At 42.6% G+C, this 57,671-nt stretch carries 31 protein-coding genes (2 of these 31 only partly in view); 25 read left to right on the forward strand and 6 right to left on the reverse strand.

The genetic code is table 11. The annotated features are described in order from the left end of the window. The 12 genes from SNE25_RS04870 to SNE25_RS04925 all read left to right on the forward strand — a co-directional run. Positions 1–1,115, forward strand: partial view of a SusC/RagA family TonB-linked outer membrane protein gene (locus SNE25_RS04870; RefSeq protein ID WP_321563966.1) — the 3' portion only. 1,990 nt of this gene lie to the left of the window's left edge; 1,115 of the gene's 3,105 nt are visible here — the last part of the coding sequence; the start codon falls outside the window, past its left edge; the stop codon is at positions 1,113–1,115. Between the two features lie 20 nt (positions 1,116–1,135). Continuing rightward, positions 1,136–2,695: a RagB/SusD family nutrient uptake outer membrane protein gene (locus SNE25_RS04875; protein ID WP_321563967.1), complete on the forward strand. Its 1,560-nt coding sequence runs from the start codon at positions 1,136–1,138 to the stop codon at positions 2,693–2,695. Between the two features lie 545 nt (positions 2,696–3,240). Next, positions 3,241–3,684 (forward strand): reverse transcriptase domain-containing protein, encoded by a 444-nt coding sequence (locus SNE25_RS04880; protein ID WP_321563968.1) that lies wholly within the window; start codon positions 3,241–3,243, stop codon positions 3,682–3,684. Between the two features lie 505 nt (positions 3,685–4,189). Further along, the gene (ltrA, locus tag SNE25_RS04885) at positions 4,190–5,479 is read left to right on the forward strand and encodes a group II intron reverse transcriptase/maturase (protein ID WP_321560076.1); all 1,290 of its coding nucleotides are present in this window, start codon (positions 4,190–4,192) and stop codon (positions 5,477–5,479) included. Between the two features lie 11 nt (positions 5,480–5,490). Further along, positions 5,491–6,411, forward strand: coding sequence for a reverse transcriptase domain-containing protein (locus SNE25_RS04890; RefSeq protein ID WP_321566204.1), 921 nt, complete (start codon positions 5,491–5,493; stop codon positions 6,409–6,411). 200 nt (positions 6,412–6,611) lie between these two features. Beyond that, the gene (locus SNE25_RS04895) at positions 6,612–6,752 is read left to right on the forward strand and encodes a hypothetical protein (RefSeq protein WP_321563969.1); all 141 of its coding nucleotides are present in this window, start codon (positions 6,612–6,614) and stop codon (positions 6,750–6,752) included. Between the two features lie 342 nt (positions 6,753–7,094). Next, positions 7,095–11,246, forward strand: a complete 4,152-nt coding sequence (locus tag SNE25_RS04900) for a hybrid sensor histidine kinase/response regulator transcription factor (protein ID WP_321563970.1) — start codon at positions 7,095–7,097, stop codon at positions 11,244–11,246. 307 nt (positions 11,247–11,553) lie between these two features. Further along, positions 11,554–12,756: a glycoside hydrolase family 5 protein gene (locus SNE25_RS04905; protein ID WP_321563971.1), complete on the forward strand. Its 1,203-nt coding sequence runs from the start codon at positions 11,554–11,556 to the stop codon at positions 12,754–12,756. 212 nt (positions 12,757–12,968) lie between these two features. Further along, on the forward strand, positions 12,969–15,734 hold the full coding sequence (gene galA / locus SNE25_RS04910) for a beta-galactosidase GalA (protein ID WP_321563972.1): 2,766 nt from the start codon (positions 12,969–12,971) through the stop codon (positions 15,732–15,734). A 30-nt stretch (positions 15,735–15,764) separates the two neighbouring features. Further along, positions 15,765–17,921, forward strand: a complete 2,157-nt coding sequence (locus tag SNE25_RS04915; protein ID WP_321563973.1) for a glycoside hydrolase family 3 C-terminal domain-containing protein — start codon at positions 15,765–15,767, stop codon at positions 17,919–17,921. Positions 17,922–17,941: 20 nt separating this feature from the next. Next, positions 17,942–20,350 carry a glycoside hydrolase family 2 TIM barrel-domain containing protein gene (locus SNE25_RS04920; protein ID WP_321563974.1) on the forward strand — a complete coding sequence of 803 codons (2,409 nt, stop codon included), beginning with the start codon at positions 17,942–17,944 and terminating at the stop codon, positions 20,348–20,350. A gap of 84 nt (positions 20,351–20,434) precedes the next feature. Continuing rightward, the gene (locus tag SNE25_RS04925; protein ID WP_321563975.1) at positions 20,435–21,571 is read left to right on the forward strand and encodes an acyltransferase family protein; all 1,137 of its coding nucleotides are present in this window, start codon (positions 20,435–20,437) and stop codon (positions 21,569–21,571) included. A 406-nt stretch (positions 21,572–21,977) separates the two neighbouring features. On the opposite strand, the gene SNE25_RS04930 is transcribed toward SNE25_RS04925, so the two are convergent. The 5 genes from SNE25_RS04930 to SNE25_RS04950 form a co-directional block, all read right to left on the reverse strand. Then, entirely contained in the window at positions 21,978–23,474 is a 1,497-nt protein-coding gene (locus SNE25_RS04930) for a cellulase family glycosylhydrolase (protein WP_321563976.1), read from the reverse strand. Between the two features lie 85 nt (positions 23,475–23,559). Next, complete coding sequence (locus tag SNE25_RS04935; RefSeq protein ID WP_321563977.1) at positions 23,560–25,026, reverse strand: glycan-binding surface protein; 1,467 nt, start codon at positions 25,024–25,026, stop codon at positions 23,560–23,562. 24 nt (positions 25,027–25,050) lie between these two features. Continuing rightward, positions 25,051–26,625, reverse strand: a complete 1,575-nt coding sequence (locus tag SNE25_RS04940) for a RagB/SusD family nutrient uptake outer membrane protein (RefSeq protein WP_321563978.1) — start codon at positions 26,623–26,625, stop codon at positions 25,051–25,053. A gap of 22 nt (positions 26,626–26,647) precedes the next feature. Continuing rightward, complete coding sequence (locus tag SNE25_RS04945) at positions 26,648–29,827, reverse strand: SusC/RagA family TonB-linked outer membrane protein (RefSeq protein WP_321563979.1); 3,180 nt, start codon at positions 29,825–29,827, stop codon at positions 26,648–26,650. Between the two features lie 47 nt (positions 29,828–29,874). Next, positions 29,875–32,736 carry a TIM-barrel domain-containing protein gene (locus SNE25_RS04950; RefSeq protein ID WP_321563980.1) on the reverse strand — a complete coding sequence of 954 codons (2,862 nt, stop codon included), beginning with the start codon at positions 32,734–32,736 and terminating at the stop codon, positions 29,875–29,877. A gap of 281 nt (positions 32,737–33,017) precedes the next feature. On the opposite strand from SNE25_RS04950, the gene SNE25_RS04955 reads away from it, so the two are divergent. The 3 genes from SNE25_RS04955 (at position 33,018) to SNE25_RS04965 (ending at position 38,465) form a co-directional block, all read left to right on the forward strand. Further along, positions 33,018–33,284: a hypothetical protein gene (locus SNE25_RS04955; RefSeq protein WP_321563981.1), complete on the forward strand. Its 267-nt coding sequence runs from the start codon at positions 33,018–33,020 to the stop codon at positions 33,282–33,284. A gap of 346 nt (positions 33,285–33,630) precedes the next feature. Next, entirely contained in the window at positions 33,631–36,843 is a 3,213-nt protein-coding gene (locus SNE25_RS04960) for a SusC/RagA family TonB-linked outer membrane protein (RefSeq protein ID WP_321563982.1), read from the forward strand. A 26-nt stretch (positions 36,844–36,869) separates the two neighbouring features. After that, a complete protein-coding gene (locus SNE25_RS04965) occupies positions 36,870–38,465 on the forward strand; it encodes a RagB/SusD family nutrient uptake outer membrane protein (protein WP_321563983.1) in 1,596 nt (531 codons plus the stop codon). Between the two features lie 326 nt (positions 38,466–38,791). Here the strand turns inward: SNE25_RS04965 and SNE25_RS04970 are convergent, their stop codons facing one another. Next, complete coding sequence (locus SNE25_RS04970) at positions 38,792–40,243, reverse strand: IS1182 family transposase (RefSeq protein ID WP_321563730.1); 1,452 nt, start codon at positions 40,241–40,243, stop codon at positions 38,792–38,794. Between the two features lie 266 nt (positions 40,244–40,509). Between SNE25_RS04970 and SNE25_RS04975 the strand changes: the two genes are divergently transcribed. The 10 genes from SNE25_RS04975 to SNE25_RS05020 all read left to right on the forward strand — a co-directional run. Beyond that, positions 40,510–41,646 (forward strand): YncE family protein, encoded by a 1,137-nt coding sequence (locus SNE25_RS04975; RefSeq protein WP_321563984.1) that lies wholly within the window; start codon positions 40,510–40,512, stop codon positions 41,644–41,646. A 224-nt stretch (positions 41,647–41,870) separates the two neighbouring features. Then, positions 41,871–43,766 (forward strand): patatin-like phospholipase family protein, encoded by a 1,896-nt coding sequence (locus SNE25_RS04980; RefSeq protein ID WP_321563985.1) that lies wholly within the window; start codon positions 41,871–41,873, stop codon positions 43,764–43,766. Between the two features lie 262 nt (positions 43,767–44,028). Continuing rightward, the gene (locus SNE25_RS04985; RefSeq protein WP_321563986.1) at positions 44,029–44,295 is read left to right on the forward strand and encodes a hypothetical protein; all 267 of its coding nucleotides are present in this window, start codon (positions 44,029–44,031) and stop codon (positions 44,293–44,295) included. 409 nt (positions 44,296–44,704) lie between these two features. Further along, entirely contained in the window at positions 44,705–46,054 is a 1,350-nt protein-coding gene (locus SNE25_RS04990) for a DUF6377 domain-containing protein (RefSeq protein WP_321563987.1), read from the forward strand. 548 nt (positions 46,055–46,602) lie between these two features. Next, positions 46,603–49,647 (forward strand): SusC/RagA family TonB-linked outer membrane protein, encoded by a 3,045-nt coding sequence (locus SNE25_RS04995; RefSeq protein WP_321563988.1) that lies wholly within the window; start codon positions 46,603–46,605, stop codon positions 49,645–49,647. A 33-nt stretch (positions 49,648–49,680) separates the two neighbouring features. After that, a complete protein-coding gene (locus SNE25_RS05000; RefSeq protein WP_321563989.1) occupies positions 49,681–51,222 on the forward strand; it encodes a RagB/SusD family nutrient uptake outer membrane protein in 1,542 nt (513 codons plus the stop codon). Between the two features lie 111 nt (positions 51,223–51,333). Next, positions 51,334–52,269 (forward strand): hypothetical protein, encoded by a 936-nt coding sequence (locus SNE25_RS05005; RefSeq protein ID WP_321563990.1) that lies wholly within the window; start codon positions 51,334–51,336, stop codon positions 52,267–52,269. Between the two features lie 123 nt (positions 52,270–52,392). Next, the gene (locus SNE25_RS05010) at positions 52,393–55,608 is read left to right on the forward strand and encodes a VCBS repeat-containing protein (protein WP_321563991.1); all 3,216 of its coding nucleotides are present in this window, start codon (positions 52,393–52,395) and stop codon (positions 55,606–55,608) included. A gap of 1 nt (position 55,609) precedes the next feature. After that, positions 55,610–57,640, forward strand: a complete 2,031-nt coding sequence (locus tag SNE25_RS05015; protein ID WP_321563992.1) for a glycosyl hydrolase family 95 catalytic domain-containing protein — start codon at positions 55,610–55,612, stop codon at positions 57,638–57,640. Between the two features lie 17 nt (positions 57,641–57,657). Beyond that, positions 57,658–57,671, forward strand: the 5' portion of a protein-coding gene (locus SNE25_RS05020; RefSeq protein WP_321563993.1) for a vanadium-dependent haloperoxidase. It continues 1,312 nt past the right edge of the window; only the first 14 of its 1,326 coding nucleotides appear in the window; it begins with the start codon at positions 57,658–57,660; its stop codon lies beyond the right edge, outside the window.

Here is a 57,671-nt window from a genome sequence, read left to right on the forward strand (position 1 = left end):
GTTCATGGGGTCAATTGGGGAATCAGAACATCGGAACCTACCCATATCAGTCAACCTTATCGGGCGCTAATTATGCTTTTGGCGGCACAGTTAACTCCGGCTTTGTTTCCAATACGCTCGTTGATCCTAACCTTACCTGGGAAACTACACGGGTAGTTGATGTCGGTATTGATATGACTGTATTTAACGATAAGTTGATTTTCTCAGCAGATTATTTTAATAAATATACCTTCGATATTTTAAGGGGATCCCAGGTACCGTTCTATATTGGCCTTAACGCTCCTACCATAAATGATGGAGCACTGAGGAATAAAGGCTATGAATTCGCAGTTCAGTATAATGATAAGATAGGTAAAGATTTTACTTATACTATTGGCTTAAACCTGCAAACCTATAAAAATAAACTTGAGCAGTATGGATCGAAAGATATCAGCGATCATACCATCAGAGAAGAGGGGCATGAGCTTGATGCTTATTATATGTACGTTTGGGATGGCATATTCCAATCCCAGGCCGAGATTGACAATTCTCCCAAACAACCGGTTACACCTACTCCCGGTGATTTAAAAATAAAGGATGTAAACGGTGATGGGAAAATAGATGCCGATGACAGGACTTATGTAGGCGGTAAATTTCCCTCCTATCAATATTCCGCTAATTTGGGTGCCGGCTACAGGGGATTCGATTTCAGTGCACAGATCTATGGTTCGCAGGGGCAAAAGGCTTATGTAAACGGTTGGGGAATAGAACCTTTCAGGCAGGGTTCCGTACCGACAACCGATTGGCTAAACCGCTGGACACCAACCAATCATACGAATACCATGCCTAAGATCTATGTGGCCGATGGCTATGCCGCCGTACAGAACTATCCCTCAACTTATTTCCTGAAGGATGCGTCTTTCGTCCGGTTGAAAAGCCTCCAGCTTGGATATACTTTCCCAACAGCCATACTGAACAAGATCTCCATTAAAAGCCTTCGTGTTTTCGTGGCTGCCGATAATGTGTTCACAATCAGCAAATATCCCGGTCTGGATCCTGAGCGTGTCGGAGACGGTACTTATGTAACCTATCCGCAAAACCGGACAATAACCTTTGGTGCTTCTGTCAAACTTTAACCCAATTAAAGCATACCATTATGAATCTTTACAATAAGTATATACTCATGCTGATCATGTTATCAGTAATGCTGGCATCCTGCAAAAAAAGTTCGCTGAATCTGGATCCGCCTGATAAGCTATCAACGCAGAATTTCTGGAAATCTGAAAGCGATGCGGACCTAGCCTTAACCGGATGTTACAACTTTTTATACACCTCCGGAGGAGGTTATTCTACTTCGCAATACCAGGTCGTGGCCTGGGATAATTTCAGTGATAATTCTTATGGGCAATATAATTACGGGGGCGGAACAAGCGCATTATCCTCGGGCATTACAGCCGGCGTTTTTGATACCTACAACCTTTATCAATCCTCTTACTATGTCAATAATTATCGGGCGATAGCCTCCATTAATTATTTCCTGGCTAATGTAGATAAAGTGCTTACAGGGGATAAGCTTAAACAGTATAAAGCCGAAGGCTATTTTCTTCGCGCCTTTAATTACTACTGGCTTGCTGTGTTATACGGCAATGTTATTATCACCACGGCAGACCCATTTACACTTGATTATAATAAACACATGGCCAAATCAAGCAGGGCAGATGTTTTGAAACTGGTAGAAGCAGACCTGGACCTGGCAATTGCCGGCTTACCAGACGTTTCCTACAGCGGACATGCAGTTAAGGGTTCGGCGCAAGGTTACAAAGTAAGAGCGCTGTTATTTGAGAAAAAGTATACAGAGGCCGCCGCTCTCGCCAACCAAATTATAACCGGCGGAAAGTTTTCTTTGAATACATCTTATCCGGGCAACTTTTATAAGCCGGCTCAAAATAACAGCCCTGAGATTATGTTTTCAGTAAAATACCAGCTACCTAATCTGTCGCATCAGGACAACGGGATCAGTGTTTCGTTACAACGCTGGAAAGGTGAACTGGGTACCCAGGACCTGGTTAACGAATATGAAGCCGCAGATGGTAAAGACACAACCAGTTCCGCTGTTTATGTAAAGGGAAAACCTTATGATAACAGGGACCCGCGGATGCGTATGACCTTGTTTTTCCCCGGCGATACAAAAGCCCAGGGATGGCCGTTCACAGGATCTTATGCGGTGGGTACTCCGGGAAAAGATTCATGGATCGTTGGTTATTATCCAGTCAAGAAATGGCTTGATCCTACATTGGTTGACCCAGATTATGGAACGAAAGGCGATAATGATTTTGTTTTACTTCGTTATGCGGATATATTACTAATGTATGCGGAAGCTCAAAATGAAGCGGCAGGACCTGATGCAAGTACCTACAACGCGATAAACCTGGTCAGGGCGCGGGTTAACATGCCGGCATTGTCTGCTGGTTTGTCACAAGCGCAGTTCCGGGAAAAGATCCGCCATGAGCGCCGTGTAGAGTTTGCTATGGAAGGGATCCGCTACTTCGATCTGAGAAGATGGGGTATCGCAACGCAGAAACTGAACGGCTTTGTTCAAAATCCTTTATTCCCTAACGTAAAAACGAAATATGCCGATAATTATGAGTTCTGGCCTATTCCACAACCGGAAATTGACAGGAATTCACCTGAACTTGTTCAAAATCCGGGGTATTGAGCGCCATGAACGATTTGCGCAGCAAATCGGTGCTGTTTGAATGATGAGGACAGGCCCCTCGGTATCGGCTTACAGGAGCAGGTACCAAACCGCTGCTAAGTTGCTCTGGTAAAGAGCCAGGGTGGGAAGCGTTAGCAGAGAAGGCAGTATTAAGCTGTCAGGTAAGTATAAAGAAGACGAATGCAAATGAACTGCCGAAGAGACGTCGAAAGGATTAGATGATGTCAAAAGTAAAGTACAGTATCACTTTATTATCAGCAGGGAGGACGACCTGTTTACCGTCCCTGCGGCATCCGGCGTATAGGCAGCGTGAGCTTTATACAGGCATTCAAGCGGAACTTGGGAACCTGTCGGAACGATGTGAAGAGAAAAGGTCAAGCGGAAGAACCCGTAAGTCCGAAACTATCGATGCGTACCACAGGGGCAGAGCCGCCCGTAGTAGTGATGATAGCCTTGGAAACTTGGCAAGAGCGAAGGGGTGGCATTATCAGGCGCTGTACATTAATAGAAACTGTTCAAAGGGCAACCTACAGGAGGTATAAGACATGTATAGGCCAAAACCATATTGTATTTCGAAAAAGTCGGTGCAGGAAGCTTACTTGAAGATCAAAACCAACAAAGGGGCATCTGGTGTAGACCAGATGAGTATGGAAGCATTTGACCAACAGCCACAGAAACATCTGTATAAGCTATGGAACCAAATGAGTTCAGGCAGCTATATGCCCCCTGCGATTAAACTGGTGGAGATACCCAAGAAAGATGGCGGTAAAAGGCCATTAGGTATACCTACCATAACCGACCGTATCGGACAAGCGGTGGTAGCCGGGATGTTGGGAAAGGTGGTCGACAACCTTTTCCATGATGATTCCTACGGCTACCGGCCTAAGAAATCTGCGTTGCAGGCAGTTGCCAAAACCCGTGAAAGGTGTTGGGAATATCACTGGCTGCTGGACGTAGATATCAAAGGGTTCTTCGGTGCGCCGGGCTAAGTTCGGCATTTTCAGCAGGTGAGATTCCTGTCTCAGCAAGGGCTAAGCCTGCCCACTGAGAATCGAGCCTTGAGTGCGTTAGGTAACGAAGCGTGCTAAGCGTAGGCAGAGCGATGACCGGGCCACAACGCAAGTGAAGCTATTGAGCCTCGTTATTAGAGAACCGGAGGCCGACAGGCTCGAAGAACCTGGAAGGCAAAAGTAGGCACTCGCAGAAGGCGAGAGTGTTGGAGACTCCGGCGGGGTCTTAGGGCGTGGCACGGCAGAAACGGAAATGACGGAAACCCGGGAGATCCATACCAGTCCTTGTCGGGAAGATAAGGTACACCGGACTAAAGGAGCTCCGAAGAAAGGTGGAGGCTGATATGGAAGTCGGACCTGTTCATAGTATTCTGAGCGCAGGAAAGCTGCGTACACGGGGAAGGGACAGGCAGGAATGTAACACAGTAAAGGGACACATGAACCTTACAAATTATGGAAACATGAACACAGAGAAGGAGAACGCATGAAAACGCAACTGAGCAGTGTAGCCGTGAAGGCAAAATTAGACAAGAGGACGGTGTTCACCTCTTTGGCGCATCTTTTAACACCAACTTTCTTAAAGGAAACATGGAAGAAGATGAACAAGAAAGGAGCGCCGGGAATCGACAAGGAAACAATGGCAGCTTTTGCAGAAAAGCTGGAAGAAAGAGTACAAGAAATGCACGAACAATTACGAGCAGGTAAGTATTATGCGCCACCAGTACGCCGGGTAGAAATACCCAAAGATGGAGCCAAAACGAGATTGTTGGGTATACCCACCGTTTCCGACCGGTTGCTGCAAGCTGCTGTAGCAAGGATACTGAATGCCGTGTTCGAGCCTGTCTTTCTGAACTCATCATGGGGTTACAGGCCAAAGCGAGATGCACATGGCGCGATAGGCGCATTACGAAGCCACATTATTGCAGGCAAGGTAATGCAAGTCTATGAAGCAGATATACGTGCCTACTTTGACAGGGTAAATCATGATTGGTTAAGACAATTTCTAAAGCAGAAAATTGCAGACCCGGTAATACTCCGATTGGTTGACAAATGGCTCCGGGCGGGAATAATGTCCGACGGGCTGAAAATCAGTAAAGAAGACGGAGTACCACAGGGTGGCCCGGTATCGTGCATACTGGCAAATGTATATCTGCATTACGTACTCGACCTATGGTTTGAAAAGAAGTTAAAAGCTTCTTGTAACGGCGAAGCACACCTGGTGCGTTACGTGGACGATTTTGTGGCTTGTTTCCAATATGAAAGAGACGCGATTCGCTTTGGCAAGGAACTGAAGGAACGCTTCCAGGAGTTTCATCTGGAACTGGCAGAAGAAAAGACAAGGTCAATGCCATTCGGGCGGTTCGCCAGAGAACGGGGCAAAAGCTTTAACCAACCTGTTGGAAAGTTCGACTTTCTTGGCTTCGCTCACATCTGTGGGACAGACCATGAAGGTAAGTTCGTTCTAATTCGAAAACCCAGACAGAAAAGCTGTCGAAAGTTCCTTGACAGGGTAAAGGAATGGTTGAAACGACATCCACACTATGATGTGTGGGATCAGCAGAGGCAAATACTGTCGATGTTGAGAGGTTTCTATCAATACTACGCCTTAACACATTGTGTGGAGAAATTGAACCTGATAAGGCTCTATGTGAGAAGGTGTTGGCGCTTTGCTATCAGACGCAAAAGCCAGCGCACTCGCTCGCAATGGGGATATCTGGACAATAAAAAGTGGTTTGAAATGCCCTATCCACAATTGTTACACGCTAATATCTAATTATGCAAAGAATGGACAAACATCCTGAAGAGCCCGTTGCGGGAAATCTGCACGGCGGGTTCTGTGGGGGAAGCAAGGGAGTAATCTGTGCTTCTACCCGACACAACATCCCGCATGATCTGCTCATGCTGTCTGTTGAGAAACATGCAGCGGACGAATGGATGGTAGTATACATCAAAAGATGGCTGGTAGCACCCTTGCAACTGGAAGATGGAACGATAGTGCAAAGGACGAAAGGCGTGCCGCAAGGCTCGGTGATCGGTCCCATACTATCAAACCTTTACCTGCATTACGCAATGGATATGTGGCTGATGAACAACTATCCCGACTTAGCTTTCGAGCGGTATGCGGATGATGCAGTCATTCATTGCAGGCGAGAAGAACAAGCTATCTGTTTAAAGGAACTACTGGCTAAGCGACTGAAGGATTGCGGACTGGAGATGCACGAAGACAAAACAAAGATCGTCTACTGCAAAGACAGCAACCGTACCAACAAAAGCCCCAAAGTAGTATCGTTCGACTTCCTTGGTTACACGTTCAAGCCGCGACAAGCGCAGAACAGCCAACGGAAAGAGGACTTTACCAACTTCCTGCCGGGCGTAAGCACAAAGGCAATGACAGCGATGAATGAAAAGCTGAACAACATGCCGATACTGCGCATACCAGGCATCGAAGTCGAGGCAGTTGCCAAAGCCATAAATCCTGTCCTGCAAGGTTGGATTAACTACTATGGCAAGTTCTATGCGACAAGGTTGAGAGACTTTATGCGCACGATAAATGCCAAAATAGCCAACTGGGCAATACGGAAATACAAAAAGCTTAGAACCAGCGTCACCAGAGGAATGAAATGGGTAAGCAGCCTTTACAGGCGTAAACCCAACTTGTTCGCACACTGGGCATTCGGTGCTAAGCCATTAATGGAACTACGATAATGGGAGCCGTATGCGCGGAGACGTGCACGTACGGTTCTGATAGAATCTCAGGCTGCAATGCCTGGGTTTACTAACTAATATCTAAATGATTAACTAACCAAAGGGCTGCGTCTTAGAGGTGGTCCTTTGGTTAATATTATATTGATCAGGGCTCGTTATTTACGGGTTAAAATAACAAGCGGTGTTAAAGGGATATGGGAATGGAATATTTATTAGCCAAACTTTTCAAAAGCAACATGATCAGGGTATTGCTCATGCTGTTTTTCCTGGAGCTCCATGCCTCGTTATCACCCGGGTCACAAATAAGGTATGTGTGCTTTGATATACCATGGTGTATATGAATGCTTTAAATGCAATAAAGTCGGATTTTTACAAAAAAAAGTCCATTTCAATCAAATTTTGAAATGTGGTTTACTGTAGGTTTGACTTAACCAATATAAAGAAGCAATACCTCAAAACTTTGCATTAATATCCCTGCACTAACGGTCTTACCGATGATAAAATTATCAGCGCCACAGATAAATGAACAATAAAAAACTAAATTATGCTTCAAAAATTTGGGGGTTTTTGGAATTATATAGTCAGAATTCGATATTTACGAAAACCATATCCGGAAAATCTTGCATTTATTGCTGATAACCTGATCTATTGATTGAATTTTATAAATATCCGATCTTTAAGCTATGAGATATAAATTAGCCCTAAGCGCTCTTAGCTTACTGTTGATGCTTCGTGTTGTTTTTGCGCAAAATGGCAAATACCAATTTTCACAACTGAATATAAGCAATGGTTTGTCTCACAATCAGGTCAATTGTGTTTTTAAAGATTCTGAAGGTTTTATGTGGTTCGGCACTGCCTCGGGCCTTAATCGTTACGATGGTTATACGTTAAAAATATTCAAACATGATGCTGATGATAAAAAATCCCTTATCGGCGATTTTATAACCGGTATTTTTGAAGGGCCGGATAAAAAGCTATGGGTATCAACCCGAAGTGGCTATTGTTTTTATAACCCCGAAACAGAGCAGTTTGATAGTGATATTTCACTCATGGCCGGTTCTTTAAAAATCCCGGGATATCCCTATGTCTCTAAAATGATCCGCAACGGCAAAGGCGAGTTTTGGTTTGTCTGCCCGGATTCTGGCCTTTACAGGTATAATGAATTAAACAAAACAACCAGGCGGTACTATCACCATCGATCCGGTTCATTATTGCATTCAAATCTTATTGCAGATATTACACGGGATGCAGTTGGTAATATATGGCTGGTATACCATGATGGCGTGGTTGAAAAACTTGACATCAAACAGAACAAAATTACTTATCACACCGATCTTTTTAGTAAATCTGCCAGTAATAAGGAGGGATATTACGCAATTACCGTAGACCGGGATAATGATTTATGGTTATACTCTCCTAATTTTAATTCCGGCGCATATTATTACAGTCCTTCTTCGGGAGCATTCAGGCACATTACCGATGAATCGGGCGTAGTAAAATTAAAGTCCAATAACATTAGCAATATTATCCAGGCTGATGATGGCCTGATATGGATAGCCACCGATCATGGCGGTATAAACGTGCTGGATAAAAAAAGTTTCATGGTCACCTATTTATTGAACCGGGAGGATGATGGCAAATCGCTAAGTCAAAACAGTGTGACCCTTTATAAAGATGATTCCGGTATTATGTGGGCCGGCACATTTAAAGAAGGGGTAAGTTATTATCATAAAAATATTATCAGGTTCCCGCTCTACAAGCATTTTGCTTCTGATCCCAGAAGTTTAAGTTTTGAAGATGTTAATAAGTTTGCCGAAGATAAAAGTGGCAATCTGTGGATTGGTACAAACGGCGGCGGTCTGGTTTACTTTGACCGTAAAGCGGGTAGTTTCAAACAATATAAACATGAGCCGGACAATCCAAACAGCCTCAGTAGTGATATTATCGTCACTTTATGTATTGATCATGATCAGAAGTTATGGATAGGTACTTATTTTGGTGGGCTGGACTGTTTTGACGGAAAGCAATTCATTCATTATAAACATGACGATAAAGTAGCCGGCAGCATTGCTGATAACCGGGTATGGAATATTCTTGAAGATTCTTCCAACAGGTTATGGGTAGGAACATTTGCAGCAGGGCTTCAAATATTTGACAGGACCAAAAAAATGTTTTCCCCATCATTTAAGCAAACAGATATCAGGAGCCCTTATGTATCCGCGCTTTTTGAGGACAGGAAGGGTAATATTTGGGTGGGGGGATACTTTGGGATAGATGTAATTTTAAAAAAGACAGGTCGTGTAATTCACTATAGCGCTGGAAAAAAAGATGCAAACAATTTGATCAGTAACAGTATCAATGGTATCAACCAGGATAGCCGCGGGCTTATCTGGATAGCAACGCGTGATGGACTGAGCATGCTGAACCCGGAAACCGGTTTTTTTAAATCCTTAAGAAAGCAGAATGGACTGCCGGACAATACCGTACTGGATATACTGGAGGACAACCAGGGGGCAATCTGGTTAAGTACGGCAAACGGGTTGAGCAGGGTAACACTTACTCCTGATAAAGCTGCTTACACGTTCAGGTTTGAAAACTTTGATGAAACTGACGGCCTGCAGGGCCGGGAATTTAATGTGCAGGCGGCACTCAAAACCAGTAAGGGCAAATTAATATTTGGAGGAGGGCATGGTTTTAACATTTTCGATCCTTTAACTATACATGCCAATATATATAAACCTAAATTGGTCTTCACTGATTTTTTGCTGTTTAACAAAAGCATCAAGGCTAAAGAGGAAGTTAATGGACATATTGTATTATCAAAAGCCATTACGGCAACGCGCACGTTGACATTAAAGCACAGCGAAAACGTATTTACCATTGAATTTGCGGCATTGAACTTCTTTAACCCTAATAAGGTAAAACATCAGTACATGATGGAAGGCTTTGACAAGGACTGGCTTGATGCGAATAATGCCACCCGAAAAGCCACCTATACCAACCTTGACGGTGGCGATTATATTTTTAAAGTGCGGGCGATCAGTCAGGAAGGAAGATGGGAGCCTGATTACATAACGTTAAGAATTAAAGTATTGCCCCCGTTCTGGAAGTCGACCATAGCCTATTTTATTTACATACTGCTTTTGGCCGGAATTCTCTTTTTCATGCGCCGGCGTGGAATTCAAAAAATAAGAAGGCAGTTTGAAATTGAAAAAGAGAAGCAGGATGCTAAATTATTAATTGAGCATGAACGACAGGAAGCCAGGCGTATGCATGAACTTGATATGATGAAGATCAAGTTTTTTACAAATGTAAGCCATGAATTCAGAACCCCCTTATCATTAATCATAGCCCCCGTTGATAAGATTTTAAAGCATACTGAGGCGGAGGAACAAAGACACCAACTGCAGTTGATCAACCGTAATGCTAAACGTTTATTAAATATGGTAAACCAGTTGCTTGACTTCAGAAAAATGGAAGTACAAGAGCTCCGGCTGCATACCAGGAGCGGGGACATTATAGGCTTTATCGAAGAAATCGTGTATTCCTTCTCGGATATTGCGGAGAAAAAGTACATCAGACTGGTATTTGACTCGGAAATCCAAAGCCTTGTAATCAACTTTGATCCCGATAAAATAGAGCGCATCATCTTCAATCTGCTTTCCAATGCATTTAAATTTACACAGGACGGCGGACATATTAGTGTTTTATTGGCGATGAGGGAAGAAACACCTGGTAAACGGTTACTGGAGATCAAGGTTATTGATACAGGTATCGGAATCCCCCTGGATAAGCAGGACAGAATTTTTGAACGTTTTTTTCAAAATGAAGTGCCTGGCTCTATGGTTAATCAGGGCAGTGGTATAGGTTTGTCCATAACAAGGGAATTTGTCCGGCTGCATAATGGCGAAATATCAGTAGAGAGCGAACCGGGACAGGGTAGTTATTTTACAATACTGTTGCCTGTTGACTTAACAACTGAGGAACAATTAGCCGCCCATGCATCTGATATTTCCGAAGCGGCACTAATAGAAAGCCAGACCTGGTTACCGGCAGGAACCGGCAGCACAATTAAAAAACTGACTGTTTTACTGGTTGAAGACAATGAAGATTTTCGTTTTTACCTGAAGGACAATTTAAATGAAATCTTTCATATCATCGAGGCTGCTAATGGCAGGGAGGGATGGCAGAAGACCCTGGCCCTGCACCCTAACCTCGTAGTCAGTGATATCAGTATGCCCGAGATGAATGGTATTGACCTATGTCGGAAAATACGTAATGATAAACGGACATCACACATACCTGTGGTATTACTTACCGCTGTTACCGGGGATGAGCAGCAATTGCAGGGGCTTGAAACCGGGGCCAATGACTACCTCACCAAGCCTTTCAATTTCGAGATACTGACGTCGAAATTGAAAAATATACTGGCCATGCAGGAAGATATGCGGAAAACTTATCAAAAGCAACTTGAGGTTAGGCCAACAGAAATAGTGTCCGATTCATTTGATGAAGCGTTTATAAAAAAAGCAGTACAATTGATTGAAAAAAATATGGACAACGCCGATTTCTCGGTAGAAGAACTGAGCAGTGAATTGTGCGTAAGCCGGGTAACATTGTATAAAAGAGCGTTGGCGTTAACAGGAAAGTCACCGGTAGACCTTATCCGGTCTATTCGTCTGAAGCGCGCTGCTCAATTACTTGAAAGTTCACAGCTAACTATATCTCAGATAGCATACAAAGTTGGTTTTAAAAGCCAAAAGTATTTCGTGCGATGCTTTAAAGCAGAATTTAATTGCCTTCCGTCTGCATATGCAGGTAATAAAAATAAGTAACGTTTTGGGAGCAAAAGAGGTGAACGATAGCCTGAATCGTACGCTTCTTTTGCCTTTTTTGTTAACGTTTCTTTTATCGATTTCAGCTTCTATCGGTCTGAATTTTTGACACTAACAGTTTAAGGTATTGTTAATCAGAATGTTGATTTGTATTAACATTTGTACCCCCATTTATAAACAATCGATTGCGTAATGCTTTTTAGCTTTAAGCCGGTAAAACCAATAACTGATCTTCAGATCACCTGGTGCAATTAAAAGCTAAGTCTATTGGTGACTTCCAATATTATAACCTAATTAATTTAATACTATGCTAAAACCTGTCCTATTGTGTGCCTGGACTATTTTTTCGGCTGTTTTATTGATAAACACCAATGCCCGCGGCGCCTTTAAAAAGCCAATAAAAGATACTGCTGTTGCCAGGGCGATCTATCCGTCATATAATACATCACCTAAAGCTCCCGATATAACAGGGATGGGTAACACAGCGGTTCAGCAGGCTGCACTTATAAAGATAGGTTGGAACATTGGAAACACGATGGAGGCCCCAGGGAGCGAAACAGGCTGGGGTAATCCCTTAATCACAGAGGATTATATCAAATTTATAAAGCAGATCGGGTTTAATGCTATCCGCATTCCCTGTGCGTGGGATCAATATGCAGACAAAAAAAGTGCTAAAATACAGGATGCCTGGCTAAACCGGGTGAAACAGGTAGTTGGATATTGCGTGAAAAATGATATGTATGTATTGCTCAATATTCATTGGGATGGCGGCTGGCTGGAGAATAACTGCACGCCGGTTAAAAAGGATGCTGTTAATGCCAAGCAAAGAGCATATTGGGAACAGATCGCGACAGTTATGCGCGATTTTGACGGGCACCTAATGTTTGCCAGCGCTAATGAACCCGCTATAACTGATGCCAGCCAGATGTCAGTATTGCTTTCCTATCACCAGACTTTTGTTAACGCAGTGAGGGCAACTGGCGGCCGGAATACTTACCGGGTGCTGGTTGTTCAGGGACCAAGTACCGATATTAAGAAAACGAACGATCTGATGTCCGGCCTACCAGCTGACCAAGTTGCAGACCGCTTGATGGTAGAGGTACATTACTATTCTCCATTCAACTTTTGTATTATGGAGAAAGATCAATCATGGGGTCGTATGTTTTATTACTGGGGAAGCGGTCATCACTCCCTGTCGGACACTTCGCGAAACCCAACATATGGAGAGGAAGCCGAAGTCAGAAATGCATTCCAACTGATGAAAACCAAATATGTGGATAGGGGTATCCCCGTCTTGATGGGAGAATATGGAGCCTACAGGCGGACTACGCCCAAAGATCTGACTACACATAATGAAGCGGTAGATTATTGGATAAAGTTTACCACTCAGCAGGCTATTGCTAACGGCCTCAAACCATTTTTTTGGGATATAGGCGTTGCCATAGACCGGCGAAATAATAAGACGCTCGATCAACCTACCATTGATGCCCTTATGGCCGGTAGCCATTAAAATAAGGTCGAATGATCAGGGGCATTAACTATCTGGCTCCTGTGCCTTTATGATCATACTCTTTATGTTAAAAAAATGTCACTCAATTTATGTTTAAAAAAATGAAATGTTCCTGCTTCGTTTACTTTTTGATTTTATCCTTTATTGCTTTTTTTAAAACAGCGGTTGCCACAGATACAAAACCACCAGTTTCGCCACGAGAACATTTATCAATGGATCATGACTGGCGGTTCGCATTGGGGCACGCTTATGATGCCTCAAATGATTTTTATAATGGCACAGGCGGCTTCTCTTATTTCGCTAAAACCGGATACGGTGACGGTGCTGCGTCGCCGGAGTTTGATGACAGGGGGTGGCGTAAAATTGATCTTCCGCATGACTGGGCCGTTGAACAACCCTTTAGCCCAAAGGGTACTTTAAGCCACGGATCGAAGGCTATTGGCCGTAACTTTCCGGAAGCCAGTGTAGGCTGGTACCGTAAAACTTTTGTTATCCCGGCCGGCGATCTCGGTAAGCATATCTCGATTGCATTTGACGGTGTTTTCCGGAACAGCATAGTCTGGATAAACGGTCATTATTTAGGTACCGAACTCAGCGGGTATAACAGCTTTGAATATGATATTTCTGAATATTTAAATTATGGCGGCAATAATGTTATAGCTGTAAGGGCTGACGTAACTATGGAAGAGGGTTGGTTCTATGAAGGTGCGGGGATATACCGGCATGTGTGGCTTAATAAAACAGACCAACTGCATATTGCATCAAATGGAACATTTGTTACAACCCAATTAAAGAATAATACTGCCAATGTTACAGTAACGGCTACTGTTATCAATAACGATAAAAAAGAAAGGAGCTTTAGCATAACGCAAACCATTGTTGATACCGATGGTAAATCACTCGCGACAAGCAAGCTGTCAGGACTTACTTTGAAACCCTTTGCATCTCAGGATGTGAAAAGCATTTTATCTGTTAACAATCCCAAACTATGGTCGCTCGAAAGCCCCTACCTGCACCGGCTCGTCACTACGGTTGAAGAGAACAGAAGCATTGCTGACAGTTATACAACAACCTTTGGGATCCGCACCATCAGGTTTGATGCTAATGAAGGCTTTTTTCTGAACGGAAAACATGTTAAAATAAAAGGGACCAATAATCACCAGGACCATGCCGGTGTGGGCACTGCCATGCCCGATGCTTTACAGGATTTTCGTATCCGCACCCTGAAAAGTATGGGTTGCAATGCCTATCGCTGTTCGCATAACCCGCCAACACCCGAACTGCTGGATGCATGCGATAGATTAGGTATGCTGATTATCGACGAAAACCGCTTAATGGGTGTGGCATCAACGGAGTTGAATGATGTCAAAAGGATGATCCTCCGGGATCGTAACCATCCCAGCATTATAAGCTGGTCTATAGGGAACGAAGAATGGGCCATAGAAGGCACCGTTACCGGGGCTCGGATAGCTGCTACGATGCAGGCTTTTGCCAAATCGATTGATTCAACACGCTATATCACCGCAGCCATAAGCGGCGGCATTGGTTCCGGAATATCTACGGTGATCGATGTCCTGGGATACAATTACGTGGCTACTAAAAATACGGATGTACAGCATCAAAAGTACCCTGATCAGTTTAGCTGGGGTACGGAGGAAGGATCGACAGTAACATCAAGGGGTATCTATGAGGATGATATGAACCGGCACCAGCTTGCCGCGTATGACAGAAAGCAAAACGATTTTTTCTACAGCCTGGAGCAAGGATGGAAACATTATGCTTCGCGCCCGTACCTGGCAGGGATGTTTATATGGGCAGGTTTTGATTACCGGGGCGAACCTACGCCTTTTGGATGGCCTTCAATCGAATCGTATCATGGTATGCTCGATGCCTGTGGTTTTCCCAAGGACGACTACTATTATTTAAAGTCGTGGTGGACTAATCAAACCGTCGTACACCTGTTGCCGCATTGGAACTGGCAGGGTAAAGAAGGCCAGGAAATACGTGTGTGCGCTTATAGTAATTGCGACGAGGTTGAACTTTTTCTAAATAAAAAGAGCCTCGGCAAAAAAAAGATGGAGCTAAACGGGCACCTGGAATGGCCGGTAAAATATGAGCCGGGAACACTCGAAGCCATAGGCTATAAAAATGGGGTAAAAGCAGGCGATGATGTTGTTAAAACTACCCTAGCGCCAGCCGGTATTAAATTACAGGCTAACAGGAACGCTATCAAGGCCGATAGCAAAGATATTGCCGTAATCACTGTACTAGCAAATGATAAAAACAATCTGAGGATGCCGACAGCCGAAAATGAGATAGGTTTTTCAATTGAGGGGCCTGGTAAAATTATAGGCGTTGGCAACGGTGATCCTACTTCGCTCGAAGCTGATCAATACCTGGAAAAGATTGACCTTATTCAAATCGGCAATTTGAAAGAAAAGTTCGTGGACAATCTGAATGTCAGGGCCGAAGTTGCATCAGACTATGATGACAGCAGCTGGCAAAACGCTTTTAAAGATACCAGGGATGACGAATTTGGCCAAAAGGTAAAAGCTGTAGTTTACAGGGCCGGATTTACTATGCCGGCAGATTTCGCAAGCGCGGTCACTACCTTTTTCAGTAAAGGTATAGGCAAGGTACAAAGCATTTATATAAACGGTAAGGAGATCGGGCATGAAATTAAAGCGGAGAGTGGGAACCCTGAATTTAAACTGGAAGCTTCGTTGCTGCACCCGGGCATCAATATCATCGCCATCGTGGCTACGCCTTTACTAAAAGCCAATATCTGGGCAAGCGTAAATACCGATCCCGGCCTGATCCAACTGGTTTATTCCGCAGCGTCCTATAAACGGAAACTGTTTAGCGGGTATGCGCAGGTCATTGTACAATCAACCGGGGGGCCTGGAAAGATCACTTTAGAAGCAACGTCGCCGGGGTTAAAGGCATCGGCTATTGAAATTACAGCTGCTGATAAATAATGTTAACCAATAAATCAAGAAATAATATTTATGAAATATACAATTGCCTGTGTTATCTTGCTATTCTTTTCCGGCAAGGTTTCGGCGCAGCATAAAAGTGAAAAGTCTCTTAAAGCCAGCATCAGCAGTATTATCAGGAAAATGACACTGGAAGAAAAAATAGGCATGCTTCATGGTAATGCTTTATTTTCTTCAGCGGGCGTGCCCCGCTTAGGCATTCCTGAACTGACATGTGATGACGGACCATTAGGCGTGCGTGAAGAAATAAAGCGTTTTGATTGGGCCTCGGCTAACTGGACAACTGATTCTGCTACATTTTTACCGACTGGATCGGCCATAGCGGCTACCTGGAATCCGGTAATGGCCAATAAATACGGGGTGGTTATAGGGGAGGAAGCAAATGCCCGTAAAAAGAACGTGATGCTTGCTCCGGCATTTAATATTTGCAGAATGCCCCTTTGCGGCCGCACGTATGAATATTACTCCGAAGATCCCTATCTGAACAGCCAGTTAGCCGTTCAATCTGTAAAAGGAATTCAAAGTCAACATGTAGCAGCCTGTATAAAACATTTTGCTGCCAATAACCAGGAACTTGACCGTGATAGCGTAAACACGATAGTTGATGAAAGAACTTTACAGGAAATCTATTTCCCGGCATTTAAAGCCGCCATACAGCAAGGGAATGCTTACACGATTATGTCTGCCTACAATAAATTGAATGATTATTGGTGTTCTGAAAATGATTTTTTACTAAATAGGGTACTAAAAAACAAATGGGGCTTTAAAGGTGTGGTCATGTCAGACTGGGCCGGGACGCATCATACAGTTGAAGCCGCAAACAATGGACTTGACATTGAAATGGGATCAAGCGGACCGTATGATCAATGGTATTTTGCCAAGCCTTTGCTCACAGCTGTTAAAGCCGGCCAGGTTTCGATAAAAACAATCGACGATAAAGTGAGCAGGATCTTATGGCTCATGTATCATACTTCTATGAGCACCAATCACCCTAAAGGATCAATTGCTACACCGGAGCACGCTAAAACCGCCTATGATATCGCCTCAGAATCTGTCGTTTTGCTAAAAAATGAGAATCATTTATTGCCCCTGAAAGCAAGCGCGATCAAAAGTATTGCTGTGATCGGAAATAATGCTGTACGTACATTCGCTTTAGGTGGCTACGGCGCGGGTGTAAAGGCTAAACATGAGGTTACCGCATTGGAGGGCATAAGATCAAGGTTTGGAAACACCGCCAGTATCAGTTTTGCACAGGGTTACAGAGCCAATTACCTGGCCAGCAAAACTGACGAACAAAACCGCGGCTATGATAAACCCGATCAAAACCTGATTAATGAGGCCGTGGCGCTTGCAAAAGCCAGCGATGTGGCCATTTTATGTATTGGCTCAAACCGGGAATATGAGAGCGAGGCCCATGATCGTAAGAGCCTGGAACTGCCCTTTGGAGAACAGGTCTTGGTTAATGCCGTGAGCAGCGTTAACCCCAATACTATTATTGTAGTTATGGCCGGCGCACCATATGACCTGGGTGAAATTAAAAGATCAAACCATACCATTGTTTGGTCCTGGTTTAACGGGTCGGAAGCCGGTAATGCCCTGGCTGACGTATTAAAAGGACTTATCAATCCATCTGGCAAGTTGCCCTTTACCTTCCCGGTTTCTTTACACGATTCACCTGCATTCAGTTTGAATACTTATCCGGGAAAAGGTGCGACGGCCGACTATAAGGAAGGTGTACTGGTCGGATATCGCTGGTACGATACGAAGAACATAGCGCCGCAATTCCCTTTTGGCTATGGTCTTTCCTACACTGATTTTTCTCTCAGTAAATTTTTGACCGATAAATCAAGCTATAAAAAAGATGAAACGATCCGCGTCAGGTTTACGATCACCAATACCGGGGGCTTATACGGAGCCGAAGTTGTCCAGTTATATGTAAGCGACCCGGTTTGTTCGGTATTGCGTCCAGAGAAGGAGCTTAAAGCTTTTGAAAAGATATTTTTAAAACCCGGCGAAACCAGAACAGTGAAAATGCAGGTGAAAGTTGCTGACCTGGCATTTTATGATGAAGTAAAAAAAGACTGGAACGCAGAGGCCGGTGAATACATCTTGGAGTTAGGTAACTCATCCCGTAATATTATTCAGAAGATTAAAATTGCAGTTAAGTAACTGTATAAAGTTCTCATTTTATGAAAGCAATAACGACGGCCTTCCTGTTTCTGGCCTGTAGTGTTTTAAGTTTCGCCCAACCCCGGGGTGTTATGGGGCGGAAGCAATTGTTCGATGACGATTGGAAATTCAAGCTGGGCGATGACTCCCTGGCCAGGTTAAGCGATTTCAAAGATACTGACTGGCGCAGGCTTGATCTGCCACATGACTGGAGTATTGAGGGAAAGATAAATCCTAAAAATCCAACCGGGGGTGCAGGCGGTTACTTTCCGGCGGGCATTGCCTGGTATAGAAAAACTTTCAGGGTTCCGCGTGAGTGGAATGGAAAAAGTGTTACCGTTTACTTTGAGGGCGTATACATGAATTCCGAAGTGTTTATCAATGGGAAATCACTTGGCGTTCGTCCCTATGGTTATTCTTCATTTAGTTATGACCTGTCACCATATCTGAATTTGAACAAAGAGAATGTAATAGCTGTACGTGTAGATAATTCAGGGCAAATGAACAGCAGATGGTATAGCGGCTCGGGGATCTATCGCCATGTTTGGATGAGGGTCTTTAATCCGGTACATGTGGCCGATTGGGGAGTTGCGGTTTCAACGCCGGAAGTATCGGCAAAACAGGCCTCGGTTCAGGTTAAGGCTGTGATAAAGAACGAAACCGCCTTTGCGCAAAAGCTCGTTATTAGCACCCAGTTATTGTCGGCGCATGATAAAGATGCGGGAAATAACGCTATCAGGTTAGAACTTCCGGCCAACAGCGAAAAGGAAATTACGCAAACTATAACAGTATCAAAACCCTCGCTATGGTCGCCTGAAAATCCTGATCTGTACCGGGCTCAAATCCAGTTATTAAAAGGTAATGATATTATAGACGAAACAAAAACGGCTTTCGGTATACGCACTATAAGGTTTACTGCTGAGCATGGATTTCAACTTAACGGCAAAACGGTTAAGATAAACGGAGGATGTGTGCATCACGACAATGGTTGCCTGGGTGCTGCTGCTTTTGACCGGGCCGAGGAGCGTAAGGTAGAGTTGTTAAAAGCTGCAGGTTTCAACGCGGTAAGAACATCGCATAATCCACCCTCCGAAGCTTTTTTAGATGTTTGTGACAGGTTAGGCTTATTGGTTATTGATGAGGCTTTTGACGGTTGGAGAGGCGGTAAAAACAGATACGATTACTCGGTATATTTTGACCATTGGTGGAAACGTGATCTGGAAACAATGGTACTGCGTGACAGGAACCATCCCTCAATTTTTATGTGGAGTATTGGTAATGAAGTGTCGGAAAGAAAAACACCCGAAGCGGTTGTAACCGCTAAAATGCTTGCGGGTACCGTTAAAAATATAGATACAACAAGACCGGTTACATCTGCTATTGTTACCTGGGGGAATGAATGGAACTCTTTTGATCCGCTTATGGCTGTTCACGATGTTTGCGGCTATAATTATCAGTTACAAAGCGCCCCTGCTGATCATAAAAGGATACCCTCCCGCATTATTGTGCAGACGGAGTCCTATCCGCGGGATGCGTTTGTCAATTGGAAACTGGTGCAAAATAACAGTTATATCATTGGTGATTTTGTATGGTCGGCCATTGATTATTTAGGTGAGTCAGGAATCGGGCGTTCATATTATTCGGGGGATGTGCCCGGAGAGAATTGGGAAAACGATTTTTTCCCCTGGCATGCCGCTTATTGTGGTGATATAGATTTAATTGGGTGGCGAAAACCTATATCGCACTACCGGAGCTTGCTGTACAATGACAAGGAGGAGTTATACATGGCCGTCCGTGAACCAAACCCGGAGCCATTGGAAATTAAAGAGACCAGATGGTCGGTATGGCCGACCTGGGAAAGCTGGACTTGGCCGGGTTTTGAGGGGAAGAAAATTGAAGTTGAAGTATATTCGAAATATCCCAAAGTAAGGCTTTATCTCAACAATAAACTGCTCGGTGAAAAACCAACAACAGAAGAACAGGAATATAAAGCAATTTTTTCGGTGCCCTATACGCCGGGGCTCCTGAAAGCTGTCGCTGTTGAAAATGACAGGGAGGCAGGGTCCGCTATGCTGCAAACTTCCGGTAATGCTGCAAAGATCAGGCTGATGGCCGACCGAAAAGAAATACGGGCGAATGGTCAGGACCTGTCATACGTGAAAATTGAAGTAACGGATAAGGATGGGGTAATTCAACCTAATGCTACAGATCACCTGCGGTTTAAGCTTGAGGGGACAGGTACCATAGCCGGAGTTGACAATGCCGATATCAAAGATTTTGACGCCTATACGGGCAGCTCACGGAAGGCATGGCACGGGCAGGCGATGATTGTTATCAGGAGCACCCATAATGCCGGTGATATTAAACTTACAGTTACTGCTCCAGGCCTGTCTCCGGCAACTTTAGATATCAAAACACTTGGGATTTAGCGCAGAAAAATGTATCTATGATATCTTAATTGGATATTGCGGTGCGTCATAGTAGATCAACCTCGAACTTAACTAAACTTTTATATGGTACCAACAAGGTATTATAAGCCCGAGTTAGATCTGCTTCGGCTTTGCGCATTTCTGTTTGTATTCTTAACACACCGGATGGACCTTGCGCCAATTGATCCGGCGCAATATTATTGGGGATATCACATTAGTTTAATAGGGGTTTTTGGCGTTCCGCTTTTCTTTTTCCTCAGTGCCTTCTTAATAACAGAATTGCTTACTAAGGAGCAGGAACAATTTGGAAAAATCAGTATCAGGTCTTTTTATATCAGACGCATCCTTCGTATCTGGCCATTGTATTTTACCTTCTTTTTTGGAATGGTGTTGGTTACTCACCTCTCGGACAAATTTGGGTATATATCACCCGGGACGCAATTGGCATTCAGTTTATTTTCCGGTAACTGGTATATTACTTTCCATAACTGGCTTCCGTCTTATCCCATTAACCCGCTCTGGAGTATTTCTGTTGAGGAACAACTTTATATTTTGCTCCCATTGGTGGTATTTTATGCAGGTAAACGAGGGCTAAAAATTTTTTCATTTCTTGCACTTTTGGCGGCTTACGCAACTGTTATCTACTATGCTCAAAAACCTACAGAAGGATTTAGCGGTGAGTGGACAAACAGCTTTGTGCAATTCCAGTTTTTTGCGATAGGTATCCTCTTATCCGTTTATTTAAAGGGCTGGCAACCTAAATGGCACGTAGTTACCCGAATTACCGTATTTATGGCGGGGTTGGTATGTTGGCTGTTGGCCTCAATAGTATGCGAAGTTCATGCTGACGCTCCACACCTTTCAACCATTTCACAAGCAATAGCTGGCTGGTTATTGATACTTACCGGAGTTGTACTGTTCTTTTTGTCTTTCTATGGGTGCCGGGCAAAAAAAATGCCAGCTCCGTTGGTGTATCTGGGGCGCATCTCTTATGGAATGTACGTGTTTCATATCACCATTTTTTGGTTGGTCTATCAGATATTTAAGGATGAACTGGTATCTTTTAGCACCATGGTTGGTTTGTATGAATGGAAAAACGATGTTGGTTTCGTTATCGCTTTTCTCATTACGGTTATTATTTCCCTGTTGTCTTATACTTTTTTTGAAAAACCGTTTCTACGGTTAAAAAAGCGATTTACCTATATTCCGTCGAGAGATTAGTAACATGTAACCGGACATTTTGCAAGAACCATATATATCTTTAAACTTTTTACTGTATGCTATCATCCTTATGATAAGATGGCTGAAGTTTGAAGGATATAAAGAAAAAAATACAGGGGCTTTGTTAAGCCCCATGCATTCACTTATAATCAACAAAAATCTCTCTTATTTAATTGGGGCCGCCCTGATTGATTAGTAATCATTTTAAAGTTTGAACCGGGGCGTCCTCTTCACACATGTTTTTAAATTTGAAGTGTTTGAGGTAAAAAAATGCCGGGACCAGACTAAAGCCCCAGGCATTTACTTATAATCAACTAACTTTCTCTTATTAAATTGGATTACCTTGCTCTTATGGTTAACAGCTTCAAGATTTTGATAGTCTTTTACTCTAAAATCTAACCTACGCTTAAAAACCGGCTCCTTTTCTCAGTGAATCCAATGTGCGCTGGTTTCCTATGGTGTTGGTTTGACGGTTGAACACATCGCTTGCCCATAAAAATGGCAGCACACCATTTGCTTTGGCTTGTTGTGTTACATAACGATAGAAATGCATCTGGGAATTAACGGACAATAGCGAATCCGTTGGATAGCCTTTTAATTTATCGGCATGATATTCTGTACCGTATTCCCCCATAATCATAGGGATCCCTTTATCCACGAAGTTTACCTTTGCCGTATGGAATATAGAATCTACATAACGTTCTTCTGTGGAGGCTGCAGAGTTTCGGTCCAGGAACAGCGGATTTTTTGTATGAAGGCTGCTTCCCCAGAAAAAAGATTCTTTGCCCCAACTGGCGTCGGCAGATAATATGCAAAAATTTGATGGGGTATAATAATGGAATTCAAGTATCATTTTATTAGGAGTCGGGTCTACGGGTAATGGCACTACTTTAAACACATTACTTGACTTCAAGTATTCGTTAGCCAAATCGATTGAAGTTGAAGGCGACTGAATAATCAACGTACGATAATTGTTTTTACCGCCAGTACTGCGCACGGCATTAATAAACGTTTGATGATAACGCATTAATACGTTTGATGTTGGTACATCTGTAGCATTGGGTTCGTTGGCACTGGCAAACATTAAATGCTCGTCAAAATCCCTCAAGGTTGTGGCTATCTGCTCCCAATATGCTTTTTGCTTAGCATTAATGCTATCCTGTTTAGCTCCTGTTGCTGTACAATCAAGCCAGCCACCGTCCCAATGAATATCAACCATTGCATACATATTATCATTAATACAATATTGCACTACGTCTTTAAGCCGGCTGAGCCAGGCAGGATCTATTTTTGCTGTAGCCCTGTTGATGATGTGTGACATATCATACTGAACAGGTATCCTTACGGCATTCATTCCACTATTTTTAATCAGATTAATCAATTGCTGACTAATTACCGGGTTTCCCCATCCTGTTTCGTCACCTGGTGCCTCCATTGTATTATAGATATTATACCCCATTTTAATATTTGCTACCAATTGCGTAGCCGTACTGTTCATGCCGGTTGCATCTGGCGCTTGGGGAGATATATTATATGATGGGTAAATTTTGGCATCCTGCATAACAGAAATTCTTCTGCTTTGGCCATTGGCCGAACTTATATTTAAAAGCACGGAACGGCTCATGCCTGATGAATTTGCAGCTGCTGTTAAATTGATGACGGCACCGCCCCCATTGCCAGATGTTTGGTTTAATTGTAACCATCCAATGCCGGTCGTATCCACACTCCAGGGGGCGTTACTTGTAAACTTCAAGGCAACGGTTCCGCCACCTTCGGGTATGGTATCCGTTATGTTGCCAAGTGTAAGTTGCGGAGATGGCGCTGAGCTTTTCTTACAGGAAGCCGTAACTAAAGCGGCAAAAAGTATTCCTGCAATTTTATACCCCATCTTAATTTTTTTCATCTTCATATCTGAATTTTTAATGGAAAAGTTGTCTTTTGTTAGCTAAAGCCCCACATTAACAGTCTGTTGTGGGGCTTTAAGTTGTTTATTTAATTTTGACAACTCTGAAATTGTCAAAAGCACCATAAAACCCTGTTGCTGTTGCCGAAGTACTATAATTATGTATATAAACCAAGCATTCACTGTTTCCTGAAGCGGTTAACAGGTCCGCAATTTTGGATATAGGAGCCCCTTTTCCTTCCCCAAGCGTTGGATCGGTTTTTCGGAAAGAAGACAATGGAATAGTTACAGTTATCCAGCCATTTGTAGTATACGCCGCGGTAGTGGTAGCCGTTTTCTGCCATGGCTCCCACCTGGCTATAGGGCTGCTATCTATCCCACTCAAAATATCAATTGTTCCGCCATTCCATGGTTTGGATACATTTACCTCGAATTTAAATGCCCAATTGCTAACCGGGTCATTCATATTGGCTGTCGGCACCCACTGGGCTCCATTCATACGTATTGCATAACTGGAATATGTATTTCCCTCAGCAGGTGATAAAATACCGGTTTTCAACACCATATATTGTGTCGAATTGCCTGGAAAATCGGGACTGCCGCTGGTGTAGTAGGAACCACCCCACCACTGCCAATTAAAGTTTCCGCCCCATTCCCAATCCGATATTCTTCCGGTTACAACGTCGTTCACATTATAAACAGTAGCGGCCGAGCCAAATTTTGTATTAACAGATACCAGCCCGCTTCGCGTTAAGGCAGGCAAAATAAAACGAACGGAACTTCCATCATTTGATGATTTAAAGGAAGTAATAGGTGTACCCGCAAAAGACAGGGATTGGATGTTTTTAAGATATGTACCATAAACAAACACTGAATCGCCCGGGCTGGCATTTTCGTCTGAAACACCTGTAATCGTTGGTATCGCAACAATTTTAAAATTTGCTGTACCGGATTTTGCGTCTACTAAAATCTGATCGGTGGGCGTTGTTGCCGGCATCAGAAAGCCAAGGGAAGTGCCGTCAGAATTTGATTTAAACGACGGGACCGGGGTTCCTCCATATAAAAAATGTTGAACCAGCACTAAATTTGTGCCATATAAATAAACAGAGTCGCCCGGGGCGGCAAACACATTGGATATTGCCGTAATTGTAGGCGCTGCCGGGCCTAATTTAAAGGCAAACGTTGTTGAACCCGCTGTTGTAGCATACTTTACTGTATACAACTTGGCAGTATCAATAGTTGAAAACTGTATTACAGGTATTTGTACTACGGCACTGTTAGGAGCAAATAAAGCAGTATTGAAATTGGCAGGGACTCCATCAAAATAGATTTGAGTGGCATTTTGCAAATTCTTCCCTGTTATTACTACCCATTGGCCGTTTGCCACAGCTTTATGCAAAACCGTATCATTGGGAGAGGCCACATAACTCCTGATGTTTTCAATAACAGGAGGGGCGCCGGCATCATTGTTCTTTTTACAAGCTGGTAATAAGGCCACTATCAGTAACAAAAGCGGCAAAAAACACAAGCTTTGGTATGATTTCTTTTTCATAACAATATGTTTTAAATGTTCTAATTAATAATAAGGTACCGGTGGATCAGACAATTTCGGGTCAGTTGATACTTCGGATGCTGGGATTTGCAATGTAAACGATCTGATTGTTGCCGGAAGGGCTGGTGATGGGGCTGTGGTATCCGGCTGGGCTATTTGCGTAGCATGGTCATAGGAAAAAGCGATCCGTTTTTGATGATTGATGATATCAAGGGCTTTTTGCGGATTATAATAAGAAAGGCGCACCAGGTCTATCCAATATTGTCCTTCAAAAGCAAATTCAGCTCTTCTTTCTTTAAGCAGCATGTCGGCGGTTAGCGTAGATGCCGGATCAATACCTGCCCGTTCCCTTACTTTATTAAAATAGGTCAGTGCATCACCATCGCTTGTAGTACCATTGTTACCCAAAATAGCTTCGGCATACACCAAATACACATCAGCCAATCTGAGAATGGCATTATGTTCCGGAGACGACCAGATGGTCATTGTTGGTGCGTTATTATCTTTTTCGTTGCCGATAATATGTTTTTTCATACATACCTGAGTTGCTGTATAGCCGCCTCCTGCTGCGTTCAACTCAGGGTAATAATCGCCGGTGAGCATGATAGTGGCTTTACGCCTTAGGGTGTCTTTTGCGGTATACGTCAGATACAGGTCATAGCTTGGTGCCAAAGCTGTCCATGCACCTGTTTTCTGTGGGTTTATATCGTTGCTGGGCGAATAGGTTACCCAGGCGTTACCGTTGCCATAATCTACTCCTGCAGCCCATTGAAGTGCGAATAATGATTCTGGTGAATCATTATATTGTGTCCTAAAGAGGTTATAATAGCTGCTGAATAACGACAATCCGCTGCTTTTACACACATTGCCAGCGTATTTTTTAGCGCTATCCAGCAATGCCTGGTCCCGTGTGCCGTTTTTACCCCAACCGGCCATCGTTAAGTATACTTTGCCCAGCATCCCCTGAGCCGACCAGGTGGTTAGCCTTCCTGGTGCATCTGATTTAGGAAGGTTTTGCGACGCAAAAGTGAGATCCTTAGCAATAAATTTATATACGTCCGAAACAATGTTACGGGTAAGCAAAGGATCTTTTATCAATTTGCTATTATCTTCTATAATAGGTACTGCCCCCCAGTATACAGCCAAATGATAATAAGCTACAGCACGAATAAACTTAGCCTCTGCTATGGCAGCGTTTTTATCAGCTATTGGGATAGAAGAATCCGCCTGTTTTTGTATAGCATTAATCACCGAATTGGCCTGTCCTATAACATTGTACAAGCCTGTCCAGCCACCAGAAAGATACCCATTTTGAGCTGTAATAGTACGCGTATAAAGCTGAACTAAATCGTTGTTCCATTGATAAGTAGCATTTCCGCTCAATACATCACCCAGTGGTATCAAAGCGTTGTTCTGCCATCCCCACCATGGCGCACCGCCGTAAAGACTTGCAGTGGCTAATCGTAAATCTGAAGTGCTTTTGTAAAAATTATTAGAACTGATCTGCGAGTTTGATGGACGATCCAAAAAACTCTTTTTGCATCCTGCAATTGCTGCTGCAATGAGCAAAATGACTAATATTTTATTTGTTGATTTCATAATTCCGCTTTTTAATAGTTGCTTATTTGCCAAATGCGATGTTTGCACCAATTGTATATATTCTTGGCTGAGGATAATAACCATTGTCCCAACCGGCCTGAAGCGGGTTCCATGAACCTATTTCAGGATCCATTCCAGAATATTTTGTAATTATGAATACATTAGAAACAGTAGCAAATACGCGAACTGACTGAAGGTGTACCTTTGATAAAAGGTTGTCGGCTAACCGGTAACCTAATGTTATGTTTTTGCATCGAAGGAACGATCCGTCTTCGATAAACAAATTGGAAGAGCGGTTATTATCGTTGGTATTGTCATTTCTCAATCCCACAATATGTGTATCGGGGTTGGTAACATATACATTATTAATATCTGACGCGGAGCCCTTAGGGTCTTTTAAAGCCAATTTTGCATAGTTTAATGCAGATGTATAATAGGCAGTATTATTTTGCGGGTTGGTTTGTGATATAGCCATCTGATTAAATACCTTATTGCCAACACTGCCGCTTAAGAAAATATTTAAGTCAAAACCTTTATATGTAAAGGTATTGTTGATGCCATACTGGAATTTTGGGATCGGAGACCCTAAATAGGTTTGGTCCTTGCTGTCAATAACCCCATCGCCGTTTAAATCTTTAAACATGCGGTCCCCGTACCAAATACCTCCGCCAGAAGAGGAAATGGGATAAGCTTTACCGCTTTGGTCAACGGGTAGGGCATGTGTCTGAAAATCTTTGGGACTCGCATAAAGGCCATCAAAGATATACCCGTAAAATTCGCCAATTGGCTTGCCTACAACCGTTTTTTCGACTACCTGGTTAATTGTATAGGAGGTTTGACTTAAGTTAGCCTGTGCGCCCCCTGAACCTAAGCTGAGCACTTTATTGATGTTACGGGATATGGTAAAATCAGTTTTCCATGTAAAATTCTTGTTAAGAATGTTGCTGGAGCTAATCCTGAAATCGAACCCTTTATTGCTGACAGCCCCCACATTGGCATATGGCGATTGCATAGCACCAGGTGAATAACCGGTTGTAGTACCTGAATAAAGTGGAAGAGGCACCTTTAACAACAACCCGTTTGTTTTACGGTAATAAACATCCAACGAGAAATTCAACCGCCAGTTAAAAAATGATCCATCAAGTCCTGCATTTGAGTAATTTGTTTTTTCCCATGTTACCTCGGGATTTGCCAGGTTGTTTTGAAATTGCGCTATACCTGAAAGGCCATTAGATACTGTTTGAAGCTGAGTTACGTAAGTATTGCCCGGAATCCCCTGATTGTTTGTAAGGCCATACCCAACTCTCAATTTCAATTCATTTATAGCAGTTATACCCTTTAAAAACACCTCATTGTTCATTTTCCAGGCAAATGCCCCTGAATAGGTACTAACCCAACGATTGTTTGGGGGGAAATTTGATGAACCATCCCTTCGTGCATTAGCTGTGATCAGGTATTTATCATTCCATGCAAAATTTAAACGACCGAAGTAGGATTCCTGTGCTGTGCCGCTACCATTATCCCCCGAATTGGTGGCTGTAGTTGCATCACCTGAACTGATAGCCTGTACGTTATTTGATGCGAAGTTTGACCGGGCGCCCGATACATTTTCGAAAGAGCTCAACTGCGACTCGTGACCCAATAGGGCATTGACATTATATTTACCAAAACTGTGACTATAAGTAAAAAAATTGCGTAATACTTTATAAAAGTTTTGACCCATGTATGAGGAGCCGCTGTTGGTGCCATTAACAGTTTTACCAAAAGTATAAATCGGCGTAAATTTATCTTCAGTACCAAAATCGAAGTTGCCGGATACCTCATTGCGCAATGTTAAATCTCTGAAAATCTGTATTTCCGCATACAAGTTGCCAAATACCTGATCTCTTTTTTTCAAATCTTTTACAATCAGCGCTAAGGCCACAGGGTTGGCAACTCCTGGGGTCCACCCATTGGTGCTGGTAACCCCTCCCCATGAACCATCCGCGTTTTGTACCGGAATATCGGGGGTAAGATTTAGTGCGGTGTTAATGACATTAGAAGCAGTAGAATTTACATTTTCATTAATATGAGCCAATTGCAAGCTTGTTCCGATTTTTAGCCAGTTCGTGGTTTTATTATCTAAATTCACCCGCACAGACGACCTTTTAAAATCTGAGCCAAGCGCTATACCTTGCTGGGTATAATAAGAGCCCGATACCAAGTATTGCGTTCTGTTGTCACCACCGCTTACAGTTACGGTATGGCTGCTTTGTGGTGCTTTGCGGAATAATTCTTTTTGCCAGTCGGTACCGGTACCTAAATATTGCGGGTTGGCAAATTCAGGCCTCACATCAAAACCCCAGGCTTGTGCGCGGGCATTAATAAAGGTGGCAAACTGTTGCAAGTTCATTGTCGGAAGCTCGCCTGGTATTTTTTGATAACCGGTATAAAAATCATAGGATATCTGAGGTGCACCTACTTTGCCTCTTTTGGTAGTAATAACGATTACACCATTGGTTGCCTGCGAACCGTATATGGCCGTTGCCGAAGCATCTTTCAGTACATCTATTGATTCTATTTCGGCGGGATTAATTGCGTTTAAGGGATTAGAGCCGTTGCCGGGGTCATTGACCGGGGGGATAATGATGCCATCTATTACATATAGCGGCGAATTTGTACCACTTATCGATGACACACCACGTATTTGAATAGATACACCGCCACCAGGCTGTCCTGATACTTGCTGAACCACAACCCCCGGAACTTTTCCCTGCAGGGCCTGGTCAAAAGTAGCCGGCTGCGTTTTGCGCAGTTCATTACCCGATATTGAACTTATGGCCCCGGTGGCGTCTTTCCTCTGTATCTTGGCGTAACCAATAACCACTACTTCATTTAAATTGCTGGAAGTTGCATTGAGCCTGATGTTTATCGCACCAGCTTGTTTAACAGTTGCTTCCCGCGGTGCATATCCTAAAAAGCTAAAAACAAGGGTTTTGCCTGGCTCAGCTATTATGGAGTAATTACCGTCAAGGCCAGATACGGCGCTAATGCTTGTTCCTTTAATTTTAATGCTTGCCCCTGATATTGGTTGACTATCATCTGCACTTGTTATTTTACCCGTAATATTTACGGTTTGTGCATAGCCTGTAAAAGAAAAAAACAGGGCGCTGACAAAGAGCCAGCAACGGATCGCTGATTCCCATTTGAATTTTTTTCTCATTTGTTTAATAAATTTAGATTGGTAAATAATTGGTTCATAAAACTGGATTATAGGTTAAACTTTAGTGTTACTTCTTTTCCTTCATAATTTATCTGCTGGGTATTAGTTGAATCAGAATTGAGGGGAACGGCCTTATCTTTCCGGATCAATACGATGTTAAACCTTCTCTTACTTAACATGCCGGGAAAGCCGCCCTGCCGCCCATGGATCGTCAGTGTTTTACTGGCCTCATTATAGCTTAGTTGTATAGTGCTGAAAGCACCTTTTTCATAGTTGTAGTTAATCCCTTCATCCTCATAAAGCGTGAAGTTGCCATCTTTGCCGGCGTATACATACAGCGAGATAGGGTCGGCAGGTTTTTCGTCTGTATATTGCATATCAGGTCCAAAAGGAATGATTGAACCTTCTTTAATGTATACGGGTATGCGGTCATAGGGCGCATCAGCCCTTATGGTCTGACCGCCATAGGTATATTTGCCGTTGTATAGATTATACCAGCCATTACCTTGCGGCAAGTAAACATCTCTACTGGTGACGCCATATTGGCAAACCGGGTTAATGAGTAAAGCCGGGCCAAAAAGATATTCGTCTGCTATGTTCTTTACTTTTTCATCCCGCCCGTAATCCATGATCAGGCCGCGCATCAAGGTATAATCACGATGATATGCCATACCGGCCAGGCTATATATATATGGCATTAAGCGGTAGCGGAGTTTGTCATAAAAGAGCATGCTTTGATATGCCGGATGGTTTTCCGGCGCCACATTATAAATCTCACGGTAAGGGAACTGGCCGTGCACCCGAAATAAGGGAACAAAAGAACCAAACTGGTACCAACGAGTCATTTGCTCGCGCCATTCGGCCAGGTCTCTTTCGTTTGGCTGCTCATACCGGTGCTCTACCGCAAAGCCTCCAATATCCATGGTCCAGTAAGGTATGCCCGATAAAGCAAAATTGATTCCTGCCGGTATCTGGTTTTTCATATCGTCCCAACGGGCGGCAATATCACCACTCCAGGTGGCGGCAGCATAGCGCTGCAACCCTGCATAAGCCGAGCGGGTTAAAAGGAATACGCGCGAATTGGGATTGGTGCTGCGTTGGCCTTCATAAATACCTTTTGCATTTTGCAGCGGAAAAGCATTAAAATATTGTGTTGATGAACCTAAATAAGTGGGGTTCATAAAATCTTTACGGCTTTGTATACTCAGGTTAGACGTAATATCCGGTTCTGAAGCATCCATCCACCAGGCATCTACCCCTTTGCTGTATAATTTTTTATTCATCAGGTCCCAAAAGGCTTCCCTGGCTTTGGGATTATATGCATCGTAAAAAGTAGAGAAATACCCCTTGCCTATCCAATCCCGTTGGTGGTTTGCTATATTGCGTTTGTATAACCAGCCATTTTTATCAAAGTATTGATAACTATTGATTCCTTCATAAAACTTTGGCCATACGGAGATCATAAAATGGGTATGGTACCGATCATGCAGCGTACCGATCATGCCGGTTGGATCAGGGAAGCGGGTTTCATCAAAGTCCTGGCTGCCCCATTGATCTTCTTTCCAGTATGACCAATCTTCCACAATGTTATCCAGCGGTATTTTTCTATCCCGGAATTCCTTTACGGTGTTTAGGATTTCTGCCTGGGTTTTATAGCGCTCACGGCTTTGCCAAAACCCCATTGCCCAGCGTGGCATCATGACAGCCTTGCCTGTAACGGTACGATAACCGCTGATCACATCATCGGCATTTTTACCGTATACAAAATAGTAATTGAGTTGATCACCAGACTCAGAGTCGAATGCATATTTATTTTGCTGCGCCTGGCTTAACGGTGCCAGCCATTTTAAGGCGATGAAGGATTCGTCAGCATCGGGGAACCACTCTATTTTAATAGGGTACTTTTTGCCTTTAATCAGATCGATATTCAGCACAGCTGTACCGGGGTTCCAGCCCTGCCTCCAGCGATCGGCCAATAACTTCCCGTCGATCCAGATTTTTACATACCCCGCATATTTAAGCCAAAATTGATGACTTCCCGTATATGCAGATGCTATTGAGCCTGTCCAGCTTACTTTTCCCTCCCCTAATTTATAGCCCTGAGGAAAATTCTTCATGGTTTCCAGGGAAGAGTAATCGATGTCGGATTCAGCGCGCTGCGCAAAAACATGGGTTGTATCGATCTTTTTAGCGTAAGTGGCCGTTAGCCATCCTTCACTCCCGTCTGCTGCAAATAGTTTTAACCCTGATATAGGCTGATAATCACGTGTGTCGCCAAACTTGGTTAAAGAGTAGTTGTCCCATAGGATACCATAATTTTTGCTGGACACCAGAAAGGGTACCGCTACCTCAGTATTATTTTGCAACAATTCCAGGTGCTGATTTTTGAAGTTTACAATCCCGTTTTGGTGCTGACCTAAACCGTAGATAGCCTCATCAGCCTGACTATGAAAGCTTTGAATAATATGGTAAGAGCTTTCGCCATTGTTTGATATGGGAGTAAATGTACGCTCCGGATTTTCATTTAAAATAACTTTGCCGGATTTATCTGTAAAGCTCACTGTACCTGCTGGCAGCCATACGTGTACCGTAACTGATGACGTTGACAGCAATAGGTGGTTACCCTTTTGAACCACATGCCAGTTAACGGCTGGGGTTACGGGTTGTAACGCCATTAAACTTTGCTTAGAAGGAAAGGAATTTTCTGGAGTTGCGGTTACATGGATGATGTTATCAGAAACGACCTGTAGTCGGAGCAAGCGGGCGTCCTGGGTTGATTTTTGAGACAGGTTAACAACGATCCCGTCGGGTACTTTTTTATAAGTATCCTGGGCGACAGCATGCAGGCATAAAGCAGCAAAAAAAATAGTACAGGTACTCCATAGTACGTGTTTTACCATAGTTTTCATCAATTAGGGTTATAGTATCAAATTGGTTATGACCGATGAGCGGAAGCTTTTAATACCATTAGGGTAATAAGAAGATTCGCCATCGGTTTTTGAATGAACAAAGCTATATGCAGTAAAGCAATCGATTGTTTACAAATAGGGACACAAATGTTAATCTTATCTAATTAACTGTAAATTAGATTATTAACTTGTGTTTTGCCCAAATTTGTAGTGAAAGGGGAGAAAAGACAGCGTAAATGTCTTGCTAAATATCTGAAACTGATTATCAAAGGAGTTCTTAGGTGCCGTATAGCTGTATTCATAAAGATGTACAGGAAGGTTCGTTTTTGACCAATTTAGGAGGAAACCGGCATTGTGATGTTTTAACCAACTTAGAGACTTTTATAATAGAAACCTTATCGGGCAGTTCAGGCAACAGTGGTACAAGCTTTACAGATATTGATCTATCCTCATCTAAAGGGCGAGACGATATTCTGCGCACGATTGACCAGATACTGGATGACCTTCGATTTGCACGAAAAGAAGGATTGAGCAGCATGTTTAAATAACAATTAATCGGAAGCCTTCCGATAACGACGATGTATATAATTATTTGATAAGGTGTATAAACCTGATGATATTCATATATGAATACAGTAGCTGTGTTGTATGTATAATTCGTTGTCGGTTGGATAGGTAATACCAATGAAAGAAGCCAATTAGAAACATCTGTATACCTATTTATTAACAAATGGTACCTCCCCGGGCGCATTACTTATAGTTATTTTTGATTGCAGAAATGCTGATCACATAAGCCAATAAACTCATTTTACATTTTTACAATTAACACCGATGTGTGTTTGGTTGCGTATCGCAATCGATTGTGAATTTGTATTCGTGTTTATTTAACAATTAATGATACGTATTAATAAACCAGAAAACCCAATTATGAACATGAAAATTACCAATTTAACAAGGTTGCTTAAACCTGCCAGATTACGGCACCTGCTTATACTGCTGGTGTCTATGAGTGCACTGCCAGTTATGGCACAAACAACTACCATTAAAGGGATCGTGACATCAGCCGACGATAACAGCCCACTTCCCGGAGTTACGGTAGTGGAAAAAGGAAAACAAAACGGTATAATTACAGGCACCGATGGTTCTTATTCACTTAATGCCCTTGAGGATGCTACCCTGGTGTTTTCTTTCATAGGATTCACAACACAGGAAATTAAATTAAACGGAAAAACTATACTTAACGTAAAACTACAGAGTGATAGCAGATCCCTCAGTGAAGTCGTGGTCATAGGTTATGGCACAGCTCGTAAAAAGGACTTGATAGGCTCGGTAAATGTGGTGGCCGCTAAAGATGCAGGCGCCAATACCAATACCAGTGCCGCACAGCTTCTTATAGGTAAGGCTTCCGGTGTGCAGGTATTAAATTCCAATGGCACCCCCGGTTCAAATGCCCAGATTATTGTACGCGGTACAGGCTCATTTACTAATGTGGAACCATTGTATGTGATTGATGGTATACAAGGCGATGCCAATCTTTTCAATACCATCAATCCGCAGGATATTGAGAATATCACCATTTTAAAGGACGCTGCATCCACAGCCATTTATGGTGTTGCTGCTGCTAATGGCGTGGTCATAGTTACCACTAAAAAAGGTAAAAGCGGCACCCCGCAAATATCATTTGACTCACAGGTCGGTACTTCATCGGTCTGGAAGCAGCTTGATTTACTTAAGGCAAAAGATTATGTCAACCTTCTAACAGACATAGCCGTCACCAATAATCTTACGCCTCCGGCTAAATTAAGCACCCCTTATGTATCAGTTGATCGTACCGATTGGCAAAAAGCAATATTTAAAACAGCTTTATCTACCCAAAATAACGTAGGTGTCAGTGGGGGTAGCGATAAGGTTACCTATAATCTGTCGGTCGGTTATTTAACTCAGGAAGCAATTGTTAAAGATTATAACCTGAAAAGGTTAAACAGCCGTTTTTCCTTGGACGAAAAGCTCGGTCGTTTTCATTTTGGCCAGAGCCTTAATCTTCGTTATACCCATACCAGCGGGCAAACCGCCAGTATATCTAATGCCATTACTTATGCTCCGTATCAGCCCATATATGATCCCGCTATTCTGGGTGGTTACTCTATTCTCACCAATATTGATGATAACAGTAACGCGATAAATCCATTACAGGCCTTAGGCGTTCAAACATTATCCAGTAACGATCTGGTACTATACCCTCAGTTTTTTGGCGAAGTAAATATTGTCAAGGGTTTAACGATCAGGTCACAACTGGCGGGGGTATATGGCAATTCTACCAACGACTCATACCAGATACCTTATGTTACATCCAATAACCTGGCCTTTAGCCGCCAGGCCGGTCGTGCCTTTAACAGCTACTCTAATTATACTTTTGAAAATTACCTGTCTTACAACCGTACTTTTGGCAGGCACAATATATCGTTAACAGCCGGTACCAGCTATATTGACGCAGGGTCAAGTAAATACCTGAGCGTATTGGGTACAGGCATGTTAAATGATAACGTAAAGGATATAGGGGTGGCACCAACCATCACCAGTCAAGCCAACACATCTGGCTATTATACGCAGTTTGGCCGAGCCATCTCTTATTATGGCCGGTTGATATATACATTTAACGATCGATATATATTATCAGGAAGCATCCGTCGTGATGGTTCATCAAACTTTGGTCCGCAAAGCCGTTATGGTAACTTTCCAGGAGCCGGCTTTGCATGGCGTTTTACCGAAGAGGATTTTATAAAATCAACATTTCCGTTTATCAGTGATGGTAAATTACGCATAGGCTGGGGCCGTACCGGTAATAACAAATTTGGTTTAACTACAACGCAGGTATTCACCTTTGGCGGTTCACCAACTGGTAACCTGGTTTATTCATTTGGTCAGAATGAGGGATTTGTAAATGGTACCACGGTAACCTCCATTGCAAACCCGCTGTTAAGATGGGAGCAGACAGATCAAACTGATGTCGGGCTTGATCTTGGTTTCCTGAATAACCAGCTAACGCTAACGCTTGATTATTATAACAGAAAAAGTAGCGGCCTGCTGGTGGCTATCCCGGTGCCAACCAGTGTCGGGGTTGGCGGACTAAGCGGAATCAACAGTACGTTGATCACCAATGCCGCTGACGTACAAAATAAAGGTTTCGAGTTTCAGGTGGCCTATCGCGGCAAGGTTAATGACTTTAACTATAATGTAAGCGTAAATGGTGCTTATAATCAAAATAAAACATTGTCACTGGGTGCCCAATCGCCAACACCAATAATTGGGGGATACTTTAGCAACTTAAATGGGATCACCTTAACACAACCCGGATCACCCATTGGCGCTTTTTATGGCTACAAGGTTGATCATGTAGCGCGCAACCAGGCAGAAATTGATGCATTAAATGCTATGGCACGCCAAAAAGCCGGAGATCCAAGCGCCGTTTATCAGGCGGGTTTGTTACCCGGCGACTTTATATTCAAAGATCTTAACAATAATGGTACCGTTGATAGTAAAGACCAGAAAGTACTAGGTAGTCCTATTCCGAAGTTTATATATGGTTTTAATGCCGGAGCCTCTTATAAAAACTTTGATCTGAACATTGTTATCTCCGGTGTTCAAGGGGTTCAACTGGTTAACTCACTTAAATTTGTCACTGACAATGCTTCAACCGGACATAATGCTTCTACCGCCATTTTAAATCGATGGGAAAAACCGGGAGATGTCGCTTCTTTGCCAAGGGCAGGTCAGAACGTTACGGTGACAGGTAATTTGAGGCCTTCTGACTTTTTTGTTGAGAATGGTTCATACTTGAGGGCACGTAACATCACCTTAGGGTATACTTTCACCAAAGCCGCCTTGAAATCATTCTCGGGTAACGTATTAAGCAGGTTACGGGTTTACGTTGCCGCTCAAAACCTATTTACTATTACTGGATATAAGGGGTATGATCCTGAAATAAGTACACAAACCAATGGAGGCGTCAACGGTGCCGCTACCGACTATATATTTAACCGCGGCATTGATGATGGGCAGATACCGCAACCACGTACATTCTTGGCGGGCGTTCAAGTTGGATTTTAATGATGAAAAATATTAAAGATATAATTATGAAGAAGTATATTAAATATCTGTTGGTTGTGGCTTTACTGATTGCAACCGGGGGATGTAAAAAGAATTTGGATCTACAAAATAAAAGCGCTTACACTTACGATACCTATTTTACAAGTGATGCGGCTATCAATCAAGCCGTTATAGCCAGCTATGCTACTCTGTTACACACAGGTTTGTGGGCCCGTGAATGGTACTATATTTTTGATTTACTCGGCTATGATGCCAAAAATGCCCAGCCGCTTCAAGGCGATCTTTTGGCCCTGGCACAGTATAATTTTGCGCCTAACCAACCACAGTTGGATGCCATGTGGTCATCACTATACCGATTAATTATGCGGTCAAATGTGGTGATCAACCGCGCCCAGGCCTGGGCACCAGCTAATACAAGTGAGCAAACTAACCAAAAGCAATATATTGCCGAAGCTAAATTTTTGAGAGCCTATGCTTACTTTAACCTGGTTAACTTATATGGTCGTGTACCCTTGCGTAAAGAATATATCCCTTTGCCAACGCCGGCCGAGGTTAATCTACCCCGCGCTGCTGTTGCCGATATATGGGCCTTTATTGAACAGGATTTAAAAGACGCGGAAACGGATCTCCCGCTTTCCTATGCCGCTACCAGTTTTGGTCGTGCTACCAGGGGAGCCGCGGTTGCGCTGCTTGGTAAATCATACTTGTATGAAAAAAAATGGGCCGACGCAGTTACTGAGCTGAGCAAATTGACTCAATCTCCATATACCTACGCATTAGCACCGGTGTATAATAACCTGTTTGACGACCCTAATCAAAATAGTCCCGCCTTGAACCCAGAAACTATTTTCCAGGTAATGAACCAGGCCTGGACCGATTGGGGGATTGGTAACCAGTACGCCGCGTTTGGTGGTCAGGAAACATGGGGAGGAAAAGCAACCCACTCCGCCCGCGCGCAGGAATATGGCTTTAACGACTGGAACAACACGTATATTACCACTACAGCTGTTAAAGCTTTTACATACACCAACCCACAAACCAATACAACTTATGTTGACCCGAGAGCGGCCTATACTTTTTATGGCGATGCGGCCAGTGGCGGTGAAACTCAGTACTGTCAGCAATGTTCAACCGGACCCGTAGCTTTTCCATATGCAACAGCTGGTTATAAATATTTAAAATACGAGTACTATAACAAAGTGGCGACTTATGGCGGTCCGCAAAGTGGTATTAACGGGCAAGTGATCCGCTATGCAGATGTATTGCTGATGCTTGCCGAAGCCTATATACAGCAGGGTAATACCGGAAGCCAGCCATTGACACTGATTAACCAGGTACGCAGCAGACCAAGCGTAAACGCCCCATTGTATAGTTCATTGGGCGGGCAGTCAGACGCTATGACTATCCTGATGCGCGAAAGGCAATTGGAGCTAACCGGGGAGCAATCCCGTTATTTTGATCTGATACGCTGGGGAATTGCCCGGCAAACCATTAATTCGGAAAGGCAAATAGAAGATGGCACACAGCCTTTTCAGGATAAAAATATTTTATTACCGATCCCCCTGTCTGAAAAAAACTCAAACCCCAATGTTAGTAATGATATAAGCAGTGATTGGAACTAATAAGATAACATATTTTTTTCAACTCACCGCGTCATCTATTGCGTTCTTAGATTGAAAGCTTTTAATAATTAATAATGGGCGGTATTTGAATATAGGTCATGTCCCGCCCATTCTGCTGAAAACTAAAGAGCCTTACTGAAAAGGAGGGCACTGAAAAAGTAGTGCAATAAAACGAATTACGAAAAGCGATCAAGAGAAAAGGCAACTTTTACTTGGTCGCTTTTTTGTTCTGATTGCTTTTGTGTGGGTGATTTAATGTGGATAATACGGGCCTATAGGAGTTTGGGGAGTGCAAAAAACGGCTAAATACCTCTTTTTATTGTTTTTTAGGCGATCAGCTTGATGATCCTTTTCAGATTGACAGTAAAGATGGCCAATGCGCCCTGCATCTGCATGTTTTCGATACCATAAGCTATCGCCCGGTCATAACCATGAACGTTTTTTAGTTCACTGTTTTTGGCTTCGATCTTATACCTGTGTTTGATGCTTTCCTTATATTGTGTCGTTTCCTGAAAAGCCATCTGTTGTTGGTGCAGGTCTGACTTTATGCTTACAGAATAGGTCTTGGTTTTTGCCCCAGGTTTGTAGCAACCCTCCCTAAATGGGCAGATTTTGCATTTTTCAACATCAAAGTAATACGTGTCTGTCTGATTTGTTCCAACGTTCTTTTTTCCCTGTCTTGATTTTCGTATGGACAAATGCCCTGCAGGGCAAACGAACATATCAGCGTCTTTGTTATAATTGAACTTATCTTCTTCTTTTCTAAACCCCTGGGTAATGGTTGGGTTTAGTTTGGCTACCACCTTAATATCCTGTCCGTTCATTAACGCAAGGTTCTCTTTTCCTGAATAAGCCGAATCGCCGATGATCCTTTCTACTTCAATGCCGTTGTTCTGACTGATCTCCAGAAGCTTGGGAAGTTCCGGCCCATCACCTTTTTCACCTGATGTTACTACCGCAGCGGTAATGATGCGTTCTTCGGTCATCGCCAGATGGGTCTTGTAACCAAAGAATGAGTTGTCAGCTGATTTATGCCCTGTTTTGGCATCCCTGTCTTTAGATAATGTATAATGATCCTGCGTATCCGCTACCGTTTCCTTCAGCAGGTTCAGCTTTTCCTTCACCGCAGGTATCTGGCTTAACGTTTGATCAGCTTCGATGTGCTTTTCCAGCGCGCTGCAATAAGCCAGTTCCTTTTCCAGTTCGTCGGCTGTGTTCTTTTCAGGCATACCGGCCTTCATGTCTTCATCGATAGCATATACCGCTTTGCGGAGCAGTTTCGAGCGTTCCCGCAATACTTCCAATGCTGAATATGGGTTTGACCGTGACAGGGAATGCGTAGCATCAACAATGATGGATCTGGACCGGATGACCCCTTTTTCAATAGCGATAGCGACCGTTTTACCAATGAGCAGGTTTAACAGATCATTATCCTTTAGCCGCAGCTTTCTGAACTTTGTTAATGAACTGGGATCAATAACTTCTTCTTCAGGCGACATATCAAGGAAATATTTGAAAGACATATCATACTGCGAACGCTCAACCACATCAACGTCTGAAACCGTATAAACCGTTTTCAACAACAGATACTTGAACATCCGTACAGGGCTTTCTGCTGCCCGGCCGTTAGTAATGCTGTATTTGCTGATCAGTTCATCATAGATAAAGGTAAAATCTACCAGGTCATTGATCTTCCGCAGAAGATTGTCTTTAGGAACGATCAGGTCATATAAGCCCGAAAACGCGCTAAAATGGATCTTTTGTTGTTGAACGAGCATCTTGTAGTGGCTTTCTTTTGACACTTCAAGATACAAAAAACGGGGTTGAAAAACTAATTTTTCAACCCCGTTTTGCCTATTTAGACTTTTTCAGTACCCTCCTGAAAAGTAGGGCTTTTTTGCGTTTCAGCTTTTTTTGAATGATCAGTTCCACCTTATGATCGATATGCCGTGTTTTTAAGCTCCAGAGTTTTTTTCGAGAAGCATTGCAGGTATTCAAATGACTTATTAAGTTTGATAGTAATTACACCTAAACAATATAACCTATGAAAACGAAGCTTAATATTTTTGTTTTATCTCTATTGGGGATAGTTATTCTGCTTACGGCTATGAGCCCGGTGAATAAACCGCTTAATCACAAAACAAAAGCACCTTTATCAGGCCATTTTTTGTTTGTGGCAGTACCCGGAATAAGGGATTATCTTGGATATGGTGGCCATGGTTTGCTTGTGTTTGATATGGATAACAATCATCAATTTGTGAAACGGATTGAAACACGGGGCTTCCATTCCAATAAAAGGCCCTCTAATGTTAAAGGCATTGCGGTTAGCATACCGCTTAATAGTATTTATATAAGCACTATTGAGTCACTTCAACGCATTGATCTCAGCACCGGAGAAATTATATGGGAAAAGGATATTGAGGGTGGTGCTGATCGGATGTCGATATCCCCGGATGGTAAAATAATGTATCTTCCTTCTTTTGAGAATAAGATATGGAATGTTGTGGATTGCAAAACGGGTGCGGTTATTAAAAAGATCCCCGGTTTTACAAGGTCACATAATACACTTTACGGATTGTCGGGCAATTACGTTTACCTGGACGATCTGGCATCACCCTGGTTAAAAGTAGCCGACACCAAAACACACACTGTGGTTAGTAAGATAGGCCCGTTTGGAAATTTTATCCGTCCGTTTATTGTTAACGGAAAGGAAACCCGGGCTTATGTAACTGTTGATAGTTTACTTGGTTTTGAAGTAGGTGATTTGAATACCGGAAAGAAGCTTGCCCGCGTAGTGGTGGAAGGCTGGGATAAGGGCCCTGTAAGACGTCATGGTAATCCAAGTCATGGAATAGGCCTTACCCCGGATGAAAAGGAGTTATGGGTATGCGATGGGTTTAATATGCGTTTGCATGTTTTTAGCGCTGCAGAACCCTATCAACAATTAACTACCATACCATTGCAGGACATGCCGGGCTGGATAACTTTTAGCTTAGACGGGAAATATGCCTATCCTTCAAGCGGTGAGGTAATTGACGTTAAAACGCGCAGGGTACTTTCCACACTTAAAGATGAGTTTAGCAATAGCGTAGGCAGCGAAAAAATGATAGAGGTAGACTTTGAGAACGGAAAAGCGGTAAAAGCCGGCGATCAGTTTGGTATTGGTCGGGTAAGGCAGTAATTATCTAAACTTTTTAACTTCTACTTTAACAATTTTTAAGATCATTCTGTTGATCAAACCTGTGAAAATATGAGTAATTTAACGTGTATTATTTCTTTCATAAGAATTTAATCATCAGTGTTTTAATTGTATTTTTAAATGGTGTTTTATTAGGCGCCAATTAAGGTATAGCTTATGGGTTTATTGAACCTGTGCATCTGAATAAAGATAATTAGCATCAGTATATGGAAAGTCAAGTTAAAAACGACACGTTTCATGCAGGAATTTGCATGGCCGGGGCTGTATCTGCAGGCGCCTACACCGCCGGGGTTATGGATTATTTGTTCGAGGTGCTGGAGCATTGGGAGAAAGCTAAGAAACTGCAGGCGGCCGGCAAACTGACAGGAATACCAAAGCACAACTTCGTTATTGAAGCATTGGGTGGTGCATCTGCCGGCGGAATGACTGCTGCTATTACCTCAGCAGCATTACAAGGTAATTTTGACCCGATAAAGCAAAGCGACGCAGCAAATGACGCAGTAACCCAAAAGAACCCCCTTTATAACTCCTGGGTGAACTTGATTGAGGATGATAATAACGATATGATGAGCTATATGCTTGATACCAGCGATATAGAGAGCGATGCGGAAACAAATGTATGTAAGGAGGTGAGGGCAGGCTTTAATTCGTCATTTATAAAAAAGATTGCCAGCTCCGTACTTGATGTACGAGTAGAAAATATTTATGATCGCCCTTATCTGGCCGATGACCTTGATTTTTTTACAACTATCACCAATCTCAGGGGCTTTAATTATATGATTTCTTTTGATACCGCCAGTGGCATAAGAGAATATTATATGAAAATGCACCGCGATTATGCTTTTTTTAAATTGAGTGAAAAGCCTTATGGACAGGATGGTCGTATCCCTATTAACTATAAGGCATCAACCGGCAATGCGGAGAATGATCAAAATATCGAGATACTTAAGGCTGCTGCAATGTCAACCGGGGCATTTCCGGTTGGTTTGGAAAGCCGCACCTTGAGCCGGCAAAGGGAGTATATAGAAGATAGCAAGTATTTGAACCTTCGGCTTGCGGGTCAGGATGACAACCGGGTTAAGTATCATTTTTTACCGGAAGGTGCCTTTGTTTCACTTAATGTTGATGGTGGCGTAATAAATAATGAGCCGTTTGAAGTGACCCAGCAACTGCTTGATGATCGCAGGCGGAAAGCGATGTCGGCTGCGGACGCGGAAAATTACACACCCAAAACTTCGGCTGCCGAGTTTGATAGCCTGGTACTGATGATTGACCCTTTTCCGAGCGAAGAAACCCCGGAACCAACTGTTTTTGTTCCGCAGCAGGCCTGGAAAAAAGTGGTGCCATCGGTTTTATCAGCCATGATAGGGCAGTTGAGGCTGAAAGATGAGCAGGTTAAACGCGCGTATCTTGATGATGATTATACCCGTTTCCTGGTTATGCCGGTTCGCTCTATAAATGGCGAAAATCAAACCTATACTATTGCCTGCGGATCTTTAGGCGGTTTTGGCGGCTTTTTTTCCAAAGCGTTCAGAAAACATGATTTTTACCTGGGACGCAGGAATTGCCAGCGTTTTTTGCAGGCCTATTTAACGGTGCCGGAAGAAGCGAAAAATCCAATTTTGGAATATGGATTTGAGGGGATTACCGATTTTAGGTATACGGTGAACAAGGATGACAAAAGCACCACATATGTGCCGCTCATTCCCGACCTGCGTGTGGTGGAAGATGCCGCCCCGGGCACTTATAAATATGTAATCCCGCCCGTAGAAGCGGAATATCCTTATCCTCAAATCAGCCTTACTTATCTGTTGGGCTTAAAAGATAAAATAGAGAAGCGTATTCAATGTATATTGAATAATGTACAAAACGCAGCTGAACTTCAGGCCGCCGGGCCAAAATGGGAAAGCACCATTGTTCCCCGTATCCGGAAAAAATCATGGTTCGGGAGGCTGTTTTCAAATGTAGTAACCAATAATCTCACCAAGGGATACCTGAGTTTGGGCAAAACATTTGGTAAAGGGGCAGCAGCCGATATGGCTATTGATACCATAATAAAAGATATGGAACAACGTGGATTGATAAATGATGACTATAAGTAAGCTATAAATTAAATTTCACTCCGGTTTATTCAAGAGCCGGGGTGAAATTAGCTGGTTTTATGCGGCACTCTCTAAAATAATCGTTGAACATTTTCCGGCCTTTTTAGGTTTTCTCTCTTCACTCATGTAGCTCAGACTGTATACCACTTTATATCACCTTATTAGTTAAATATCGTAAAATGGATCATTAAATGTTACGCCTGCTTCGGCATATTATGAGCTTTTTCTTTACCTTCATGCTTCCATTTATATTAACTGACCAATGAGAGAATTACTTTTAACATTAGTATTGTTATTTGTTTTTTTATTTCCGCATACCCTACGCCAGGTCTATGGGCAATTACTCACGGGTTTGCCTGGAATTGTACGGCTTACTTATATATATCCTGATAATAAGTTATTTGTGGACAGTATAGTTGTGTACAACCCATACCTGATCATCAAGGCTGATGAAGCTAAAAATAATAGGCCTGAATTTAACCCAAAACAGTTTGCGAGTAGTTATATTTTATCCCCAAGACGGCTTTAGAATGACTAAAGAGGTTTTACTCAATCTATTAAACCATTACCGCGTTAATCGGTTATATTACCATTAAATGAGTACCCGATAATTTGGCCTTTCAATAATCTTTATAACACCCTAATTATAAGTTAATCGATTTACAATGAGAATTTATGTACTAATTTTATTTCTTGTAATTTTTAGATATACTGCCTTTGCGTCCTCAAAAACAGATAGCCTATTAACCGAGGTTAAGCGCGAATTGATCAAGAAAAAAACCTATGATAATCAAAAAGAAGCACGTATAAAAAAATTGAAGGCCTCATTGTCGTCGGTCCCATTAATAAATTACAATTCCCGCTATTGGCTCTGCAGTAATATATACGAAGAATATAAGGTATATCAATTTGACTCGGCCTACGTGTATATTAATAAAATGCGGAACATAAGCGACATACTTCATGATGGTGCAAAGCAAAACGATTGTAAAATAAAATTGGCGTTCATCCTGCTTTCGGCCGGTATGTTTAAAGAAGCTTTTGATTGTTTTAACGGCATAGAGGTACGCTTGCTGAACAATGAATCAAAAATTGAGTATTATGCTTTGAAAGCCAGAGCCCATTCAGACCTGGCGAATTATGATAGCAATAGTTACTACACGCAGTATAATAATGCCGAATCAATCAAATATCTGGACTCAACCATTGCGCTTTGTAAGCCAAACTCTTATGAGTGGTTAAGGCAGCAGGGCGACAAGCAAATACGCATCGGCGATATACAAGAGCCATCCAAATATTACCTTCGCATACTTAAAGATTTTAAATTAACTGCACATCAGCGCGCCATGATCGCTACAGGCCTGAGTTCATCTTATATGAAACCCTCGCAGATTGAAGAACGCGCCAATCTTTTAATTATCGGTGTTATTAATGATATCAGGTCATCAACCAAAGAAACACTGGCCAGTTTTGAGCTGGGCTATCTGTTGTACCAGAATGGTAATGTGAAAGATGCTTATATTTTTATTGATCAGGCTATGAATGATGCCGAGTATTATGGCGCTAAGCTCCGTAAAATAAAAATAGCTGCGGTATTGCCGGTTGTAGCAGCTCAAAAGCTGGTTTTAATGGAAAAGGAAAAAAATAAATTCCTGGTTTATCTCCTGACCATAACTGTGGTTTCCATATTCGTGCTCATGATCTCTTTCATTATATTTAACCAGTTAAAACGTTTAAAGGCAAAGGAGAAGATCATTGAGGAGAAGAATCTTGAACTGGAAACTATTAACGATAAGCTTGTTGAAGATACCCGGATTAAGGAAGAGTATATAGGCTATTTTTTTAATGTTATATCGGGTTATATATTAAAGCTCGAGAAATTAAAACGGAACATCGACAGGAAGCTTGCCGCCAGGAAATATGAAGATATTCAACTCGCTATAAATGAAATAAATATAAAAAAGGAAAGGGATTTATTGTTTTATACGTTCGATCATATCTTTCTTAAGATATTCCCCAACTTTATTACAGTGTTTAATTCGCTATTTAAAGAAGAGGATCAGATTTGGCCCAAGGATAATGAAGTGCTGAATACCGATTTGCGGATATTCGCGTTGTTACGTATGGGTATTAGCGATAACGAAACTATAGCCAATATACTGGAGTACTCTGTAAATACTATATACGTTTATAAGATGCGTATCAAGGCAAGGTCGATAGTCCCTGGCGATCAGTTTGATAAAAAGATCATGGCCATAAAGGCGGTTGATGTGGTTAACAAATCATAATTAAATGAATTGATTTTTAAGTAAGAAAACGTTGTTTTGCATTAAAAATATATCAAATACCGTTAAATTTATTTTATATTTTTTTGCACTTGTTTTTTTTCAAATATTTGATTATTAATTAATTACATAAATAATACATCGTTTTTTGTTATATTTTCAGAAAAAAAATAGGTATTGCACTATTCTCCATATTACTTTGTACATAGTCATTCAACAGGGGCGAATTGTAAAAATTACTCCTAACGGCAAGTGACCTCTCTGGCGTACAATATTAAAACCTAATAATAATTTAAATTTCATTATGCCATCATGTTTGATGGTTGTCATGCCAAAGGGCTTTAGCCTTTTGTTTTAACGGTATTAATTGCTTTGGCTTTGTCATGCACTGATACCTCATGGCCTTTTTGTGGACTTTAAAAACAACTGCTTATGAATACAAGCTATACCAATGAACAACCCCCTTAATGATTTAATATCAGTAATTCACTCAATCTCACAAACACAACAGTTATTGTTAAATCAACCAATTAAACACTAAATCTAAATTTATGCAGCTAAAAAATTTACTCAAAGTAAGCTGTCTTGCCATTTTTTGCTTCTTTGCTGTGCCCGCAATGGCGCAAAACAAAGTAGTAACCGGTAAGGTTACAGACTCACAGGATGGTACGCCAATGCCGGGCGTATCCATTGTGGCCAAAGGCTCAACCGTTGGTACCAATACAGATGCTAATGGTACTTTCAGGCTTTCATTGCCATCAACAGCCAATACCCTTGTGGTATCATTTATAGGTTATACCAAACAGGAAGTTGATATAACCGGGAAAACAACTATAAGTATCGCAATGGTAGGTAGTGCCACTACACTTAGCGAAGTACAAATTGTAAGCGTTGGTTATGGTTCACAACGCAAAAAAGATATAACCGGCGCCGTTGCTAACGTCGGGGCAAAGGATTTTAACCAGGGTGCTATTATTAACCCGCTCGATCAGGTTCAGGGTAAAGTAGCGGGCCTGGTAATTATTCAGGGTGGTGGCGACCCTAACCAGAATGCCAGCATCCGTTTAAGGGGCCAAACCTCCATTACCGGTAGCCAAACCCCTTTGTTTGTTGTTGACGGAGTAGCGTTGGACGACCCTAATCAGTTCCAGAACATTCCTCCGGGAGATATTGAATCATATGACGTGCTGAAGGATGCATCTGCAACCGCCATTTACGGTTCGCGTGGTGCAAATGGCGTAATCATAGTAAATACAAAACAAGGCCGTGCCGGAAAAGCGCAGGTTGATTATAATGCCTACGTGAGTGTTGGCAAACAAGCCAATAAATTCGAGCTGCTCAGCGGTCCGGAATACCGTACAGCTATTGATGGCTTTGATAATAAAGCTACCTATGATAAAGGCGCTAACACCGATTGGCAGGATGCTATAAGTCGTACTGCATTTACCTCAAGCAATAACGTAGCAATAAGTGGTGGTACCAATGATTTTAAGTACAGAGCATCTATCAATTACCAAAATCAGCCTGGTGTTATTTTAAACAGTGGTAAAAAGCAATTGGGTTTGCGGTTCAATGCTGAGCAAAAAGCGCTTGACGGGAAACTGAATTTAAAATTGGGGATATCAAACGTAAATACAACACGTAAGTTAACCGCTATTCCGGGTGCCTTTGACCTTAACAACCCTAATGGTTCCGACCTGCGTAACCCAACAGATTACAGCGTTTTTCAATATGTATTTAACTCACCGCCAACATATCCTATAAAAAATGCGGATGGTTCTTATTATATTTATACTGACTTTAACGAGGCTAATCCCGTTTTGCACCTCATGCAAACTACTAACGGAACCAACGAGTATCTGACGATAATTAACGGTAGTGCCGACTATAACTTACTGCCAAGTTTAAAAGTTGGTGTTACCGGATCAACCTCGCGCAACAATGTGCAAACTCACTTCTTTCAGCCAACCTTCCCTCAGGAAAATAACGTGAACAACGCGAGAGACGGTAATTATAATACCAACTCATACAAAGGCGACGTTCATTTAGATTTTAATAAAACATTTGGTAAACATACATTATCGGCCGTTGCGGTATATGAGTATAATGATTTCATTAATAGTAATATATCTGGTGGATCACAGGATTTCCTGGTGCCCGACAATGTTGACAACAACTTAGGCGGTGGTAACTCAGCGTTTAATAAGATATATTCTTATAAAGAAGAGTTTAAACTGATTTCGCTTGTTGGTCGTGTAAACTATAATTACGATGACAGGTTTTATGCTACGGCTACTTTCAGACGTGACGGATCATCTAAGTTTGGTAGCAATCACAACTGGGGTAATTTTCCGTCGTTTGACTTAGCTTATCGTTTAAAGAAAGATCTGCTAAATGGTGTTGATTGGGTTAATGACCTAAAAATCAGAGCAGGTTATGGTGTGGTAGGTAACGCGGACGCGATATCTCCTTATACTTCATTGTTACTGTACGGACCTACCAGCAAATTTTATGATGCATCAAACGGAACGTTCCCATATCCAAGCGGATATCAGCCTGTACAAAACGCCAACCCTGACTTAGTATGGGAAGAAAGACACGGGCGAAATGTTGGTATCGACTTCTCTTTATTTAATGATCGCTTATCTGGTGATATCAACTATTTTAATGATTTTACCAAAAATCTGTTGTATAACTACGCAATACCTGCCGGTGGTAACTTAGTTTACTCATCTATATTAGCAAACGTTGGCCGCTTGTCAAATAAAGGGCTTGAAGTAGCTATTACAGGTGTGCCATTTAAGGGAGGAAATTTTGGCTGGTCAATTTCTGGTCAGATAGCTTTTGTAAGAACAAAGATCACTAACCTTTCCGGTAGTTATGCAGGTACTCAAATTAATACCAATTTAATTCCTTTGGGTTATGCCCAGGGTCGTGGTTTAAGTTCAAGCCCTATTACCTATCTTAAAACCGGATCTGCACCTTATCAGTTTTACCTGCCCCATTTTACCGGTGTTGATGCTGATGGTAACCAGTTATTTGACGGTAAAACAGCTGCGCAATATACCGCCGACGGAACAAGCCCCACAAGGTATTATATTGACCCATCACCTAAGTTTAATTATGGCTTAGCTAATAATTTTACTTATAAAAACTGGAGCTTTAGTTTCTTCCTGAGAGGCGTATATGGCCAAAAATTGTTTAATAACAACCTGTTAAACTTTGAAACCATTACCAGGCTGCCAAGTAATAACACCACCAAAGATGCCTTAACAAATGGTATTAAAGATGGTCCTTATGTATCTGACCGCTGGTTGCAGGGAGCATCATACCTCAGGTTGGATAATGCCAGTTTAGGCTATTCCTTTAAAAATGTTAAAGGCTTCCAGTCAATCAGATTATACCTTGCCGCAAATAACTTATTTATCATAACCAAATACAAAGGCAGCGATCCAGAGCAAACCATTGCTGATGATAATTCCGGTTTAAATAACGGATATCAGAACACGACCTACCAAAGCCAGAGCTATATAAATAATGGTTATTATCCAAAAATAAGGGCCTTTACATTCGGTACCAATATCACATTCAAATAATTGTACAGGGTATTATTTAAATAGTAATAAGAGATGAAAAATATAAAATATATAATAAGCACCATGGTGCTTTTGGCAGGGGGCGCTATCATACAATCATGTACAAAGCTTGATAAACAGGTATATAGTGTGGTTCCTGAAAATAAATTCTTTCAGAATGATAAACAGGTAGCAGCGGCAATTGCTCCGGCATACAACCAGCTTACTAATATTCCGTGTAACGACGTATTTCAGCTGAACGAAGTATCAACAGACGAAATGGTTGTTCCATCACGCGGTAACGACTGGTACGACGGCGGCAAATGGCAATCGTTTTGGCTGCACACCTTCAGAAATGATTATGATAACTTTGATAATGCCTGGAAAGCCTTAAATAACGGTATAACCAAGTGTAACGCTGCTATTGCCATTCTTAGCAAGCTTGCTAATAAACCGGCAAATTCAGAGCAGCTTATTGCCGAGTTAAAAGTGTTGAGGGCTTACTATCTGTATATGTCAATGGATATGTTTGGTAACGTTCCGGTGGTTCCGTCGTTTGATGTTACTCCCGATAAAATTGTTAATGTTCCACGTAAGGATGTTTATGCGTTTTTAGAAAGTGAACTTACCACTAATGTGCCTTTGTTGTCTGAAGCAAAAGATAATACCACTTACGGGCATATTAATAAATGGGGAGGGTACATGACCCTGGCCAAGCTATATCTTAACGCCCAGGTTTATACTGGCACAGCGCAATGGCAAAAAGCGAAAGATGTGGTTGATCTGGTAATAAAATCCGGTAAATATACATTACAGCCCAATGTGCTTGATAACTTTATTGTTAGCAATGAAAACTCATCAGAAAATATTTTTGTTGTGCCATTTGACAACATCAATATTACTGGCAACAGCATTGAGTTGTATACACTCAATTATAATAACCAGTATACATACAATTTAACAGGCCAGCCTTACAACGGCTTTAGCGCTCCGCGCGCCTTTTATTTAAAGTTTACTGATGATGACGCCCGTAAAAAGATGTTCCTGGTAGGCCAGCAGTACAGCTCGGCAGGTGCGCCACTTACCGACCCCGCAACAGGTCTTAAGGTAATATTGAGCCCGTATATTAATGAACTAAGTAACCCTACCGACTCATTTAAATTTGCAGGTGTGCGCAGTGTTAAATATGCTCCGCAGCCTGGTACCCATGGCGATACCAATAATGATGGCGTATTATTCCGCTATGCCGATGCGCTGTTGATGAAAGCCGAAGCTGATATGCACCTCGGAAATGCTGCTGAAGCTTTAACCTTAGTTAACACCATCAGAAACAGATCGGGCCTGCCCAACTGGACACCGGCCGATCTTACTTATGCAAGCTTCCTTGACGAGCGTGGCCGCGAAATGGCCTGGGAAGGCTGGAGAAGGAATGACCTGATCAGGTTTGAAGTGGCTACCGGCACAAAGTATTTTACCGGCCCCCGCGTTCCTGCAAAACCACAAGATGCTGATACCCATACATTTATTTTCCCAGTTCCGTCACCTCAAATAAGTGCCAATCCTAAATTGACACAAAACCCTGGTTACGGTAAATAATTGCTGATTGTGATATAATTCTACAATAATGGAACAGGTTAACTGTTCCATTATTGTTAATGCATATTTTATAGTTTAACTCCCCGCATTAATCAATTACTATAATTATTAATGAAGAAAACAGTAATTATCCTGCCGCTATTATTGGTTGTTTTTATAATTGGTTTTATCCCCGTTACAACATCTGTAGGGGTCAGAATTAATGCTACCTATTTTAACCTTTTTCAACAATTGGAGGTTGCGCATAATTGGATAAAATGGCAGCCGGAGCTTAAGAAGCTGGCAAGTAAAGGTACGCTCAAAGTAGATAGCAGCAAAACAGGTTTCCGGATAAAGGGAGGTGATGTTGTTTTTAATGTGAAGTATGATAATTCAAATAATTTTAGCATTCATGAAGTAAAAAACAATAAGGAGTTTAATTATAAGTACGCCATCGGGCCCGATAGTTCTGCTAATTCGGCCATTGTTTTAGTGTCATTTAAAACAAATTTACTCGGTTACTGGCGTGCAAAATATAATGGCAGGGGCATTAATCAAACGGCGGTTCTGCATCTTAAGGCCTTTATGGAAAGCACAAAGCTTTACTACGGTTTTAGCATCGAACGGAAGCAAACTACCGGAAAATTGATCATGGTGAAAAATGAAGTTGTTTGTAAGGATAATCAATTTACCGAAATCAATAAGATACTTAAGGAGCTTAATGATCTTGTGGTAAAACATCAGCTGCAAGTCGTTAACGCGGTTCAAATGCAAAACACAGCTTTGGCAGCTGACTCTGTTCGGGTGCTGGTGGGACTGCCTGTAAACAAAAAAATCACAATACAGGGCAATGCAGTATATATGAATATGCCACCGGGTAAAATACTGGTAGGCACTTTTAGCGGTAAGTACAAAGACAAGCAAAAAATATATGATGCGATGCAATCATATATTCAGGATAACTATCTGCATCCATTAATCCAGCCATATGAGCGGTTCCCGGATAATAAGTTACCGGTTTCTGATAACGAAATTATCAATATGCAGGTAGTAATTCCTTACATTTAGTCCGCACAATAAACCTTTGAAAATTAAACAGGTGGCATGACCAGGCGCATCAATATTTATACATCATTCGCAATAATCGTCCTTTTTTGCATCTCATTATGTTCATGCAGACAAAAAACAAATTTGCCTCCACTTTTTGAACAACTCCCATCGGCCCAAACCAATATCCATTTTGTAAACCGCATAAGCGACGGCGATCGCCCCGGTATTTTAGATTACCTGTATTATTACAATGGCGGCGGGGTAGCCGTTGGCGATATTAACAATGATGGCCTGCCTGACATATTTTTTACGGCCAATCAAAAAGGGGGCAATAAACTATACCTGAACAAAGGCAACTTTAAGTTTGAGGATATTACTCAAAAAGCTGGCATAGCAGGCGCTGCCGACTGGAGCACCGGCGTAACCATGGCCGATGTTAATAACGATGGCTATCTTGACATTTATGTTTGCGCAGTTGCCGGTAAGCTGAATTTAAAAGGGCATAATATGCTCTATATCAACAATCATAACGGAACTTTCACCGAAAGGTCGGCCGAATACGGACTTGATTTTTCGGGTTTCTCTACTCAGGCTGTTTTTTTTGATTATAACCATGACGGTCAGCTTGATTGTTTCCTGCTTAATCAGTCAGACCATTCCGTAGCGGTTTATCGTGATACTGCCATGCGGAAAGCCGAAAATAAGTTGGCAGGCAGCAGGCTGTACCTCAACACCAATGGCCATTTCACCAATGTAACCAAACAAGCGGGTATTTATAACAGCGCGCTGGGTTACGGACTTGGCGTTGCAGTTGGCGATATAAATAACGATGGCTGGGAAGATATTTATGTGGGGAATGATTTTCATGAGAACGATTATTATTACATCAACAACCATAACGGAACCTTCACCGAATCTGGCGCTAAGCATTTTAATCATTACAGTCGCTTTAGCATGGGTAATGACATGGCCGATTTTAATAACGATGGTCAGCTGGATATCATAACCGCCGACATGCTGCCGGCAGAAGAAACCGTGCTGAAAAGTTACGGTGCTGATGAGTCTTATGATCAGTATAAATTCAAGATCACCCAAAATGGGTTTCAGGATCAATTCTCCCGTAATGCCCTCCAGAAAAATATGGGCAATGGCGAAGCCTTTAGCGATGTGGCATTAATGGATGGTGTTGCCGCTACCGACTGGAGCTGGAGCCCGCTGCTTGCCGATTTTGATAATGATGGTATTAAGGACTTGTTTATTGCCAATGGCATCAAACGCCGAGCGCTTGATATGGACTATGTAAGTTATATATCCAATGATCAGGTACAAGGTATGCTGAACAGCGGCCATGGTTTTGATAGCCTGGCCCTGGAAAAGATGCCTCCCGGATCGGTTCATAGTTATCTGTTTAAAGGCAATATGAATGAAAAGTTTACTGATAAAAGCCTTGACTGGGGAATGGGCGAACCGGGTTTGGCCAACGGCGCAGCCTATGCCGATCTGGATAACGACGGCCGGCTCGATCTCATAACGAACAATGTAAACCACGAGGCTGGTATTTATAAAAACAATTCGCCCCCAACGCCTTATTTAGCCCTGAAATTTAAAGGGCGGCAAGACAATACCTTTGGTATTGGTACAAAGGCTTATGTTTTTTGCGGTAAACAAATGCAATACCAGCAGCTGATGCTTACGCGTGGTTTTCAATCATCGGTTGAGCCCCGTTTGCATTTTGGCTTGGGTAAAAATCAGCGTGTGGATAGTATATTAATTGTCTGGCCCAATCAAACCAGCCAGATGTTGCGCAACGTTAAATCAAACCAACAATTAATTATTGACGAGGCTAATGCAATTGGTAAATTTAATTACAGTCATTTCTTCCCTGCCAAAAAACCTTTATTCCAGGACATCACCAATACCATCCACACCAACTGGCAGCACCGCGAAGACGATTTTGTCGACTTTAATCAACAGCCACTTATCCCGCACAAATTGTCGACCGAGGGGCCGAGGATGGCTGTTGCCGATGTGAACCATGATGGTCTTGATGATTTTTATGTTTGTGGTGCACGAAACCAACCCGGAGCGTTATTTATTCAAACTGCAACCGGCGATTTTAAGCCGTCAGTACAACCAGCTTTTGTAACCGATTCGGCAAGCGAAGATGTGGATGCCGTTTTTCTGGATGCAAACCACGATGGCTTTCCCGATCTGTATGTGGCAAGTGGCGGCAACGAGCTGCAAAATGGTGCATCTGAACTGGCCGATAGGCTGTATATGAATGACGGCAAGGGTAATTTTACGCGCTCGGCTAATATCCCATCTATCAAGCTCAATAAATCGGCGGTGGCGGTTGCCGATGTGAACCATGATGGTTACCCCGATATTTTTGTTGGCGGCGCACCTGATAGTTTTGGTTTTGGCAAAATTCCTGAATCTTATTTATTAATGAACGATGGGCATGGTGTTTATCATCAGGTTAATATTCCCGATGAGCTAAAACACGCTGGTATGTTGCGCTCCGCGGCTTTTGCCGATTTGGACAACGATGGCTGGCCCGACCTGGTATTAGCAGGTGAATGGACGCCGGTAAAAGTGTTCATGAATAAAAAAGGGAAACTTGAACAACAGCATCAACCTGAAATGGATAAGCTATCGGGTTGGTGGCAAAGAATTGTATTGGCCGATGTTGATGGCGATGGTAAAGTGGATATACTGGCCGGTAACTACGGCTGTAACTCCAAACTTAAACCTACTATTAACGACCCATTGAAACTCTACTTGTTAGATCTGGATAAGAACGGAACTGTTGACCCCATAATAGCTTATGGCATCGACCAAAAATACTATACGTTTTTAGGTAAAGGTGATATTGAAAGGCAAGTGCCCATCATCAAAAAAAAGTTCCTGTACTTCCGCGATTTTGCCGGGAAAACAGTGGAGCAGATTTTTGGCGATACCATAAATAACCAAGCTCCGTTAAAGGCAGCTTCTTTCCAATCAGGTGTTTTCTATAACAAGGGGCAGGGTAGCTTTGAGTTTAAAGCATTTCCGTCATCCGCTCAGGTGGCACCGCTGTTTGGCCTTAGTTTGTTGCAGACGGGTAATGGTAAAGGCTTGTTAACTGGTGGGAATTTTAGCGGAGTAGTGCCTTATGAAGGTAAATACGATGCTGATTATGGCGATGTTATGCTGTTTGACGGTAACCGGAATTTGAAAAGTACCTCGTCTGTTTCATCCGGGTTTTTGCTGCGGGGCGAGGTAAGGGATATTAAAGCAATTAAAACCGCGAAAGGTATAATTTATGCCGTTGCAGTAAACAATAAACCGATCAGGTTTTTCAAATTAAATAACTGATATGAACAGAATATACGTGATGCTGGCGGGCTTATGCTGTTTAACCACCGTGTTAAAGGCGCAGGACGCGTGGAAAATAAAGGCTGATAAAGTAGATCCCGCCAATTACTACGGCATCACAGTAGCCAACGGTATGATAGGCATTGTATCGTCCCCAGAGCCGTTTAAGGTTAAAAATGTGGTGCTTGCCGGTGCTTATGATTTATACGGACGTGGCCGGGTAAGCAATTTTTTAAACAGTTTTAATCTGCTTAACAGTTATCTCGAAATAAATGGTAAACGTATTGAAGCCAAGAATATCAGCAATTTTAAGCAGGAGCTTGATATGCATCATGCCGCCTTTACCACCACTTTTGATTATGGCGATGCTGCTTCGGTAAAATATACTTATTATTCGCTTCGGCAGCTGCCTTTTACCGTGTTGATGGATATTAGCATAACTGCTAAAAAGGCCATTAACATTACTGCCGCCAGTGTTATGGAAGCTCCGGATGCTTTAAAGGAGGTTCAGAATTATTACAATGAAATTGACAGGCCGCATGTAACTATCAGTCTGCTTACTTCAACAGCAAAAAGCCCTACCGGTAAATTGCAGCTTTGCGCGTCCAACACATTTTTGTTTAATGAGCAGCATGGTCAGGAGCCCAGGGTTATTCATGAAATGTGGGATAATAACATGCACCTCATGAAATTTAGCAAGGCTGTCACGGCCGGACAAACCTACCGTTATGCTGTAGCAGGCTCATCCATTACCTCGGCACATGATGCCGACCCGCTGAACCAGGCCGAACGCCTGACTATGTTTGCTAAACTGGAAGGCCGTGACCGGTTGATAAAATACCATGAGCAGGCCTGGGACGAACTCTGGAAAAGCGACATTAAAATTGAAGGCGACGCGCAGGCACAGCAGGATGTTCATAGCATGCTTTACCATTTATATTCGTTTTCACGGGCAGGTACAGCTTATTCGCCATCGCCAATGGGGCTATCGGGTTTAGGTTATAATGGTCACGTTTTTTGGGATGCCGATTTATGGATGTACCCAGCCTTACTGGTAATGCATCCGGAAATCGCGAAATCGTTGGTTGAATATCGGTTTCAGCGTCTGGCTGCTGCCAGGCAGAACGCGTTTTCGCATGGTTACAAAGGCGCTATGTTCCCTTGGGAGAGCGCCGACAGCGGAGTAGAGGAAACACCGGTTTGGGCCCTGAGCGGTCCGTTTGAGCACCATATAACTGCCGATGTAGCGTTGGCGGCCTGGAGTTATTATTGCGTTACGCAGGATAAACAATGGTTGCTGGAAAAAGGCTGGCCCATATTATCTGCCACGGCAGATTTTTGGGCAAGCAGGGTGGAGCGAAACGGCGATGGCCACTACGATATTAAAGATGTGGTGGCTGCTGATGAATGGGCCGAAAACGTAGATAACAATGCCTTTACCAATGCTGCTGCCATAGCAAACCTGCAAAATGCTATTTCCGCCGCCAAAATATTGGGCATAACCGCCGACCCCGACTGGCAGCAGGTAGCACAAAACATCCCGGTACTGAAATTTCCGGATGGGGTAACCAAAGAGTTTGCAGCCTATAAAGGCGAAGGCATAAAACAAGCCGATGTAAACTTGCTGGCCTATCCGCTTAAAACCATAACCGATCCGGCGCAAATAAAAAAAGACCTTGAGTACTATGAAACCCGTGTACCTAACGAAGGTACTCCCGCCATGACCCAGGGTATATTTACGCTGTTATATGCTCGTTTGGGTAATGGCGACAAAGCCTATCATTTTTTTAAAGATGCTTATGAGCCAAACCTGCTGCCACCTTTCCGTGTTATTGCCGAAACAAAAGGCGGCACCAACCCATACTTTGCTACGGGTGCCGGTGGCATTATTCAGGGTTTGGTAATGGGATTTGGAGGGTTGGATATAACACCGGAGGGTATAGTCCAGTTAAAGAGTAAATTGCCAAAAAACTGGAAATCATTAACGATAACCGGTGTTGGTATCGATAAGAAAACGTATGTTGTAAAATAATTTGCTAAGAATATCCTATGAAACAAACGCT

The sequence above is a fragment of the Mucilaginibacter sabulilitoris genome, assembly GCF_034262375.1.
Lineage (GTDB): Bacteria > Bacteroidota > Bacteroidia > Sphingobacteriales > Sphingobacteriaceae > Mucilaginibacter > Mucilaginibacter sabulilitoris.

Excerpts from the sequence above, each read along its gene's own strand:
- SNE25_RS04875 (WP_321563967.1), top strand. The coding sequence starts at position 1,136 with ATGAATCTTTACAATAAGTATATACTCATGCTGATCATGTTATCAGTA.
- SNE25_RS04950 (WP_321563980.1), bottom strand. The coding sequence starts at position 32,736 with ATGAAAACTATGGTAAAACACGTACTATGGAGTACCTGTACTATTTTT.
- SNE25_RS04985 (WP_321563986.1), top strand. The coding sequence starts at position 44,029 with ATGAGAGAATTACTTTTAACATTAGTATTGTTATTTGTTTTTTTATTT.
- ltrA (WP_321560076.1), top strand. The coding sequence starts at position 4,190 with ATGAAAACGCAACTGAGCAGTGTAGCCGTGAAGGCAAAATTAGACAAG.
- SNE25_RS05000 (WP_321563989.1), top strand. The coding sequence starts at position 49,681 with ATGAAAAATATAAAATATATAATAAGCACCATGGTGCTTTTGGCAGGG.
- SNE25_RS04915 (WP_321563973.1), top strand. The coding sequence starts at position 15,765 with ATGAAATATACAATTGCCTGTGTTATCTTGCTATTCTTTTCCGGCAAG.
- SNE25_RS04880 (WP_321563968.1), top strand. The coding sequence starts at position 3,241 with ATGTATAGGCCAAAACCATATTGTATTTCGAAAAAGTCGGTGCAGGAA.
- SNE25_RS04940 (WP_321563978.1), bottom strand. The coding sequence starts at position 26,625 with ATGAAATCAACAAATAAAATATTAGTCATTTTGCTCATTGCAGCAGCA.
- SNE25_RS04930 (WP_321563976.1), bottom strand. The coding sequence starts at position 23,474 with ATGAAAAAAATTAAGATGGGGTATAAAATTGCAGGAATACTTTTTGCC.
- galA (WP_321563972.1), top strand. The coding sequence starts at position 12,969 with ATGGATCATGACTGGCGGTTCGCATTGGGGCACGCTTATGATGCCTCA.
- SNE25_RS04925 (WP_321563975.1), top strand. The coding sequence starts at position 20,435 with ATGGTACCAACAAGGTATTATAAGCCCGAGTTAGATCTGCTTCGGCTT.
- SNE25_RS04995 (WP_321563988.1), top strand. The coding sequence starts at position 46,603 with ATGCAGCTAAAAAATTTACTCAAAGTAAGCTGTCTTGCCATTTTTTGC.
- SNE25_RS04975 (WP_321563984.1), top strand. The coding sequence starts at position 40,510 with ATGAAAACGAAGCTTAATATTTTTGTTTTATCTCTATTGGGGATAGTT.
- SNE25_RS04970 (WP_321563730.1), bottom strand. The coding sequence starts at position 40,243 with ATGCTCGTTCAACAACAAAAGATCCATTTTAGCGCGTTTTCGGGCTTA.
- SNE25_RS04920 (WP_321563974.1), top strand. The coding sequence starts at position 17,942 with ATGAAAGCAATAACGACGGCCTTCCTGTTTCTGGCCTGTAGTGTTTTA.
- SNE25_RS05015 (WP_321563992.1), top strand. The coding sequence starts at position 55,610 with ATGAACAGAATATACGTGATGCTGGCGGGCTTATGCTGTTTAACCACC.
- SNE25_RS04900 (WP_321563970.1), top strand. The coding sequence starts at position 7,095 with ATGAGATATAAATTAGCCCTAAGCGCTCTTAGCTTACTGTTGATGCTT.
- SNE25_RS04945 (WP_321563979.1), bottom strand. The coding sequence starts at position 29,827 with ATGAGAAAAAAATTCAAATGGGAATCAGCGATCCGTTGCTGGCTCTTT.
- SNE25_RS04980 (WP_321563985.1), top strand. The coding sequence starts at position 41,871 with ATGGAAAGTCAAGTTAAAAACGACACGTTTCATGCAGGAATTTGCATG.
- SNE25_RS04895 (WP_321563969.1), top strand. The coding sequence starts at position 6,612 with ATGGAATATTTATTAGCCAAACTTTTCAAAAGCAACATGATCAGGGTA.
- SNE25_RS04990 (WP_321563987.1), top strand. The coding sequence starts at position 44,705 with ATGCGGAACATAAGCGACATACTTCATGATGGTGCAAAGCAAAACGAT.
- SNE25_RS04905 (WP_321563971.1), top strand. The coding sequence starts at position 11,554 with ATGCTAAAACCTGTCCTATTGTGTGCCTGGACTATTTTTTCGGCTGTT.
- SNE25_RS04960 (WP_321563982.1), top strand. The coding sequence starts at position 33,631 with ATGATACGTATTAATAAACCAGAAAACCCAATTATGAACATGAAAATT.
- SNE25_RS04935 (WP_321563977.1), bottom strand. The coding sequence starts at position 25,026 with ATGAAAAAGAAATCATACCAAAGCTTGTGTTTTTTGCCGCTTTTGTTA.
- SNE25_RS05005 (WP_321563990.1), top strand. The coding sequence starts at position 51,334 with ATGAAGAAAACAGTAATTATCCTGCCGCTATTATTGGTTGTTTTTATA.
- SNE25_RS04890 (WP_321566204.1), top strand. The coding sequence starts at position 5,491 with ATGGACAAACATCCTGAAGAGCCCGTTGCGGGAAATCTGCACGGCGGG.
- SNE25_RS04965 (WP_321563983.1), top strand. The coding sequence starts at position 36,870 with ATGAAGAAGTATATTAAATATCTGTTGGTTGTGGCTTTACTGATTGCA.